The following is a 57,671-nucleotide window of genomic DNA, read 5'->3' as shown; positions in this document are numbered from 1 at the left end:
CACAGTTTCCCGGATGCAGCTCCCTATAAGCAAGGCTTCAGAAATACGGCTGAGCAGCCCATCAGCAAGGCTTTTTCCGGGAAACTGGATGACCTTAAACGCGCATGTACGGTCCTGGGCGGCCAGCCCGGAGAGGCGCCATATAGCTGTGACCTGGCCATCAGGTTTCCGGTACTTCCCAAAGTGAGCCTGTTAATGGTGTTCAACGACCAGGATGAAGAGTTTCCGGCTGAATGTTCGATTCTGTTCGAGGAGCATGCGGATGCCTATCTGGATATGGAATGCCTGGCCATGCTGGGTATGGTGCTGGCCACCTGGTTAAAAAACGGACCGGATTACAGGGATGGAAACATTTGATGGCGTAGATCTCGTAATTATCCTTTCATACTTTTTTGGGGGAAAAGCAGTTCTTTATCTTTTTAAAACATTTTCCCATCCTCAGGCCGTTCTCCGTTTATAATCATTTTTCCCAGGTCCCGGGGAGAAGTGTTTTTCAAGTCACATTCCCCAAGCTTCATTCCCCCCTTGAGTATGATCGCCCGATCTGCAACCATAGTAATGTCTTCCATGTTGTGACTGATCAACAGGACGGTCACCCCTTGTGCCTTGAGCTGGCGGATGAGTTCAAGAACCCCCTGGGTTTCTTTCACGCCCAGGGCGGCGGTGGGCTCGTCCATAATCACGATCTGGGCATTCCACCTCAATGCTCTTGATATGGCAACCGCCTGGCGTTGCCCGCCAGACAAGGTATTGACAAGGGCGTCAGCGTCTTTCACACTTGCATTGAGCTTTTCAAGGTAAGCCACAGCCTGTTTTTTCATCTGCTTTTTATCCAGGACCCGAATGCCAGGAATCAGGCTTTTACTCATAAGCTCTGCACCCATGAAAATATTCTCATAGACCTTCATATCGGGGGCCAGGGCAAGGTCTTGGTAGGTGGTCGCAATTCCTTTTTCAAGGGCGTCTGCCGGAGATGAGAAATCCACTTTTTTTTGATCAAGATAGATCTCACCTTTTGTGGGGGTGTCTGCCCCTGAGATGATTTTGATCAGGGTGGATTTGCCAGCGCCATTGTCGCCGCACAAGGCCACCACCTCACCTTTTTTGACCGTAAATCTGACATTCTGGAGCGCTTTGACCGCCCCAAAATGTCTGCTTATGGATTGGATTTTTAAAATTTCTGACATGGTGTCCTATTGCCCTTTTTACCAGGGCCACTTCCCCTCTTCAGGTACATTGTGTTTGTCTACCAGCACGGCGTCAAGCAGAAGATAAGGTCCTTTTACGATATCCGCCTTGGAAGCCCTGCCGTTCAGGATGCTGTCAATGGAGTCCACTGCCTTTTCCCCCATTGCCTCAAAGGGAATGGCGACGGTTGCTGTAATCAGACTTTCCTTGTCCCTGATTCGCCGGAAAACTTCCTGGCCGCCATCTACGGACACCATGACGATATCGCCTTTTTTCATGCCCTGTTCGGTAAGGATATCATCAATAATAAATGCCTGGGCATCAAAAGAGGCCCAGACGCCTTTGAATTTGCCCTGGTTTTTGAGAATCAGGGCGCCCATGCCATTATGAACGTCTTCCCGCCAGGATTTCGTCTTGGCCATGGTATGTGAGCCCACAACGTTGACAGCTGAATTCTCCGAAAGGACCACATCAAGGAGTTTGCCTCGGATTCTGCAGCTGGTGTTGCTTTCAAACCGCTGTGTCAGGATTTTTCCCTCATAGTTCATGCTGCCCAGAAGATAAAGCGCTGCCTGGGCACCCACCTGGTACTCGTTTACGGTGATATCAAAAAGGGTATTGGGGTTTGATCCGCTCATGATGGTGATCACCGGTATGCCAGCCTCCTGCGCCTGTACAAATTGGGCGTCGAACTGAACAGGTTTGCTCATACAGAGGATAATGCCGTCCACCCTGGAAAGAATAAGATTTTCTATCTGGGCTGCATGTTCAGCCAGACTTCCCCGGGAATTGAGCAGTGTAACCTTGTATCCCAGGGCCTTTGCCTTTTCAGCAGCCCTGTTTGCCGTTCTGGCATGGGTCTCGGATGACATCTGGAAGGCAATGATACCAATGGTTTTCTCTTTGGCAAATGCTGGGAATACCCAGATAAGGGTGGCGGTCATTATCAAAAAAAAGATAAAAAATGATACTTTTTTCATTTCCAATTCCTTTGTTTTTTATAGGTCATATTCATCTATATGCTAAAGGCCGCCTTGGCGACGCTACTTGCAGAAAACCCTACAGAACCAATGATTATTACACCCAGAATAATATCCTGGGCATAATAGGGTGCACCCATGAGAACCAATCCGTTGCTCAGAATACCGATGATTAGAGCGCCGATAAAAGATCCAGCGATATTTGGACGCCCCGGTTCGATCATGGTCATACCCAGCAGCACCGCCGCCATGGTGGTCAGCATAAAATCTGCCCCGCCGGTCGGTGATGCCGAACTCAAGGATGAGGTGAGCAGCACTGCTGCCAGGCCAGCACAAAAACCAGACAGGGTCAGGCCGATAACCTTTATTCTTTTTACTGGAATACCACTGAGTCTGGAAGCCTCATCAGCCTCCCCTGTAAAAATCATATGAATGCCAAGTCGTGTCTTTTTCATTACAAAAAGGGAGATCAACGCCAGGGCAAGCATCCACAGGGCAAGCATCGGAATCCCCAGTACTTTGCCCCGGCCCAAAAAAAGAAAAGGCTTGGGCCAGCGTCCAACATAGGCAACGCCTTCTGTAACCCAGAATGCCGCCCCGTTGGCCATGGAGGAAACACCCAGGGTGGCAATGAGCGATGGCACCTTGAATCGGGTAACGATAATTCCGTTGAGCAGTCCTGCCAGGGTTCCAGTTGCAATTCCGCAAAATACGGCGAGCAGGACTGGATAATTATTATAGATAAGCCCGCCGGTAACGACCATGGAAAGGGAACATACATTGGCAAAGGAAAGATCAAGTTCCGAGGTGGTCAGGGCAAAGGAAAACCCGATGGCAAGAATGGTTAAAACACTGATCTGCTTGAGTACCGTAAGAATGTTCATCACGGATAGAAAATTTTCCGCAGCAATACAGAAAAAAATAAAGATCAGGCTTCCGACCATTGCCGTGCCGTAGCGGGCAGTAGATGCTTTCATTGTTATAATCTGTCATCCTTGTTCTTTTATAAACTCAACCTTCGGACTTCAACTTTGATGACTCCAGGTAAAGAGTCAATCCCGAAAGTTGAGTTCTAAATATTCACACCTACGCTGTTTTTTTGTTTCTAATGATAGAAACAAAATGCGCCGAGTTTGACAGATTTAAAGAATTAATCAAGTTTTTTTTTAATCGTTCAAAGTTCCTGCCAGGTGTTTATCGCCCTGTCCAGGTCCTTATGAAGCTTGAGCATATGCAAAGAGGTCTTTTTCCACATGGGATAAATTCTGTTGTACAGATTTGCCATTTTTTTGTCCGGTTCAAAAATTTGCCGAATTCCAATGAATTGGTCCTGTCCCTGTCTGATGGACTCGATTCTGTCAATTCCTTTCATGGCCAGGATAAATGCCCCCTTGAGGCCGGTTTCAGGTTCATCCGTTCTTACCACGGGGATGTCGAGAACATCGGCTTTGATCTGGCACCAGGCATCGCTCTTTGATGCGCCGCCTGAAATGATCATTCCAGATGTTTCAAATTTTTTGCCGAAAATAATCTCAAGCAGGTAGCGATTTGCCATGGCCACCCCTTCCATGATGGAAAAGATAAGATCCTCGGCCTTGTGTTCCCGGTGCAGATTCCAGAACACGCCCTTTGCTGTATCTTCCCATAGGGGCGCCCGCTCACCCCTGAGGTAGGGAATAAAAAGGGGGGCATTTTTTTTCCTCAGTGCCGTTTCTACTCTTTTGGAAAGTTCTTCGACCAAACCGCTTTGCCCGGGGTTTAATATCTGGGAAAACCATTGCAGTGCATCTCCGCCCACCTGGCTGGGGCCACCGATCTGGTACAGATTTTTTCCCCAGGGCAGGGTGACAAGGCCCTGTCTCCAGATCCTTTCCCTGGTGATCAGACCGGTAACCTCGGAGGTTCCAGATACATTATAAATATAACCTTCAGATGCGCTGGTGCCCGTAACCGAGCACCAGGTGTCCATACCTCCGGCTACAACAGGCACATTTTCAAGAATATCCAGGGGGGCAGGTAATTTTTTACACCGGCCGATGACCTGCCATGGCCACCCCATTTCAGGAAACAGCCCGGGGTTGATTCCTGCCTTTTCCATCAATTCCCGGTCCGGCTTCATATCAGAGACCCTGAGTATTCTGGAAAGGGAAATTTTGTCTGAGAAAAATGCTTCTGTGAGCTTGAAATTGATATAGTCTTTAGGTTCCAGAATGACGGCGGTTTTATCGTATAATAACCTGAAATTATGTTTCAGCCACAGGACCCTGGACAGCGTGTGAAATTCATTCAGGGGGCTCCATGTTTTCTTGTCTCCGGCAATTTTGTTGAGAAAGGCCCCTTCTTTTAATGCCCGGCTGTCCGGCCACAAAATTGCCGGACAGACAGGCCTTGCGTCCTTGTCCAGAAATATCTGGCTCCGGGTCATTGCTGCCCCGCAGACGGCCCGAACATTGATTGTGGCCTTTGTCGTTTTTATGATTCTGGAAAATAGCTCAACAAAGCAAGTCCACCATGCTTCTGGATCTTGTTCATATCCGCCGTCTGCGGTCATTTCCATGGACATGGATTGTCGTTCCAGTTCCAGCAGCTTTCCATCCAGATCAAAAAGGGCTGCTTTCAGGCTACTGCCGCCGATATCAAATGTGAGTATGGTATCCAATGGGTTCCTTGTCCTGCGAAGACCTTATACAATCCATAAAAGCTGTTATTATATCCTGGCCAATATCCAAAACTTGTTCCCTGGCATGGAATAGTTGTTTTTTAAAGTTTTTCCTTTTGTTGATATCAAGGAAGATATCAAATTCCCCGGTACCCGATTTCAGGGGACAATAATGTTTTGCTTCTGACAAAGATGCCGTTGGCCCGTGCAATCTCTTTATCCTCGTCATTGTACATGACTGATTCGGCAATGAACTGGGTGCGATTGTGATTTACAACTTTGCCGATGGCGGTGACAATGCCTTCGGAAACAGGGCGGGTGATATAGGTGGTGAAACTGGTGGTCAGCACGAAAACATCCTCAACCAGTGAGTTGGCAGCGAAAAATGCAGCATTGTCCAACGCCAGGAAATACATGGCACCGTGCATTGCGCCGGCAGCATGGTGAAAGTCTTTGCGGACAGGTAAGGTGATCCGGGCCTCTCCCCTTGTAATGGAAACTCTGGCACCGTTCCACTGCATGAACGGTGCAGAATGCATCATGTTTTCTAATTTTGTAAAATGGTCAGCGGTTGACATGCCTTTTTTCCTTTGCTCTGCCCGTTTCGTTCATTGTCTATCTCCTCTAATGCTTGCATACTGCTTGTCAGCACGCTATAAAATAGGAAAAATTGTGTCAATAGATTTTAAGTTTTGAGAATTGAGGAGGTAAAATGCGTGCTCACTATTTGCAGCATGTCCCTTTTGAAGGTTTAGGAAGCATTGAAGCATGGCTTGAAAATGCGGGGTATGAAATAACTTGCACCCCATTTTATGCATCTGAAACTTTGCCCGGGGTAGAAGAAATAGATCTGCTTGTGGTCATGGGTGGGCCCATGAGTGTTAATGATGAAATAGATTATCCCTGGCTTGTTAATGAAAAAAAATTCATCAGAAGTGTTGTTGAGGCAGGTAAACCCACCCTGGGAATTTGTTTGGGTGCACAGCTTATAACCGCTGCAATGGGCGGCAGGGTATTTTTGAATCCGGTAAAGGAAATAGGGTGGTTTCCGGTCCAGGCCGTGGCGTCTTCAGACAATGCGGTTTTTAATTTTCCGGAACAAGCCATGGTGTTCCACTGGCATGGTGAAACATTCAGCCTGCCTCCAAAGGCCATTCAGATTGCAAAAAGTGCGGGATGCGAGAACCAGGCATTTCAGATTGGCAGACACGTGATCGGGCTTCAGTTCCACCTTGAAACCACCCCGGATTCTGCCCAGGCCATTGTTGCCCATTGCAGGGAGGAATTGGTTGCAGGGGAGTATATCCAGACAGAACAGGACCTTTTGTCTGCGCCACAAGAGCGGTATCAGGCAATAAACACCTTGATGGGCCAAATTCTTGAATATTTGCACAAGGGTGGATGACGCCAATTCAACGGATGGAAAGAATCACCTGGCCGGCAGTTTGAGAAAATAGGCCACCCCTGTTCCACAAAGGATCAGCCCGCCTGTCAGCTCCATGCCCAGGGGAAATTTTCCCATATCACCTAAAAACCCGATTAACGCAGGGAAAATACCGCCGCCGATGAAAAAGGCAAGGGGGATTGTCATGGAAACGGCAACGTTTCGGGTTTCAGGCGGTCCAATGGCAGACAGGGCCGCAAAACCGGGCGGAAAAAAACACACCGCCACCATGGGCTGCAGAAAGACAAACATGATCACCCAGTCCCCCGTTGCCATTCCCAGTGCCAGGGTCGTCACCCCGGTTAAAAAAAACACCCATATCATGGTCATCCTGGTGCCGAATCGATCCGATACAAACCCGCTTAAAAAGGCCATGCCCAAACTGGAGATTCGGGAAAGCCCGACGAGGGTGTTTGCCCAGCCCTGGTCAATGCCCCTTTCGACAACCAGATAAAGGGGCAGCATGGTATAAATGCCCATGGTGCTGCCGATGGCCAGACTGAATAAAAGCATCATGATCCAGAAACCCGGCTCCGCCCCAAGCCGTCTCATGGAATGCAGATCCGGGGACTGGCCCGCAAATCGCCCGCCGCGGCCCCAGTGTGCATAGGCAATACCCAGGCAGAGGGAACTTACTCCCAGAACCGCCAGGACACCGCGCCAGGAAAACCATATGGATATAATCTCGGCCAGTATGGGGGCCAGCATAAAACCGGAATTGGGTGCCAGTTCATGAATTGCAAGGGCCTTTCCCCAATGCTTTGAATCGATGATATGGGTAATTGAGGCAATACCCGACGGCAGGTAAAGGCCGGCGGCAAGCCCCAGAAGCGTCAAGGCCGGACGAATCGTCCACAGATTCTGGCTGACACTGATACAAAGCAGGGCCAGGCCCACGGCTTCGCAAGATAGAATAATGGTTTTCCGGTGGGTCAAACGGGAACTGACAAACCCGGAACCGGCCAGGGAAATAAAGTATCCAGCTGAAATAAAGAGGAAAAAAGAACCAGCAACACTGTGGCTGATCTGCATATCCTTTTCAATGGAAGGCAGTAATGGTGCCGGAATCACCCTGGCAATAAAATTCAAGAAAAAAATAGCCGCCAAAAAGACGATGGCGCCCAAATGGCGCCGGAACGGCTTTTGCTGGTCATCGGTGGGATAGATGTCGTTTTTCATTTCAGACTCAATTTATGTTTCTTCCTGTTGTGCCCATAGCACTTGTGACATTGTGATGAATCTTCGTTTCTACGGACTTTTACCGCTCCGGCCGGTGCTTTACCTATATTCGATGCTTTTTCCAGAATTGCTGGGTCGTTTTTTAACGATGATAATTCAGGTCACGACAAAGGTTAAGAATTAGGATAATTAAGTTTGAGTCGGAATTGCTGGTTTGTTCATGTTTTTATATTATAAAAAATATTCCGATAGAATGTCCAGAAATGATGCCTGCGGTTCATATGTTTGAATGGACAATTTTAGTTAAAGACTAAAAGATTAATTCAAGCTGCACGCATCATGTCCTTTTTTCCTGCGCAGAAATTTATTGCCGAAATAATTTGCAAATATCATCATCCTGAGAAGCTTATCAATATATCTTCGTAATTCTGACGAGACAACTGTTTCATATTCAGAGACAATATCTCCAGATGGATTTTTCCCCTTAACTAAAGTCCACTCCCTTGCATATTTCAAAATAAGCCATTCAGTATAATCAAAATCTTTTTGGTTAAGGGTATAGATGTTTGCAATCTCCCCTTTGCTTATTCCTTTTTTCCTGCCCACGGCAGTATGTGCGTCAATTCATCCGGAACAGTTGTTTGTTATTGAAACTGTAAGCAAAATTTTTTCCCGTAAAACAGAATCAATTGCCCTGAATGTTGAATGAACTGTCGGCAGTTTCAATGCTGATCCAAGTCGTATAAAAAAATCAGCAGGAGAGATAAAACTCACATTTTTTTGTTCTAATATCATATTTATTTCTTCCCCAAAAAATAACTTTATTGCACAAATATTTGCAAGTTTAAAACAATTTTTTTAAAACACTACATTTTTATATGTGTCCGGACCCTGGTCAACGTTTACAAGCCGGTTCTTATTTGTTTTTATCTTCTTAACAGATATTATCACGGGTCATATTACAATGAGATTCTTTATAGATGTCAACCAATTCAAAAAACAAAATTTTGGGAAATAGGGGACTTGGAAAAGATAAGGGACGCCGAGATGGGCAGAAATGAATTTTGTCCCTATCATACCTTCTCCTAAAATACTTGAAACTATATTGGGTATCCTTAACGATAATGAGATTCAACAACTTTAAAAATAGGATAATTAGTATTGAGTACATTTAATATGGCACCACTTCCTTAACGCTTAAGAAAATGATGTCACAATTATGAGGCGAAGAACGACCGGACCAGATTTATTACGTCCGAATTTTTTGTTGTAGAATTATTCCCTTCAGGCTATTCATAACTCCATTTATTATAAAATTGAAAGCATGTCTACCGAATACTTTAGCTCGTTGAATATATCCTCATTTCATTTGGCCCGGGGGAACAGTTATTTGGTTACCAGTGACTTCACGCTTGCTCTACAAGACTATGAAGTTGCTTTACGTCATTATAAAAGCTCTGAAAACCGGCAGGGGGAAGGGAGATGTTTAGGCAGTCTGGGGAATGCGTACTCTTCCCTCGGGCAGTATGGTAAGGCCATGAATTATTACATTCAGGCCATGAAAATTCTTGAGGAAATAAAATCACCTTATGCTGTTTGGACGCGGAAAAAAATTGCCGAATAGGAGGCTAAAAAAGACTGAAACCGTATACAATAAGTTGAATGTGGCATGGTGACAGGCCTGAAAGTTTCCATAACATCCGGTATCTGTGGTGAATATGGATTTTATTTTTCACTTTTTGAGATGAGATTTTTTTTAGTTTTTAATTGATTGGAGGTTTTTCCTTACTGAGATTGTATCAGGGTGATCCTTTGCCAAGCTCTTTTCAAAAACGGTTAATGATTTTTCGAAATACTTGATCGCCTTCTCATCTTTGCCAAGGGAGCTCCATGCCACGCCCAGATTGTTCCAGCGTATGGCCACCTTCGGATGCTCCGGCCCGTATGTTTTCAGGCTTGATGATAGGGCCTTCTCGAAATACTCGATCGCCTTCTCATACTTGCCCAGGGATTGCCATGCCAAGCCCAGATTGTTCCAGACGGTGGCCACATCCGGATGCTCCGGCCCGTATGTCTTCAAATCCGATGCCAGGGCCTTCTCAAAATATTCGATTGCCTTCTCATTCTTGCCCAGGGATTGCCATGCCGCGCCCAGATTGCTCCAGCGTACGGCCACATCTGGATGCTCCGGCCCGTATGTTTTCAGGCCCGATGCCAGGGCCTTCTCAAAATACTCGATCGCCTTCTCATACTTGCCCAGGGATTTCCATGCCGAGCCCAGATTGTTCCAGTAAACGGCCACATTTGGATGCTCCGGCCCGTATGTTTTCAGGTCTGATGCCAGGGCCTTTTCATAATACTCGATCGCCTTTTCATACTTGCCCAGGGATTTCCATGCCGAGCCCAGATTATTCCAGCTTATTGCCACTTGGGGATGATCAGGACCATAGGTTTCCAGATTCGATGCCAGGGACTTTTCATAATACGCTATGGCCTGGTCATACTGCCCCTTGGATTTCCATGCCAAGGCCAGATTGTTCCAGCGTATGGCCACCTTCGGATGCTCCGGCCCGTAGGTTTCCAGGTCCGATGATAGGGCTTTTTCGTAATACTCGATCGCCTTCTCATGTTGAGCCAATGTGTATAAAATGGATCCCAAACCGTTTAAGTATAGACTATTCTTCGGGTCAAATTTAACCGCTTGTTTAAAATAATGCTGTGCTTCCTTGTATTCCAATTTGAGTTCCTTGACAGAACCTAGTTTATAAGCACTTTCAGCAACTTTCTTTCTGTCCTCCTCAATTTTTTTAAGGTTGTTTTTAAAGGATTGTTCCAGGAGTTTTTCCGCACCGTCCAGATTTCCTGCCTTTAACTTCCCTTTCGCTTGTGCGATAAGTCGGTCGTCACTGGAACGAGTTTCTAATCTTTCCTCCAATTCCCGGTACTGTCTTTTCCAGTCGTCAATAATTTTATCCCGGTTTTCAAGGGCAACGTCTTTTTCGTCGAGTGTTTTCAGAAGACGGTCCAAGGCTTTTTGAGGTATCCCTTGATGGATAACATTACCATCCCCGGTAACTGTCGTATGACCGGATCCCGAGACAGTTACTGTGGTCTGATTAGGTGGTAAAGGGATATTATTATTTCTCCCCAACATAAATATACCGCCAATTACAGCTGCAAGAACAGCGGCTGTAATTGCACCTATAGCCCCGATTTTAGCAACTTTTACTGAATTGTCTTTTTTCTTCTTTACCATACAAACCTCACCGAGATGGGTTTAAGGATAGGGCTTATACAAAGATACATTAAAATGAATACATATTTAGCCATTTAAGCACAAGAAAAACAGGGAGTGTAAAGGGTATTGATAATTGTACCGGCGGTGAAGATGGTTGTTTTAACGTTTAAATATTAAAACAGTTTTTTAGTGGGAAGCTCTTAGAAAGTGGCATTTTGTGAGGGCGGATCCCTTGGTGGAAAGGATTTGACATAGATCCTTGGGAAAGAAAATCTCCGGCAATTCCTAAAAAAAACGCAATTACATTTAAGCATCTGTTAAAAAGGTATACCTTATTGACAGTCCATAAAACCCCGTTAAAAAGGTTGCTTTTTTAATTATTGACACTGTTTCTAAAAAGGTTTAAAAGTTTGTTGACAGTTAAACAGGAATTTTTACCGGGAAGGATGTCATGACGATTTTTACTTATTCCAGAGTCAGCACTTTAGACCAGAATACAAAGATGCAGGTGGAAGCTTTAAAGGTTGCTTACCCTGATGCAGTCCATCGCCAGGAAAAGAAGTCAGGTACAACGACCAGGGGCCGTGAAGTCCTGAACCTACTTTCGGATATGATCAACCAGGGCGATAAACTTGTGGTTTGGAAGCTGGACCGCTTGGCAAGGAACACCGGGGATCTATGCAAAATAGTTGATCACCTGGAAAGCAGGGGGGCTTCCCTTGAAATCCTGGATCAGAAGATCGACACCAGCACAGCCACCGGCAAGGCTTTTCTTCAAATGCTCGGAGTATTCGCAGAATTTGAAACCAATCTCAGAAAGGAACGCCAGCTTGCAGGCATTGCAGTAGCCAAGGCCAATGGCAAGCACCTGGGGAGAAGATCATCCCTCACAGGCGATCAAAAGCAAGAAATTCAGGTAAAGAATAAAGCCGGGATGAACCCCACCACATTATCCAAGGAATACGGAGTTAGTCGTGGGACCATCTACAACGTTTTAAAGGAGACTGCATATGGGAGTCGTTGCTTAATTTGAACGATCCCTTTATAGTGGACCCCGAAAAATGGACAATATGTTAAGATAAAATATAACAGCCCAGAAACCAGAAAGGGATTTATTTTGGAACGGAAAAACTACAGTAAACAATTAAAAAGCAGGGTCGCATATACAGCTATAAAAGGGAATCAAACAGTCAATAAAATAGCCCCTGAGTTCGGTATTCATACAGGTCTGGTAAATAGGGGTGTAATTGCACATTTAGGAAAAAAAAGTCATAGAAATTTTTGAAAATTTAATTTTTTCAAAGCCTTAAGAAAGAATTAAGGTTCCCGTTTTTGAGGCTATTTTAGCCCGAATTTTTGGGAATATAAAATTACTTCTAAATCATTTTATTTCAATGGGTTATCCGTTTTGCTATGACGGATTTTCTTATATGTGCAATTACACCCAAAGTCGATAAAAAACCGTGCATAATCCGTTGCCGTAATGCAAAATGCATAAAGCCAATCACATTGACAGGTTCAGGCAGTATGAATAATAATAAAATTGGGATACCAGAGTCAATATAATCGTGCAAAAACTCGATTTTCAGATTGATGCTCTTGAAAAAACAAGCTGCCACAGAACGGGCTGCTGCAAAAGCCAAAGGCAGAACAGGAGGAAGACCAAGAATAGATCCTGAAAAATTGAGCATGGATGTATACTTTATCAAAATTCAGAAAAAAGTGCAGCTAAAAACCTTGCATTTTGGGTTTGCCCCCGGTTTGGTATGGTCTCGAAGGAAATCCCTTCCGGCTTTTCTATTGCTAAAAAAGTTTTTTGTAGCCAATCTTGGGATTTTTAAGAGATTAATGCTTAGGAAACTACAACGTTGAGTTTGGAAGATTCCCGGAGTTTGATTCTGTAACCGTTTTTATTTTATACTGTTGCAATAGGCGGTAGAGTTGACTTCTTGAAAGGCCGGAACGCCTGCAGGATTTTTTTATATCGCCTTTAGCAGCGGACAATAATTCCTGCAGATAATCATATTTCATTTGTTCAATATACGCTTTGAATTTTAAATTTTTACCGGTTCTTTTAGTGTCTAAAAATAAATTTTTTTTTGTTGTATTTTCAGAATCTGGGGTGTTGAATTTGTTTTTAATATTAAACGCCCGGATATGATCGGGGAGATGATAGGGGAAAAGTGTGCTGTCGGAACCGGCATCACTGCAGGCCAAATTAATTGTAGTGATCAACTCCCTGACATTTCCCGGCCAATCGTACAGGCGAATTTCTTCTAAAAATTCCTGGGACATTGTGCATGAATTCTCAGACCCCGCTGTTTTTTGAGTCATCAGGCATTGAGCAATTTTCGCTGCATCATCTTCGCGATCCTTCAAACGAGGCAATTGAATATTCATCGAAAATATCCTAAAATAAAGATCTTCTCTAAATTTATTTTCTTTCACCATGTTTGACAAATCACGATGGGTTGCACAGATCAACCTGAAATCACTTTTAACTTCATTTTTTCCACCCACGGGTCTGAATTCTTTTCCCTGAAGTGCCCTGAGAAATTTTTTCTGAACAGTTAAGGGAAGTTCTCCGATTTCATCCAAGAAGAGTGTTCCTTTGTCCGCCATTTTCATTAATCCCGGCTTGTCAGAATCAGCTCCTGTGAATGCACCTTTTGTATGTCCAAAAAGTGTGCTTTCCACAAGATGTTCTGGTAATGCTGCACAATCTACAACGACAAACCCTGCACGGGATCTGTTGCTGTTGGTATGGATTGCCCTTGAGAAAAGCTCTTTACCGGTTCCTGTTTTCCCGGTTATCAATACGGGGATATCACTGTTTGCGGCCTTTGAAACGTCATCAAGGCACTTTGAAATCAGCCGGCTGTCGCCAATAATCCTGGCCCTTTTAATCTTCTTTTTCAGCTGGTTGAATTGTTTTTGTTTCCGATATTCCAATGCCCTGTCCAATGCGAATTTAAAATTTTTATTGGACTCTGTTTTGGGAATATAATCCCATGCTTTGGACCGCATGGCAAGCTCAGCGCCGTCAACATTTCCATCCGCAGTGATTATAATTATTTCCGGTGCAGCAGGGTGTTGTTTTATAATATCTATGGCTTCCAGGCCATTGCCATCCGGAAGATTTACATCTAAAAAGACAATATCTATATCGTCAGAAAATATATTTTCCAATCCTTCTTTCAAGGTTAGTTGATAAAAAGTTTGGTATTCTGTTTTGCTAAAAAGTTTGATCAGAAATTTACAGACCTGCTCGTTATCATCTATTATTAGCACTTTCGGCATTTTCTTTTTATCCATATGAAACTATTCTATTTTTGATCGATTCCTAAGTCTAATAAAACCTTAAATGGATCCCATGTCAAGATCGATTTCCCTTCTTTAGCTGCCTTTAAAATCAAAAATCCCTTTAAATGAGGGGATTATAGAGAAATTTCTTGGCATGTTCAATTCCAATGGAGTTATGGCTTTCCTGCAAAACCGGCATAAATAAACTGCTCAAGGTCAATTATCCTGCCAATGCCCATGACATCATGCATATATTTTTGAATGATATCAAAGTCCTCAACAACCGGGTAAAGATCGTCCATCTTTATAGCCATTGGCTGAGAAAAAACCCTCTGGAGAACTTCTGGTTTCAAACCAATCGTTCCATCGGGATCAAGAAAACGAACGCCAATGTTTGAAGCCCGTATTTTATCATATTCAATATATTTTCCGGTCTCCATCAGAAGGGATACAAATTCCTGAGCAGCATCAGGGAACTTATCAATAAAATCATTCTGCATGGCAACAATGCAGCAGGGATGATCTTTCCATCTTGAAGAGGAAATAAATTCAAGATTTCCTATCTTGGAAACCATGGCTTTGGTGGCGATGGGTTCTGCCACCATAAATCCTGCGACATCTTCATTCGCCTCCATGATTCCCGGCATTTTTATGGGGGGGACAACTTCAAATCTTACATTGATCGCCTCTTTTCCTGGAACCCCGGGTTTTAAACCGAGTTCCTTTAAAAACTGGTGGGCCAGCATATGATGCACAGACATTTTATGGGGAATATCGACAACCTTATACTTATAAAAACTCTGCAAAGAATCAAACCTCGGATCATAGTGTCTGCTTCGCACAAAGGTACTCCCGTTTTTATGGGCGAGGAGAACCATTTTTATGGGTGTGTCATAGGCAAACAGATCCATGGCAATGGGAGCCAGTACAAATGCGCAGTCGATCTGACCGTTCTCCAGCCCCTCCTGGATGGGATTCCATCCCGCCTTCTTATCCGTCTTAAGGTCAAAATATCTTGGCGTTACTTCCCCATTTTCAATTCTGTGTTTAAGCGCACCTAAAACCAGATGGTCTGTGATCTGTATGTGAGAGACTGTTAACTCAACCTTGTTATTAATCACCTTTCTATTTCTTGTTTTGGCAATTTTTTTTGTTTCAGGGGAAAACGCTTTTAATATTTCTGTCTTTATCTGTTCCGCATCAAAGGGTTTTGGCACATGACCATTTCCGCCTGCTTCCATAATGATTATCTGCTGACCTTTATCTGCCTGGGCTGTTGCCATGATAAAAGGAATTTTTTTGTAAGTTTCCTGGCTTCTTAACCATTGCAAAAATTCAAGGCCATCTTTTTTAGGCATATTCCAATCGCTTATCACAAGGTCAGGATTCTCTTCTTTTACTTTTTTGATGCCATCATCACCATTGACAGCCATTATAATATTTTCAAACCCCGCCTGTTTTAAAATCTGCTTGAACATAACGCGCATTGTTCCAGAGTCGTCTACAACAAGAATTTTAATATTTGGATCTACCACCATTACAACACCCCTGTATTTATTATGAAATATCGTGATTGTTAAATTAGTACCGCTCCCAATAACACCTCATTGGTAGGGGTACCAGTCCATGTCCCGGAGTCTGTCAACTTTTAAAATTGCGACCTCATTGGTTTTTGTATTGAAAATCACTTTTCTGCCTTTTTCCCCCCCAACATCCTGGGAAGTGATCGGTATCTGGTTTCTCATAAGAATTTTTCTGGCAATTTCAATATTTTCCCTGCCGATCTCGATATTGTTTTTTTCAGGGTGATATGCACCACCATATATTTGTGCTTCCAGAAATTTGGGTGATGATTCCTGGGTCAGCATCATTTTCAGCAAGACAATGGTCGCAATATTGCCGTACAAAGGAGTGGTTTTCCCCTTTGTGGCAATATAAGGAAAAATAAAATGGTTCATTCCACCGATCCTTTTCTTCCTGTCAAAAATACAAATTGAAACGCCCGAACCTATGACCGTGGATATGCTGACAGAATGGTCCGGCACGAAAATATATCCGGGTTCCAAAAAATAATGGGAGGTCAAAGCCTTTTTACCGGAATGATTATTTTGACCCATACACTCCTCGTTGGTCCGTTGATGAACGGAGATTTATCCGTTGGCGGCTCATTTTTTCTGATAACCGCTCGGTAAAATGGTTGTCAGGGAATGATCCAGTCCGTTGAGGCTTTCAGCTAACCCTACAAAAAAATAGCCGCCCGGTTTTAATGCCTGACAAAGATTGTCCACAACCCTTTGACGTGTCGGGGTATCAAAATAAATCATGACGTTTCTGCAAAAAATGATATCAAATGTATCAGCAGGGGTATCGGATAGCAGGTTGAACTTTGCAAATGTAACCAATTGCTGAACCGCCGGTTTTACCTTGACGTAACCTTTTTTTTTGTCTTTGCCCTTTTGAAAATAGGCATGCAGCATGGAGAGGGGAACATCTTTTACCCGCGCCTTTGGGTAAACAGCCCGCCGGCCAAGATTCAACATGGAATCAGAAACATCAGACGCAAAGATGCTGAATGAGAATGAATTGGCCAACAGTTGAATTGCTATGGAAAAAGCCTCTTCTCCGCTGGATGATGCTGCACTCCAGATTTTTAAAGTGTTTTTTTTATCCAGTATTTTGATTAAATATTCACAGTGTTTATTTTCCCTGAAAAAAAAAGTGTGATTGGTGGTGGTTGCATCGATAAATTCACTGAATTCACCCGGATCACTGGATATCAAATTAATATAATCATTAACAGATGTTATTTTAGTTATCCGCATTCTTTTGGCTATCCTTGCAACCAGAAGACTGTATTTTTTTTCATTAAGGACCACGCCTGATTCTTCATAAACAATTCTGGAAAGTTTTTTATGTTGTCCAGGACTAAGTTCGGTTTCGGTTACCATAAAAAATTTCCGTTCAATTATAATTTACATTGTCTCCAAAAGGGAAATGGCTTTATTGGCAATACAGTTGATATCCTGAATATAGTCAACAGCGCCCATGTTTATCGCTTCCTTGGGCATACCAAAAACCACACTGGAGCGTTCATCCTGGGCAATATTAATGGCACCTGCTTTTTTCATTTCCAGCATTCCGGCAGCACCATCTTTGCCCATGCCGGTCAAAATGATGCCCAGGGCATTGGCCCCGGCAAATCTGGCAACGGACTTGAACAGGACATCCACGGCAGGTCGTTGGTAATGGACAAGGGGACCGGTTTTGATCTCTACATAATATCTGGCGCCACTTCGTTTAAAAATCATGTGGTAATTACCCGGTGCGATCAGCACCTGGCCATTGATAACCATATCCCCATTTTGTGCTTCCTTGACTCTCATCTGGCAGAGTTCATCCAGTCTCTGGGCAAAGGAGGTGGTAAACTGGGCAGGCATGTGCTGGACCACCACAATCCCTGGGGTATTGTGTGGCAATCGGGTCAATACCTTTTTTATCGCTTCCGTTCCACCGGTGGAGGCACCAATGGCGATGACTTTATTGGTTGTGGCTGCAAGGGCCATTGACCCGATGGATATTAACGGTTTTTTTTCAGTGTTCTGGGTGGGTGAAGCCATCCTTTTTGCTCCATAAACCGCTCTGATTTTTTCTGCCAGCTGCAGGCTCATATCCCCCACAGAATAGGCTGCGCTCGGTTTAGAAATGACTTCAAGGGCACCTAAAGAAAGTGCATCAAGGGCTATTTTGCTGCCTTTGGTTGAAAGAGAACTGACAATGATGACCGGAAGGGGGTAGTGTTTCATCAGTTTCTTTAAAAAAGTGATGCCGTCCATGCGGGGCATTTCAATATCAAGGGTAATCACATCGGGTTTCAGCTTGACTATTTTATCCCTGGCAACATAAGGATCAGGCGCAGTACCGATAACGATAATACCTTTTTGTTTAGACAATTGTTCAGAAAAAATCTTTCTGACAACAGCAGAATCATCTACAACCAGAACTTTGATATCATGGGGCATACAAAAACTTTCCGATTTCTAACTTAGTCTATTATTACGGCAATTGCCATTTTTGATTCGGTGGTTTCAATAATGGTAAATACTTGGTTCTCGGAAATTTCCGATGTATCCATCATCCTAGGGATACCCAGTTCAAACGGAACTTTAGAATCTGTTTTACTTAAGGCATTGCCGCAGACCATGTTCAGCATCTCTGTTAATGTTCCTGAAATATGATCTTCTGAAAGGTTTTCACTGGGTTCTCCCATGAAATTCCCAGCCATTTCTGCCATCAGAATTTCAGGTGCCATAAGAATTAAACTCCCGGAAGCATCCCCTGTAAATGCCAGCCGGCAGGCCAGATTATTTTTTTTATCCATTTTACACTGTGTGAGGGTTACTTCCCGGCCAAATTCCACCGGCATAAAAAACATGGTTTCCATGATTTCAGAAATCGAAGTTTTCATCGCTGTCATCAAACGCTTCTTCATAACTTACTTCTCCAAGAATATCGACAATTAAATCTCTTATCACTTCAGCAGTAAACGGTTTGGTGATATACCCAGCAGCACCGCAATCCATAAATTCTTTGATTTTAGATGCATTGCCCTCTGTTGAAATTACAACGACCGGAATATCTTTTGATAATTCATTTGATTTTATGGTTTTAATAAATTCAAGTCCATCCATGACGGGCATATTGTAATCTGTCATCACAATATCGACCCAGCTATTTTTCATCAGTTCAAGTGCTTCCTGCCCGTTGGCCGCTTCAAGCAATTCCGACGTACCATAACCTGCGGCCCTCAGCGTTCGTTTTATAACTGATCGCATGGGTAAAGAATCATCCACGATCAATATTGAATATGACATTATTTTTCCCCTTTCCTGTTAGGTCATATGTAAGAGCAGTTCAACTTCCTGCATGTTGATGCCAAATTCTGCAATAATGATTAAAACATCCGTTGCAGACAGATTAAGAACTTTCATCACCTGATGTTTGAACCGGTATGCAAGGCCATCAGATCCCACACCGTTTCCCATCATCATGCAGATGCAGTCAGCGAGATAAACCGCTGCAATTTCCTTGTCGTAAATTTTGCCTTCGTCGGCCAGGTGATGGTGACGAATGATGTTGACTATCCGGGGGCTTAGCTTCCATGTTTTTGCAATCATCGCACCCAGCTCGGCATGATCGATGCCCAGAATCTCTTTCTCTGCTTCCAGGAAGCTGACGTTTTGAGTTTCAACCAAATGCGTAATTTCCTGGGACGCATTTGATACATGTTTTTCCAAAATAATTTTCCCAATATCTTTGATCAGAGCGGCGGTAAACAGGGTGTTTTTATTTTTTAAAGATAATTTCACGGCAACCTGTTTGGCGGCCACCGCTGAAGACACGGAATACTTCCACATCTCTCCTTGGGTTAAACCATAGCCCTCCTGACTGCCTGAAAGTGCTTTGACACCTGATTTTATGACTGCAAGTTCAATCACCTGATCTGTACCCAGCAGATTGACGGCATCTTTAATGGATTCAACCGGATTTTTAAGACCAAAATAGGCAGAATTGCACGTTTTTAAAATGCTTGCAGTGATTACAAGATCATATTGGATCACATTGGCAATATCCTCGATGGAGCTGTCCGGGTTATCCACCACAGCCAACAGTTGATTTGCCACAGCTGGAATAGGTTTCAGATCTTTGATTTGTTTCATAATCGTTTGAAGAGATATCATATTCTCACCTCTTTGGCTCCGGACGTTTTTACATAAATGTCTCCTGTCCCTATTTCAAGCCTGACGGTTCGATTGGTATTTCCGCCGACATCCTGCTTGTTGATCATCACATTGTTCTTAAAAAACATTTTTTTAAGGGCCATGTAATTTCTTTTGCCGATGTTGAAAAAACCTGCTTGATCCAGAATCTCTGCGCCGCCTGCAACATAAACCCTCATTCGTTGTTTCGCTGCCCCCAAACTATAAGCGGTTTTAAACAACCGGGGTATCCCTGAATCAGCGAACATATAGGGTCTTGCAGTTGCCTTTGTCTTGTCAATGGAAGACTCGGGGAGCATGTAGTGCAGGATTCCGCCAACCCTAACAGCAGGATCGTAAATGACAAGCCCGATACAGGAACCAAGGGAATACGTGATAATCGATTCATCCGGGTTATTGCTCACCTTCATGTCTGCAACGCCAACGATCTGTTTCATGTTGTATCCCTTTCTATTCTCTCAATCTCAAAGGTTTGCTTTTTCCCTATGACGATTGGCAAAAATAAAATATTTATTGTCTTCATTGAGAATATGATTGATCAGCCAGAGGTATAGGAATTTTTTAAATTCATCAAAAGATTCGATTGAAAAATTTTCAGAGAGAGTGTTTAAATCTGTAATGAATTGATCATGCAGTTTTCTATGGTTTTTCACATCCGGATATTGAATCTGCTTCATATGAGTTTCTTCGGTTTTAAAATGATCGGTGGCATATTTATATAATTTCATCACATAGGTTTTTGCCTGATTTTTATCGGCGGTTTGTATTTCATTACCCAGATCAAATAAATACCGATGCTGTTTATCAAGCGTCGGCTCTCCCACCGCATATTTTTCTTTCCATACAAATACAAGGGTCATTTTCTCTCCTGTCAAATTATTCTTGTGTGTTCACAATTTCGAGGGTGTTATTTTCGGGTGCTTATCCTTTTGAAACAATAGAAAAAATGCCATGGATATCCAGAATCAACCCCACTCTTCCATCCGCAAGGATCGCACCGCCAGATATCCCATTTACTTCTTCAAGATTGCTGCCCAGGCTTTTAATGACATATTCATCCTTACCTAGCAGTTCATCGATGAACAGTGCTCTTTTTTCATCTTTTGATTCCACAACAACCACAAGGCCGTCTTGAACCGATTTCTTGTGCTTACTGCTATCATAAATTTCATTTAAACGAATCATGGGAATCAGACTGCCACGGTCTTTGACCATCTCGCCTTTACCCTTAATCGTAAAATAATCCTCTTTTCCAGGCTTAAACGCTTTTTGAATGGCGATTGTTGGAATCACATATTTCTCTTCATCAACCCGGACCAGCATCCCGTCAATAATCGCAAGGGTCAAAGGCAGGCTAATTGTAAATTTTGTGCCCCTGCCTTTTTCCGAGGCAATGTTCAATTGCCCTCTGAATTTTTCTATGCCGGACTTGACCACATCCATGCCGACACCCCTGCCTGACACATCCGTAATCGTTTTTGCCGTGGAAAACCCAGGTTGAAGAATTAAATCATACACCTGCGCATCAGTCAGTTGTTCATTGCCGGTGATAAGACCGGTCTCCTTTGCCTTTTCAAGGATTGTTTTTTTATCAAGCCCCTTGCCGTCATCTTCAATTTCTATAAGGATATGCCCCCCCCTATGATAGGCGCGAAGAATAATTTCACCCTGGGACGGCTTTCCTTTTTCAAGGCGGTCTGATGCAGATTCAATCCCATGATCACAGGAATTTCTGATCATATGCACCATGGGTTCATAAAGGGCATCGACCACATTTCTGTCTATCTCAGTATCTTCTCCCGCCATGTTCAAATTGACTTCTTTGCCGGATTTTTTTGCTAAATCCCTGACAAGTCGTATCATTTTCATAAAAGTGGCTTTTATGGGGATCATTCGCATGGACATGGCAATATTCTGCATATTGGTGACGATTTGTCCCAATTGAGACACATTTTGGCTGAGTGATGGATCATTTATGGTCTTTTGTTTCAACATGGACTGGGCAATAACAAGCTCTCCTGCATAATCCACCAGGTCATCCAGCTTTTGAGTGCTCACCTTGACCTGTGCATCAACTTTCTTTCTAGGCTGGTTTTGTTCGATCAAAGCTGAGGCGACCTGATTGGCTTGAACCTTTTTTCCTTCAACCAGTATTTCTCCAATTTTTTTCCCGGGTTGATTTTTCTGGGTATCAAGGGCCTGGTCAAGGGCATTCTGATCAACCATTCTTTTCTTGACTAGGATTGATCCCAAAGGTTCCTTGTTTCCTTTTGTTAAAGAAACCTGAAGGGTTTGAAGTTTATCCCTTAAGTCATTCACATCAATATCATCATCCGGCTGCATGAATCCTTTGTCTGTTCCCTGGTTGATCCTGGCAATGAGGGTTTTTAACGTGTCAACTGATTCAAGGATGACATCCGTGGCCCTGGCATTAATTAAAAATTCTCCGCTGCGGGCACTGTCTAAAAGATTTTCTGTGGCATGGGCAAGTTTGTTTATTTTGGTCAGGGATAAAAATCCAGACACCCCTTTAATTGTATGAAAGGGGCGAAAGATATCGTTGATAATCTCCATATTGGAAGGGTCCTGCTCCAGATCAATTAAATTTACCTCAATGGTATCCAGATTTTCCAGGGCTTCAGATACAAAATCCATCAGGATTTCCATATCATCATCTGATATCTTTTCTGGACCTGGCTGAATTTTAATTGCAGGTGCCTCTTCAAGTTCTATCCCTTTGGTTTTTTGTTCTCCTGTAGAATTATCTTCTAATAAGTCTAAAATATCAGAATAATCAAAGGTAAAGGGTTCTCCCCTTTTTAAATGATTTAATATTGATTTAAGGAGTACCAGACCCTCTTCAATCGGGCCGGTGTTATCTAAATTTTCCAAGGTCATTTTTTCTACATAGCCTTTACAGGCGATACTAATTTGATGAAATGTGTGGGGTTCAATTTCCTTTGAAAGGTCAATGATTTCGTCCAGACTATTGAGCATGATGCCAAGATCAGAAATCTCTCCCGGACAAAAACGACCGATCATTTGGCTGAACTCACCCAGTTTTTTTTCTAATTGTTCAAAAGAATCAAGTATGGCGGCAGTTGGATTTTCAGGTGTGATCTTCTCCGGCATCCCAGGTTGTTCCTCTTCATATGGATTTTGAAACGATCTTGAAATATCAGAGATAAAAGCGCCCAAAGCAGTTATCTGGTTACTACTGTTTTTGACTTTAGTCTGTATGCTGCGGTTAATCATATTCCTGGCTTTTATGACTTCTCCGGCTTCCAATGTTAATGAAAGTCCCGTACAATGTGTGTGAATATTTTTTAATATTGGCAACAAAACAGACAAACTCTTTGGGTCTTCTGGATCAGCCAGAACAAGTTCGCAGGAAAACATTTCAACCAAATTTTTAATACGCGCATGGGACATCATAAACACCCTATTTCTATTTTTTTAAAGATAATCCTCTTCCCACAAGATCATTGTTTTATAAAACAAATAGCCAGTAGAGGATCTCAAACCTTAAATTTCATGTTACCCGTTGCCATCTATATGTTGCCATTTGAAACTCAGGAATTTAGAAGTTAGGATTCAATAGTCTTTTTCTAAATCCCTGAATTTTCTAAGCTTCAGATCTTGGCACTATTAAAAATTTTCAAAATCATTATCATCATCAAAAGGAATAACCTGATCAGGTCGAACTTCTTTTGAATTATGCGCCAGCATTTTATTCTTTCCTGCCCTGGCTGTTTTTGGTTTAGAAGAAATGGTTTTTATCTGATTCTGGCTGCCCTGGTTCCTTTTCCCTGTAACCAGCATGACAAGCTCACTCACATAGTCCTTGAGTTGTTCTGCCTGGGCATTCATCTCTTCCGATGCAGATGCAGATTCTTCTGCATTGGCAGCATTCTGCTGAACCACTTTATCCATCTCTGTTATGGCAATATTCACCTGTTCAATACCATTGGACTGCTCTTTGGAGGCTTCCGTTATTTCAGAAACAATGTCACCGACTTTGATAGAACTATCGGCAACTTTACCAAATGCATCGTTTGTCCTGGAAACCAGTTCAGACCCGTCACTTACTTTTTTAACGGTGCCTTCAATCATTGCCGCTGTATTCTTTGCCGCATCTGCTGCTCGCATGGCAAGATTTCTCACTTCATCGGCAACCACAGCGAATCCGGCACCGGCTTCCCCGGCTCTTGCCGCTTCCACTGCAGCGTTAAGGGCCAGCAGATTTGTTTGAAAGGCAATTTCATCAATGGTTTTAATGATTTTAGAGGTTTCTTCACTGGCTTTGGAAATATCTTCCATTGATTTTGTGAGTTGTCCCATGGATTCGTTGGCCGTCCTTACAACCTTATTGGTCTCTTTCATCAAGCCATCTGCATGGTTTGCATTTTCAGCATTTTTTTTGGTCATCGAAGACATCTCTTCCATGGAAGAGGAGGTTTCTTCTATGGAGGCTGCCTGTTGAGAAGCGCCTTCTGCCATGGATTGACTGGAGGAAGATACCTGGCTTGAGGCGGATGCCACCTGATCTGATCCCTCATTCAAGCCGGCAATGATGCGATTAATCGGTCCGGTGATACTTTTGGTGATAAAAAATGCAACCAGGGCACTGACAATCAAGGCGATTATCAACCCGATAATCATGAACATAGACGCAGTGGAAAGGGAATTCACAGCATCCTTGGCGATCCTGTCCGTGGCTGTCATACCGGCATCAGCGGTTGTATTACAGGCATTTTTAACGATATTCCCGGCCGCTTCTCTTTTTGTTCCAATTTCCTGTAAAATCTGCCAGTTTTTAATAAAATCCGCCATGGCCGTTTTATAGGTATTCCCGGCGGCACTCACTTCGTCTATCCGTTTAAGGCCCTCAACTGAACGGGTTATTGCTTTGAGTGCTTCAAGATCTCTGTCAAGCTTTGAAAAATTGCTCAGTGCCTCTTCCATCACTTTGAGGCTGCGCAGGGCCTGGGATTTGGAGGCACCGATCCTGGCTGAATTTCCTATATTAATAATATCATTAACCAGGTTTATTTTATCCTGTCTTTCCAGCATATCCTTTGTCAGCATATCCTGCTGCTGGTTTAAAAACGCATCGCAGTTTTTTACATAGATGTCGGCATTTTCATCCATAATCCGGCGGAAATCATCCAGGATAGCACGATTTGCCATATTTCCTTTTTTGTACTCTGCCAAAAACTGGCCCATGGCAGACTGGTAACTTCGAGCGGCGGATTCTGTGAGATCAATGCGTTGAATGTCCTCCGCAGACCGGGTTATTTTTCTTAAATCAGTGATAAGGCCTGTGATACCGCCGATGGTGTTTATGGCCTTGTCCATCAGTTTCGGATCACCCAGGGCCTGGGATTTGAAGTTCAGCACCCTTGTGGTAGATCCTGCTTCAGTAAGCAAAGAAACAATCGCTATTTTTTTCTGGCGCTCACCCAGGTCAATTTTGAGCTTTTCATTCTGTTCGGCCAGAAATTCGTTGCTGCTGGTCATGTATTCTTCGGCCGCTGAATTCAGGATATTCCTGCCTTCAGCTAATTTTGCATTGGTCTCCACAGTCTGCTGAACAAACATTTTGTAGTCTTCAACCGCCTGGGTTGCCATTTCGATCTGGCCCTTGAATGCCTTAAGATTCGGTGATTTTGCCTCAAGGGTGCGCGCTTTTTCCAATGCTTTTTCCAATGCCTTTAATTCTTTCTGAGCTTCTACGTAGAACCGTTCGTCCTCGGTAAATTCATACCCTCTCATTTCAAACATGACCCGGTTTGCAGCACCCCGGAGTTCAACTGCAACATCCACTTCAGGAACATATTCATTCGCCAGCATGGTGCTCTGTGTTTTCACTTTGTTCATATTCCAGATGGCCATTATCCCTAATGCACCGGCGATCAGGATCAAAAGGGCAAATCCTGATGTGATCTTTAATCCTAAACTTAGGTTTTTCATACCAATACTCCTTGTTCTATTTTAATTGTTAACGTCTTTATTATGTATATAATGAAATTACGATACCTTACCGATGCCATCGATTTCCTGGGTTGACAGCACCTTGTCAATGTTCAGAAGAATTTTAACCCCCCCGTTTATTTTTGCCAGCCCCAGGATATATGCAGTATCCAGGGCCGTGCCAAAGGCCGGAGTCTCTTCGATTTCGTTTTCCTGGATATTCAACACTTCTGAGACTGCGTCGACCACAATGCCGATTAATACGGTACTGGTTTCCAACTCTATTTCCACAACAATGATACAGGTCCGGTCGGTATAGGGAATCTCTCCCATATTAAATTTCAAACGCAGATCCATCACCGGGATAACCTTTCCACGCAAGTTGATAACCCCTTTTACAAATTTGGGGGTTCGTGGAACAGCGGTGATGGGCATCATGCCGATAATTTCCTTTACCTTGAGAATACAGATTCCATACTCTTCTTCATCAAGTGAAAATGTCAGGTATTTTCCGGTTTTTATGGTTGTCGTCTTGATTGCCTGGTCCATTGTTTTAGCCAATTGGTCCATTTTTAGTTTCCTCCATTATTATCTGAAATGATGTTTTTTCTTTTCTTGTTGGGTCATCTTGATTAATACCGCACAAAGATCATTATAGGTGTCGTTCACATAGGTGAAATATCTTGGATAAAAATGGTGGGCTGCTGATGTTGTGGCATCTGAATCGTCAGGAAGAATCAGGATAATGCGTTTGCCGTCCAGCAAGTCAATCAGGGAGGATAATTCTTTTAAACGATTTTGAGAATCTGCAAGCAGAATAAAAATTTCTTTATCATAAATAGAAATCTGTTTCAATCTTGTTTTGAACGTATTAATCGTCTGTAAAATTTCAATTCTAAGCCCTTTGAAATTTTGTTCCATACGTTTTTTAAAGTTTGCACCTATTGGGGAAGATTCCTGATGGACGAAAAGTATAAGGTTCATAATTTTTTCACATCTCATTTATTTAAGTTTTTTTAAAAATATATTATTTCAGGGCACTACAAGTTGTGTGCCAACAATAAAAACTTAAAAACATTTTAATTTCAGATAGTTATGAAAATACGGTTTTTTTGTTTTGGCGCAGAAATGAGATGCATTTTTTTTAAGAAACTTTAACTATCTGATATTGTTTCGTAACATGACTCTTTTTGAATTTGTCGCAAAAATAGGACAGTCCGATATGTGGGACAAGCGTTAAATGGTTTGGCCTGATCATAGTTTCGGCCAATGAAAAATGTATAGGCGAGGTTGCTGGAAATTTTGAATCCCCCTTATGTTCCTTTGTTAAGATGCGAATACTCTAACGCCTACCCCCAAAATCGTTCGCAAAATACTATAACGCTATGATTAGGGCAGCCCGCCGCGAATACCCCGCCAAATAGAAAATAAATCATACCCCGCTTACCCCGCCGCTTTTACGACAAAATCAATTTTTAGGGCTATATTTTCATCCAGATTTAAATTTGGAGAAAATATAATGGCAAAAAGTTCAAGTGGAAAACGCCCCTGCTGTATTTGCCGCAAATGGTTTAAGCCGGATGTCCGCCAAAAAGGACGACAGACAACATGTGGAAGGTCTGCCTGCAAAACTGAACAGCACCGAAGAAACTGTCAAAAATGGAACAAAAAAAACGGTGAATATTTTAAAAATAACTATCTGGGTAAAAAATTAGAAAAGATTGAGGAAGAATCTTCTAAGGAATTTAAATCCAGCATACCTCCCCATGAACACCCCCCGCCCAACTGCCTGGCAAAGCCCGTATTGCCATATGAAATTTTAGAAAACGAGTATGGAACAAGAAATATGATCGTCATCCAATATGTAGCTTGGCAGATTCTGAATCAGTCATACGATTCAAAAACTGCGTTCAGATAGGGGGGGGGTGTTTATGGATAAAAACCTCGACTAATCGAATCGGAGTTTCAAGACGCATCATAGACTTAACCAACTGTAATTCATTGATATCCCAACAAAGTAATCGACTTAGGGTTTTAAGACGCATCATTAACCTAAACCTCTGTAAATAAAGGAGATACGAACAGACTAATACATAAGGGTGTTTAAGACACAACAGACAAGGATGGGGCTATTATAGTAGTTTAAAAATAGGATTTTTACACCTTGCCTTGAGCTTAAGGCAAAGTGCCTTGATAACCCCGACAAATGTGAGGACTCATGCCAAAAAAATTTTCATCCCAAGAGTTGTTTGAATTAAGAAATTTTATCCCTGTGGAGATGTTGATAAGGGAGCAACTGGAAATGCCATCAAAAATCAGTGAAGGCTTTTTCCGTTTTCTGTGCCCGATCTGTAATGAATTCCAGACAGCCATAAACCCAGCCACCAACCTGGCCCGGTGCTTTCGATGTGAAAAAAACTTCAACACCATCGATCTTGTGATGACTGTTCAGAGAATCGGGTTTAAAGAGAGCGTTCTGTTCTTAAAACGCCTGATGGTCAAAGTTCCGAATCAGAACAAAGATGCCAGACAGGGGTTGCAAAATTTTATCGGAGGCATCGGCCAGACCATGCCGGGAGGATTAGGATAATGGAACAGGATCGGTTGACCCGTCTGGAGAATCTTATTGCCCGTAATCAGAGTCATTTCCATGAAATAGGCAAAGCTCTGAAAGAGATAAAAGATACCCGGCTGTATAAACTCAATCTTTTCAGTAGTTTTGAAACTTATGCCAGAGTGCGCTGGGATATGGGCAGAGCCCAAGCTTATCGCCTGATAGAATCCTATAAGGTTATCAACAATCTGTCTCCAATTGGAGACATTCTTCCCAACAATGAATCCCAGGTGCGCCCCCTGGCCCCATTGGATCCCATCGAACAGCGTAAAATATGGAAGGCATTTTTAAAAACCGCCATGGAGATAACCGCACCAAACATCAAACAGTTCATTGATTCCGCAAAAGAAAACGACACCGGCAGTAAAGACGAACCTGTGGATTTAACCGATCAGGTCAGCAAAGCCTATATGGATGCTGTCCAGGCAATGCTTGACCAGGTTCGACTGGCCCAACAGGATCACTGGCAAAAGACATCTCGCCAGGCTGGGCTATTGTGGAACCGGGTCATTCGGGAAAAAATATTGACAAGGGAGAACGGCAATGGACACGGATAACCTGAAGGTCATACCTACTCTGACGCTTGATGACCGTTTCAATCTTTTGCTCCATAAAAAGATCATGAACAAAAAAGGCTCGGCCAAACGAGCAAGTAAAAAATATTACAAAGATCAATATCAAAAAACCGGCATTATTCCGGGGCCACTCCTACTTGTGGAAAAGAAGGTCATGGAGGGCCGCAAGTGCAGTGGACGTCCCCGTTCTTTCTCCGAACAGGTCCGCAGACGTTTTATAGAAATGGTAAAAGAGTCGTGTGATCCGTCAAGCCAACGGTTCATCTTTATTACCCATAAGGCAAGAACCATTAAAAATTATCACCACTGGCTTGAGAAAGAGTTCAAAAAGAGGATCTCCATCCATGCCCTCAGGCACTGTGTTTACCGTGAAAACCTCAAATCATATTTGAATAAACCAGATTTCGAGGACGATATTCCGGTCAAAAATAGTTTTAAACCAGAACCGGTGTTTGATCTGATCCAGATGGATGGCTGTATTTTTAGATATTTTAAGATCAGAAACGACAAGGGTCATTGGCAAAAGCCCCAGGTCATAGAATTTTATGATACGGGCTCTCGTTATATGTTTGTCCTGGATGCGTATTTTTCCGAAAGCAGTTGGAACTCCGTGAACCTGTTCACCAAATTTTTACTGGATAGGCCATTTCCCCAAAAAAAGATTCGTATCCGGCCGGATAATGCCAAGGGCTTTTTAAATCTTAAGCGCCCCATCAACGACTTGAATTTGAAACATTCCACCCCGAACGGGTTTTATATGGAACCTGATTTCTCAAGGATCCATGCTCCCAAGGATAAGGCTCACCTGGAATCATCCCACCGCAGCCTTCATAATTTTGAAATCCGAATCATCAAGGCGTTTGAAAAAAGGATCGTAAAGACAGAGCCCGGGTACATCTTCAAAAAAGGAAAACAAGAAAAAATCACCGTTACCCTCCTTGATATAAATTTGGATGAGTTAAAAACAAGCTCACTTATGGAGAAATATCGCCATGAACACAACTGTACACGCCACTATTTCTCTGAAAAAGGAAAAGTCAGTGCCTGGGTGCCGGATAAAAAGCTCACAGACTTTTTTAAAACATTTACCAGCACACTGACCTTTTGTACTGATCAGGTCAAGGAGCACATGAAATATGGATTTAGAAAAACAAAAGCCACGGTATCAAAGCAGAAGACCATCAGATTTGAAAATCAGGATTACTATGTGACCATGGGTGTAGACAAGTTCAGCTCCCATAAAAGTACACCCGTTCAGATATCCAGATACAATGACAAGCTTTTCCTTTTTGAGCCCAGGGAGGATGGTATTTTTTGGGGAGAAGCCCTTGCCCGAAAGCCCTTTGAAAAGCCGTTAAAAGTATTGACCATATTGCCGGACAAAAATGAGCTGGATCAGATCATCGCCTTTTTGGAGCACAACAGCATGGTCGTCGATCGGCCCCTCCTGATTAAAAATTATAAAAAAGGTCTTTCCATGCCCATGGCAAAGCAAATCCTTCAGCATAACCAGAAAAGATACACCACCTATATAAAAAAGATGCAGCAACCCACGAATATAAAAGGGGCAGTGCTGTTCAATGCTTTTATTCTCGATTGTGAAAGCCATTATCGAAGAATCCATGTGGCACCGTATGCGTTTTCTGGAGAAATATGACATGAAACGAAAAGAAGATTTTATAAATGACAAACGCCGCATTTCTTATCTGGGGGCCACATATAACCGAATCTATCGTAGGCAGAGCGTCTTGATCGAGGGTGATTATGGCGTGGGTAAAACCCGTTTCTTGAAATTGCTGCAACCGAAAAAACTTCATGCCGTCTGGGTGGAGTCACTGTTCAACATACATGAAACCCTGGCATCGATTTTAAAGAAGCTAAATTACGACACAATCGCCACCTACCGGCGAACCCCTCAATATTTGGAAATGATATGCAGTCTGTCCAACTGCTTTATTTTAATCGACGAGGCAAACGATCTTGATCCCCGGGTCTGGCCCTACCTCAAAAGGGTTATCGATGCCGGTGTTCCCATTGTATTTGCAGGATTACCAAAGGTGAGGACCTTTTTAACCCGCGAGCATCCAGACATCCTCAGCCGCTTGAAAACGCTTATTCTATACCCGATTGTGGTAGAAGATTTCATTGTCGAGTACAAGGATATTGAACAGGAGGCCATTGAACAGATTTATATGACGACCAAAGGCGATATGAGAAAATTCAGAGAAATTTGTACAGACTGCAGGGACAGAGCAAAGGAGTTGAAATACACCTTTGTTGACATCAATCTTGCCTTGGAATTTCTCTCTGATCTTCCTCCTCAATAACGAACATAAGGCACATGGAAAAATTTCACCAAGAAATAATGTGAGGCCAGAAAGGACTGATTTTGCTGTTCTAAAACTTTAGATCGTCCAGATTAGATACCTCGGACAAGATAATTAAATCAGGATAGACCATTACGCTTTTTTAGCGAATGGTCTATTTTTGTTTACAACTTCTCAAACTTCATTGACTGATTTTTGAAATACACATTCCGTGCAACACTGCTATAAAATAGCATTAACCTACTGTAAAAAATGATGTTTATTTGAAGCGTTAGAGTATTTTGCGAAAACACGATTAGGGCCAATGCTATGCAAGTAGCTGATTATAAATGTTATTGAGGCCTTTTTTATAAAAACAGGGCAGATAAAAAGCGTTAGAGTATTTGCATCTTATCAATGGCTCTTAACCACAGCAACTCAGGGTGGTTTGAAGCCGCCTCCTGAAAGGCGGCTCCGAGGGGCCCTCCCTCGTCTATGGGGTAGATTGCCCGGCACGCTTGGACAAAAGCAACCCCGGAGAATGGACGGTTATTTGAATTATAAATCAGATATGATCTTACTTAGAGGTTTTTCGGATATCCTACTGAGTATGCCCCCATTCAAGAGAACGTCTTCAGAGAGCGGGGGGTGTTGTGAAAAAAGAGAAGCCATGTGGTAGATTTTATTGTTTTCATAGCCATAATCTATTAAAATTTAAACCGTTTCTCGCTTTTTGCTCTGGCAATAGCTAACAACTTCATTTCAGATACTAAATAAAATAGACAGAGCAAAGCGACAACAACGCAGGTTTGACACACCCATGTTTTTTAGGAATCAATCGTTTTTGGTAAGCAATGATTTAATCAGTTTTACCCCCATGGCAGCATTAGGGGCATAGCCGTCTGCACCGAGTCTGGCGGCAAAGGCTTCTGATACTGCGTCTCCTCCGACAATCAACTTGATTTCACCATTAAGACCGTTGCTTTTAAGCTGATTCATGACCTGGGATATTCCCGGAAGTGTGGTGCTGAGACTTGAAGAAATGCAAATCATATCTGCTTTTTCTCTGATCGCAGTTTGTACAAAAAGCGGTATGGGTACATCTCGGCCCATATCAATTATCCGAAAGCCAAGAGGTGTCAGCATCAATTTTAATATATTTTTTCCTATATCATGGATGTCTCCTTCCACCACACCCATGACGATTACCTGCTGGCGGACATCCGGGGCAGGTATGCCGCCGGAATTGAGAATACTCATGGTAGTATCCAGCAATTTCGATAAATCAACCAATTGAGGTAAGATATATTCCCCTGTTTCATATTTTTCACTTACAATTTCAAGCCCTTTACAAAGACCGTCATGGACAAGCAGATGGAGATTTATCTTCTTTTCAGATGCCTTGACCGCCCATGATATAGTGGCTGTTTCGTCCATGGCGGCCACTGCAGTGCATAATTGCTTTATGATATATTTTTCGTTTATTCTTGCAGGCATTCTTTGATCTCCTGAATTTTTTATGGGCAGTACAACTCTGTTTAAACCCATAATTGGATTTTTTTATAGGGCGAAGGAAAATTAAATAAGTTTAATCTCAGCACCGGTCACCATGGGCAAGGGTCAGAAAATTTCACGGACCCTTATGGGAAATTTTTTAAAGCGCCCTTTCCATTTCCCTATCAGAAAACTTTTCAGCTTCGATTTGGCATCCTTAGCCTGTTGCCGTTCCTGATAGCATGAAGGCAATTCCTCCTGGGTATAAATTTCCTGGATATCCAGCCAGGTGTTTGGTGCTATTTTTGCTTCGAGTAAATAGAACGGCTGTTGTTTAAAAATGGAACTACAGATTACTTCACCCGTATGTTTCCCATAAAATTGGGCTGAACAAGCCTCCACCTGTTCAAGCCCAACTCTCTCAACAGAGCATTTAATTGTTGCCGCTTCCTGCATTACAATTCTACTGCAACCAGTGACAAGCCCAATTTATTTTCCAAGGATTGGATTTTTTCAAGCGTATTTTTATCCACCAAAGACGGTTTGGATTTATGGCAAGAAAAGGCAAGAACAATGTGCCCAGTTTCCTGCTCAAGTGTTTTTATCTCTTCGATATCCTGTTTTTTCAGATTGGAAAGAGTACAAAGCATGTCAACCTCCTTGATGAGTTATGGTAAAGTTAACCTTATTATCATCCAGAAGGGTGTTGATTACAAGAATGGAAAAGTAACAGTTTGATGACGGGTAAAAACCGTTATTCTGTATCAGGCGGAGATAGGGTCATGGAAATTTTAAAATACACCAGACCAACGCTGAAAGCAGGTAAAAAGACAAGTAGGATGGTGTATTTTATTTTTTCCATGGCCCTTAGTTTAAATGCAGTAAAAATGTATTTAAATTGGTTGCAGTATTTTTCAAACCCAGTTTGTCACGCAGATTGCGTCGATGGAAATTAACAGTGGTTATGGAAAGGTTTAATAAATCAGCAATTTCCTTGGAAGATTGGCCCTGTTTAATCAATGAGGCAATCTTTAATTCCTGCGGGGTAAGCACAGCCTCAAAATTTGAAATATGGCGCAAAAATGGAGAGGCAATATTATTCAACTCCGATTCAATGAGACTGATTATTTTTTTTTCTTTGCCCGAGGGATTTAATTTTTTTAACTGGTCAAAGGACGGAAGAATCGTCTGCTTAAGGTTCTGAAAAAAAGTCTGTTCCATTTCCTTGAGGTCTTCATCCCGATGACGCAGCAGGGCTCTTAACGCCGCATTGGCTTCTTCAAGCCCAAGGGTTTTCTGCTTGAGCTCAGCTTCCCTTTGCAGAAGCTTATGCTCTGCTATTTTGAGTGGTGTGATGTTTTCATGGCTGACAACAATCTGTAAAGGCTGTGACCCTGCAACCCGGACGGCTCGCATGTAAAACCAGCGTTTATTCCCTGGAGAGTGGCAGGGATAATCCATGACAAATTCATCAATATTTCCTTTGATGACCTGCCGGATACCCATTGCAACCTGGGCAGCACTTCCCGCTGTTTCACCATTGGCAGCATCACATATTTTAAGATAATTTATATTGAGCATATCCGGTCTCATACCTGGGTTGTTGGATATAGCGAACTCCCGCAAAGCTTTATTGGTATCGATAATAACACCGTTTGAGTCAATGATGGCAACGTGGGCGGATAATGAATTAAGGATGGTTTCAGCATATTGTTGTGTCATAGGTATTCTTTTTAAAACCTTTCGGATGGCAGCATCTAAATCCCGCCGGAGAATAGGCTTGTGGATACAGGCATCAGACTCCAGAGCCGGTTGGTGACATTGACTGGAACCAATTTCTTTATTTTTTCCATCTTAACTTTATGAAATAACCAGGCTAAGTTATAAAATTATCTTTATCTCTTTCACTGATCATAAAATTAGCGAGATCAATTTTTTCAAATACACCGATGGTTTCCCGAATTTTAAAAAAGTCATTACGATTCTCCATAAACAAATCCGTGATCTGGGGATCGAAATGTTTGCCTTTTTCATTCTGGATGATATCCAGTGCTATCTCGGGAGGATATGGTTCCTTATATGGCCGTTTTGATGTCAGTGCATCAAATGTGTCGACAATCGCCACAATTCTTCCTGCAATTGGAATTTTTTCTTCTGAAAGACCGTTGGGATACCCTTTACCGTTATACTTTTCATGATGGGATAATGCAATATCTCTGGCCATTTTTAGTATCTCGGATTTAGATTTTGATAATAATTCTGCTCCAATTGTGGTATGAGTTTTCATGGTTTCAAACTCTTCATGCGTTAACTTTCCGGGTTTAAGCATAATCCTGTCCGGTATACCTATTTTCCCCACATCGTGCATTGGGGAAGCATACCGGATAATCTCTATATCTTTTTCTGGCCAGCCAAGCTTTTCTGCCATTAAACAACTGTATTTTCCGATTCTGACAATATGATCGCCGGTGTCTTCGTCTTTAAATTCAGATGCCATAACCAGGCGATGTATGGAATCAATGTAGGCTTGTTTGAGTTCTTCATGGGATTGCTTGGCAACTTGCTTCAATTGTCGTTCCCTGAGAACCCGCTTGACTCTCAAAATAAGTTCTGATGGGCTAAAAGGTTTTGTAACAAAATCGTTGACCCCGATATTAATAATCTCGTCATAATGATAACTTCTCACTTGTCCTGTCATGACGATGATATCAGAATAATCAGCTGCAAGAATTTTTTTTGATAAATCAATCCCGTTCATAACCGGCATATCAATATCTGATATCACCAATTCAAATTTTTCTTTGGATATTATTTCAAGGGCCTGCTCGCCATTCTCAGCGACCTGACATTGATACCCTTCTTTTTTAAGTACCTTTTTAAATAAACCCCGGATACCTTCTTCATCATCTACAACAAGTATGTTGACCGGCCCCATTTCACCGATTATTTCATCAAGCATTTTTTCTCCCCAAAAGGCAATGAAATCAAAAAAAATCAATCCCTGTTCTTTAATCTCCTGTGGTCATTGATTGAGCCGTATTTTGAAATTATTTCAGCCGTGAAAGGTTTAACCACATAATTAGAGGCTCCTGCATTTATAGCCTCAACCATTTGTTTTTTTTGTAGTTTTTCCTGTATCTAATCCCCAATTCATGATAACTCAACTTTAAAAAAGAAGAAGGCTCTTTGCCATTTCATGTGGGTAGCGTCCCTTAATCCTGAAGGAAAACTCGTTCTTACCCAGCTCCCAAGCCGGAGTGATGCGTCGCGCTCCCGTCGCCGTCGCTGAATACCGAATAGCATGTAAGCCAGGACTGTCAAGGCTGCGAGCTTGCGAGCACCCGAAGGGTTTAGCCTTTATAGTCCTGAGCGCGGCATGCTATTTTGGATGAAAAGGCAAAGCCCTTAATCAATTGTAAATTGATACTACCCACACGGAATGGCAAAGAGCCACTTTTTTACTACCTCAATTTCCTTTATAAATATTGGCTTCATCCAGCACTTTCCTGACAGTTTCAGTCAAGTCGATTTTTGATACAGGCTTTTTTAATATGACCTTAATATTGTTTACAGTTGCATCCTGTGCAGATATTTGTTTGCTGTAACCGGTACAAAGTATGATTGGAAGTTCGGGATGGATATCCATCATTGCCTTAGCCAATTTTAAACCGGTTAATTTCGGCATAGTCATGTCTGTAATAATAAGGTCATAATCATTATGTTCGTTTATCAGATATTTTGAATTGCGAAGGATACTTGCATATAATCATAATTGTTCAAACATTTAACAATTTTAAATGTATCTGTAAAAATCCCTAAGAAGAAGTTTACATTAAAAAATCGAATGTTGCAAAATAATAAAATGAGTTGAGCCATTTCCCTCGCGACTATAGATGGTCTAAGTCCGGGGTTAGACCCTGGCACCTAAAAGCAAGCACTTGTATTCATAGTCTCCACTTTTTGAGAATCCTTACCACCACAATATATTGTGGCGGTAAGGATTTAATATCCTCTGCATGCAATTCAACTTATTACATTATAAAAACTCCTCTTCATCCCCTGGGCCTGCCACACCAACCCGCTCTTTCCCCTTGGAAACACTCCCTTGAAACATAGTGTCATGGTGTATAGAACCGTAAAAAAAGGGATGGAGCATCCATCAATACCTGACCGCAAAGCTTGCGCTTTCCCTGTATTTGGCCGTGCGCTTATCATACATCTGCGTGGTCTTGATCTGCGCATGGCCGACCGTTTTCTGTACCGCCTCGATGGGACAATTGTTCTCCAGGGCCTGGGTGATAAAGGTGGCCCTGGCGGAATGAGGCGTGATGCCGGCAATGCCGATTGTATTTGCGTATTTGTTAAACAGATGGTCGATGGTTCTACGACTGAGTTTCCTTTTAGGATCCAATGCTTTGTAACCCGACTTGACCGGCAAAAAAAGAAAGCTTGCCTGGTCGGGCCCGTGTCCGGTCTCTGTCAGATATTGGTCCAAGGTGATCTGCAGTTCCTGGTTGATGGCCATGCGGTTGCGCTTCCCGCCTTTCACCCAGAAATCCAGCACAAAAAAGCCCTGTTCCTCGTAAAAGTCTCTGACCTTGAGGGAACACACCTCGGACACCCGACACCCTGTAAAAAAGAGCGTGCTCAAAATGGCCTTGTCCCTCAACCCCTGTAGCTTGGAAACATCCGGTGAGTTGAGGAGATTCCGGACCTCGACAGGCGCTAATACTTTTGCCTCAACCCGGGAAGCGTTCACCGGCATACGCTTAACTCCCTGGGCGACATTTATTTTAACCACCTGCTGATCGATCAGGTGATTGAATAGGGAGGAGATGGCGGAGAGGCGGTTATTGATGGTGCGGGCGCTCCTGCCCTGGTCTTGCAGGAATTTTTTAAAGGCAATAACATGGCCGTGGGTGATCGTCCGCAACTCTTCCGGAGAAGAGATCCCCAGGAAATCTAAAAAAGTCCGGATGGCCCTGTCATAGGTGTCCACGGAATTGTCCGAATTGAAATTTGCTTTCCACAAAAGCTCCTCCGGCGCCTCCCGGAGAGCCTCCATGACGGAAACCTCTCCTCCCGGATCCGCCGTGGCAACCTGGTTCAGTTTTTCAGAATCAGAGAATATCAGTGTTTTGATTTTTCTTCCCTCCTCGCGTCCTTTTTTCCGGTAAAAATACGGCCCCCAGTTTTATTGCACATAATGCCTTTTATGTGCAATAAAAATTCAGGTTAAACACTGCATGAAGCAAACTGGAAAAACAGGGTCGGTCCTGGGGAGGTTTGCCGGTCTCTCCAGGTCAGGCCCCTGGTCAAATTGTTGTGTGAGGCCCTTTGGCAAGGGCATTGCCCATAAATTTTAAAAGATTTGCCCCCACAGCCCGTTTTGATCGGTGATATTGTCATTCCAGGTCGGTCCTGGGATATTTTGCTTGTAATTACTTTAAATAGAATTCGTATCAACCGAAAGATGCGGTACTTGGTTACAGTTTGCCCCCCCCAGACTTTTAATAATAGTCTTCCCTATGACAGAAAAAATCATGGGTGCGGACTATGAATACAAATCAACGCTTTTAGGTGCTGGGGTCTGCCCCGGACGTCTACCATTAGTCAACACCTTGACATGGCTCCGTTTCTCCAAAGATACCCTAAAAAAACGAATGATTTTGATTTTAATATCCAGACGGAGCTTGCCGCATCTTTGGATTTATTGACTGGCGCGCCGAAATCCCTAATCATTAAGTAAAAGGCCATACTAAAAAGCAGCGCCCGGAATAGAAATGTTATATATGCGGTGTTTTTTTTGGGGGGGTTAAATTTTAAACTGGTTTGCCAGGTGATGCAATTCTTCTGCGAAACCGGATAATTCTGTCGCCCGTCTTTTGATCTGTTCACTTCTGTCGGCCATGTCCACAGAGGATTGATTTACATCGTTGATATCTTTCGTAATCTCTGCTGCAACAGTGGAACTTTGATTTATGTTTTCATTGACTTCCTGTATTCCGACGGTTACCTGGGACATATTCTGGGTAATTTCCGAGGTTGTTACGGACTGCTCCTCTACAGCAGTCGCTATTGCGGATACGATATCGTTAATTTGGGAAACAATTCCTGAAATGGCTGAAATTTGTTCCACCGTCCCCCGTGTTGAAGACTGGATTCCATCAATCTGACCCTTAATCTCGCTGGACGCCAAAGCGGTCTGGCTGGCAAGATTCTTTATCTCATTGGCCACCACGGCAAATCCTTTGCCTGCCTCCCCAGCCCTTGCCGCCTCAATGGTTGCATTGAGGGCCAGAAGATTCACCTGTTCGGATATATCGGTTATGGTCTCGACAACTTTTGAAATCTGGTTTGCAGCCTGGCCCAACTCGTCAACCTGATCAGTCGTTGTTTGAGTTTTCTCAACGGCATCATGTGTCATGCTGCGTGCATTTTCAGTATTTTGGGCAATCTCACGGATTGTAGAACTCATTTCTTCAACAGCGGTTCCAACCATGTTCGTATTCGTCGAAGACTGTTCCATAGCAGCAGATACGGCATTCATATTGGTTGACATCTCTTCTGATGCCGTAGCAACCGAATTTGATTTCTCAGAGGTCAGTTGGGAACTTTTCGACATGTCCTCTGAGATCAGGGACAACTCCTTTGTGGAGTCAGTGAGTTTATCAGCCCCCACCTGGATGCTTTTTACCATTTTTTGTAAAGCGGTCTGCATCTTGGTAATCGAACCTAACAAAGAATTCTCCTGAAAGTTGCCCTCTATCTTTTCGTTCAGCCGCCCCTCTGCGATGAGATTCGTTACTTCTGCCGCATAGTTGGGCTCGCCGCCGATTTTTACCAATATACTTTTGGCGATAAAAACGGCTAAGGTTACGACACAGACCAGGAGCAGGACAGATATGATGATAAATTTGCTCGCAGCGTTCCAATAGGCAGCGCTTAGATCATCCGTAAACTCACCGCAGCCAATCACCCAGTTCCACTTTGGAAGTTTGACAAAACAATTAATTTTTGAAACCTTCTTGTTAGTGCCTGGTTTTTTGATGTTCAGCTGCATATATCCAAACTCAGCGTTTTCTAATATTTTTAAGAATTTTTTCTGGGTCTCCTGGAACTGGCCGACTCTTTTTTTGCTGGGGTGTACCCGCATCAATGACTTATCGCCACTGGCCCACACATAGGATGCGCCTGAATGCATGTTAGAGAGGGTATTGATGACCTGTCGTTCAGCCTCCTCTTTGGTGATGATACCCTTTTCCGCCTGATCGACATAGAACTGTGATTGTTGACGAGCAAAGGACAGGATCAGCTTAAGCCCCTGTTTTTTACCCTCTATTTGGTTGCTTTTTAAGGTTTGCAATGAAAAAAACCCGACAAGGCCAAGGGTGAGACAGAAGGATAAAATAAGAAGGCTCAATTTTTTTGATAAAGACATTACGGATTCCCCAATCCACCACCTAAAAAAAAGAAAAACCCCGTTGCGCTTGATGGTTCAAGCAGATAGAGTCTTTGTGCGAACAAAAAACTATCATCAACGGGGTGAAACAAGTTATGACACAAGGCGTGCTTCCATTCAAGTATGAAGAAGAAAAAACTCAGACCGGCATGACCGCATTGGCTGGCCTGCCCGTCTATCTCGACTTGGCCAAAGTAATCGGGTTGTCCAAATCCATCCAAAAACATCTGAAGGTAAGAAAGAACTCGCAAGGCTGGACTGATTCCCAGATGGTTTTATCTTTGGTGCTGCTCAATCTTGCCGGAGGAGACTGTGTTGATGATTTAAAGATACTGGAGGCGGATGAAGGGTTCTGCCAAATATTGCGGAAATCAGAAACGCATGGTTTGAGTCGTAAGGTTCGCCGAACTATAGAGAGTAGGTGGCGGAAGGAAAAAAAACGTTCTGTGCCGTCCCCGTCAGCTGTCTTCAGGTATTTGTCCAAATTTCATGATGCTGAACAGGAGGATGCCCGAAAGAAGTCAGATGTTAAAGCATTTATCCCCGCCGCTAATGACTTCCTGAAGGGGTTTGGAAAGATTAATAAAGATATGATCGCTGGCTTGAATACAGTAAGCGTCGAGACAACGGCCACCTTGGACATGGATGCCACCCTGGCTCAAACCATGAAAGAGACAGCTTCTTATTGTTATAAAGGGTTCAAGGCTTACCAACCTTTCAACACATGGTGGTTTGAGCAAGGAATTATTCTTCACACAGAATTCCGGGACGGTAACGTGCCCGCTGGTTATGAACAGTTAAGGGTTTTTAAGGAAGCCTTGGACTGTCTTCCGAGCAATGTGGAAAAGGTGAAGCTCCGTTCAGATACTGCTGCTTACCAGCACGATCTTTTACGGTACTGTGAAAAAGGTGAAAATAAACGATTTGGTAGAATCGAATTTGCCATCGGCTGTAATGTGACTAAGGCATTCAAAATAGCGGTAGCTCAAGTGCCAGATGCCCAATGGCAGCCGATCTATAAAAGGGAGAAAGGTTTACAGTTAAAAACCGGTAGCGAGTGGGCCGAAGTGTGCTTTGTTCCCAACGAACTGTGCTATAGCAAAGATGCTCCGGTATACAGGTATCTTGCCAAACGGCAGCGCCTGGTTGAACAACAACCTTTGCCCGGTATGAATGATGATAAACAGCTTAAGCTTCCCTTCCCGACAATGGAAATGGATGAAAGCCGATACAAGGTATTTGGTGTCGTTACCAATATCAAATATACACAGATGAACGGGGAGAATGTGATCCACTGGCTTCATGAACGATGCGGTAAGAGTGAAGAGGTTCATGCGGTGATGAAAGACGATCTGGCCGGTGGAAAAATGCCATCATCTGACTTTGGTACAAATGCTGCGTGGTGGTGGATCATGATAATTGCCTTAAACCTGAATGTGATGATGAAAAATCTGGCGTTGGCTCCTTCGATGAAGACGAAACGGATGAAGGCCATCAGGTTTTCACTTGTCAATATCCCGGGGAGAGTAGTTAAACGATCCCGTACTCTGTTTTTGCGTTTATCTAAAGGGCACCCATCTTACGATCTCTTGGTTGAGGCGCGCAGAAAAATTGCAATGCTTTTCGGTTCATGGGCACCATCTGGATAACTATATGACAAAGGTACACACTAAAAATCTAATTTTTCCGGTCCGCCAAGGGATATCTATACCCAAAATTTGCCCAGATCAGAGGGACGGCCACAAAAAGACCAAGCCCCCACCGGAATAAGCTCCAGCCGCGAAAAAAAATTCCCCGAATCGTTTTTGGAGGGGTATAAAAAAAATAGGCGGTGGATTTAGGGATTCTCCTCAAATTTTAAATTTTTTTATAGTATGGTATAATATGGGTCTTATCAAGTATTTCTAACTTAAGCACAATTTAGTCGGTACTTAAATCTTTGCCATGTTTTGTCCCAACGCTCCGGTATCAAAATGATTTTTTGATTTTTGTCATTCATGGAATTTTTTTTAAAAAAACAGATTATCAAGCGTTTCAACTGAATAGCCCCCAATATATATAAGTCCTTTATTTCCAATAGGCGAGCACTATAACATGAAATCCGGGGTTCCTGTGATCGAAAAGCTACCCCCGACTATCCCTGTCGGTCCACACCTCCTCTTAAATCACTAAAAATGAATGATTCTTGCGTCAAGATTAATCCAATGTCCAGCAATATCAGGTTTTATATTGCCCTGGTATCATGTGGTTTTTCAACATCCCAATACCTATGCAAAGGGTCATTAATCTTTGGGCGTCGGTTTTTAATCTTTAAGCTTCTTTGAGTTTTATGTTTATTGCACACATGAGATAAATGTGCCTTTATCAAGGAAAGATCCGTTTTACATTAACACCCCTTTTGATACAAATGCTTGTGTCGCCTACCAAAAGGCACCCCGAGTCTCCGCATTTTTTGCCTCAGGGTGGCCGGATGGACATCCAGAAGAACAGCAGCTCCATGGGGGCCTTCCACGCGTCCCCGGCATTTTTGCAAAGCTTTCCTTATATGACTCGCTGCTGCTGCATTCAATGTAGATAAACCATCAGTAGCCTCTACATCAGTGTCCTTTGGAGCAATCATCCCTTTTTTCGGCCCGATTGCTGTTGCAAGATCGTCAAATGAAAGTGGCATACCGCGACAGGTGATCAAAGCCCGCTCCACTGCATTCTCAAGCTCACGGATGTTTCCGGGCCAGTCATATGCCATGAGTATCGGCAGAGAATTCAGGGCCAATGCCGGGATGCCCGGGAATGCAATCTCTTTTGCTTTTTTGTGCATAAAATAGTGCACCAGGGCCGGGATATCCGTTTTCCTGTCCCTTAACGGTGGAATTTCTATGGGAAACACCTTCAGCCTGAAATAGAGGTCTTCACGGAACTGTCTGTTTTTTATCATTGCATCAAGGTCACGATTGGTGGCAGCAAGTACTCTGCTGTCTATACTTACAGTTTCATCCCCGCCGACCCGTTCTATTTCCATATCTTCCAGGACCCTCAGAAGTCGCGTTTGCGCATCCAATGGCAGTTCACCGATTTCATCCAGAAATATGGTGCCCAGATGGGCCCGTTCAAATCTTCCCAACTTGCGGGACAATGCACCTGTGAAAGCTCCTTTCTCATGACCGAACAGTTCGCTGTCAATCAGGGATTCAGGGATAGCGCCACAGTTTACTTTTATAAAAGGACCGCTGCGGCGCCCAGAGGCCATATGGATTGCTTTTGCGATCACTTCTTTACCCACCCCTGTTTCACCAAGCAATAAAACCGGACTGTTTAAAGCGGCAACCTGGGCAACAGATTCCATAACACCTTTAAGGCCTCCATCAGACCCTACGATTTCCTGGATATTGACATGAAAAAGCTCTTTTTCCAGATATCGCTTATCATCTAACAACCGGTTCTTGAGTTCCTTAACCTTTCTGTACCGAAGGCAGTTTGTCAGGGCAATTCCAAACGGCTCATTTAACAGGGAAATCAGGCGGATGTGTTTTTTTTCATATCGGATTTGTTTTTTACTGATCATGGGCAGCGCCCCCATGCGCTTTCCCGTGAGTACCATTTCAATCATAATGGCTGATAAACCGTCCATCCAACCCGCCTGGCGGATGAACTTCAGCGTATAATCTTCTGGGTCACCGGGATGTGCCACAGTGATGCGCGGTGCTGAAAAATCGGTTTTCATACGGTTCTGATAAAACGTGTCCGCAGGGAATTTAACGGATCTGGTGTCTGCTCCGGCAAGATCTGCCCTGGCGATGGTTTCAAACATCTTCTGTTCGGGCAGATAAATCACAAACCCCATGGCGTCTGCGGGAATAAACGCTCTGATATAGTCCAGGCACTCCTTAAGGGCTTTGTCAATTTCCAGATCCCCGCAGATCAGACGGGTGACATTTTTAAAAAACACATTCTCATCAACCATAATTCTTCCCCTCCGCAGACAAAACTGTAATATAGGATGGTTTATAAAAAACTGTAATATAATTACAGTTATTCTGTCAAATAATGATAATAAATAAGCCACCCCCAGACATGACAGCACCTCAATCTTTTACCCGTTTGTAACTGTTTGATTTAAATGTAAAATAAAATCACCTTGTCCATGGTATAGTTTATGCTGTTCATGGAAACAGTATTTTAAAGAGAAACGCTCAAACCAGGCGATTTAGTTCAGGACCTTAAACCCATATTAGAAGGAGTCATCATGAAACGAGTACTGGGACTGATTGGTTCCCCGCGCAAATCCGGCAACTGTGAAATCATGACCAAGGAGATCAGCCGGAACATTGCTGAACCCCATGAGTTATTCCTGCTTCACCTCTCGGACTTCAACATTAAATCCTGCACCGGCTGTTACCAATGCCTGTTCAACGACTCTTGCCATTTAAAGGATGACCTTGAAATCATAATTGAACAGATGAAGCAGGCCGATGCCTTTATTATTGCTGCACCGGCCTATGTATTGGGAGCAAATGCCGCTCTGAAGCAGCTGCTGGATCGCTCCCTCGCCTTTCACCGTCATAGTGCTGAAATTCGGCGCAAACCAGCCATAGCTGTCGGGCTGGCCGGGCTGAAGGGAAAAGCGGGGAGAACCCTGCTCGATATCGAGGGATTCCTCATGGGTATGGGGCTGACCCAAAAAATGTCTGCCATGGTTTACGCTGCCCTGCCGGGAGAAGTTGTTTTAGATGATCACAACCGGCAGCTGGCCAAGGCGTTTGCACAATCTCTTTTTGCGGATGCCCCCCTCAAAAATACGATTGCCTGCCCCCTCTGCGGTAGCCGTACCTTTCGGTTCTCAGAGGGGAATGAAGTCCAGTGCATGCTGTGCAGCAATTATGGTTCCATAGATATGGATGCGGGTGTACCAAGGTTTACAATGGCATTGGAAGACGATATTGCCCTGAGTAATGAAGCGGTCATCAATCACGGGCAATGGTTGATGGATATGAAAAAAAGATTTAAAGGTGTAAAAGAAGAGTTGAAAAAAATTCGGGAAGATTATCGGGGGGAGGGCAAGCGGGTCCGCCCCCTTCCCCAATAGATATTTTGCCTGTTCCCCCATTTGCTCACCTTCCTTTTAAGATCACTATCCATCTTCACAATTTCTTCATGATTGGGATGCTATTTTAATCCCCAAATTTAGGGATATCTTTTTTTAAGAAACTTTACCATTGGCGGAGTTTCAATATTCGTTGTGGCCGGATGCCATTTCTTGCTCCGGCCGTGCCGGTTATAAAAAAGAATTTTAAATAGTAATCCAGGTAGATATCATGCGTACTTCCCCGGATGGACATATGGAAAAAATAAATATCAGCATTATTGTTCCATTTTATAACGAAGAAGAAGGAATTAAAGTGGTGTGTGAAGAGATCCTTTCCGTGGCTTCAAAACATTTTGACACCCCCTGGGAATTACTCCTGGTCAATGATGGCTCTTCGGACAGAACCCCCTCTATTATTGATTCTTTCGCTCAAAACAACGTTAACTGCCGGGCCATTCATTTGACTCCCAACAGTGGCCAGTCAGCAGCCCTGGAAGCCGGTTTTTCAAAAGCCCGGGGAGAGATCATCGCCACCCTGGACGGAGATGGTCAAAATGATCCGGCGGATCTTCCCGGACTAATTGATAAAATGACACAACTGAATGTAGATATGCTTTGTGGCATAAGGGCAGAAAGGGCAGACACCCTGATCCGGAAAATTTCAAGCCGGGTGGCCAACGCTTTGAGATCCCATCTCCTGAAAGACAACATTTCTGATGTGGGGTGTGCCCTGAGAGTGTTTCGAAGTGCCTGTCTTCCCCGAATTCGATTTTTCCGGAACGCCCACCGATTTTTTCCGGCATTAATGATCATGGCCGGATATCGTGTTGCGGAAACCCCTGTTTCCCACAGGCCAAGGCTCAAAGGCGTCAGCAAATACGGTCTTGGCATAAACACCCGCCTATGGGTGGGAATTGCCGATCTTGCAGGGGTGTGGTGGCTTCAGAAAAGAGCCTTAAGGTATAATTTAAAAGAAACAGAAAAGACAAGAGGCGCATTCCATGAATAGATGTCCTCCAGAATCAGATCTCTGTGCCCCCCAGCATGACCACGGAAGTCGTCGCCTGATACAACCGCTGTGTATTGGGTTGATTCTTTTATTGCTGCCCCTGCTTGTTCAATCCCTGGATGGCCACGCCTTTTTTTTGAAAATCAGCGACGTTATCGGGTCAATTCAGAACAGGGCATACGGAACACCCCTTGCCATGCTGGTTTACCTTCTGGTGGGAGGCCTGTTTATCAGCCTGGGGGTTCCCCGCTTATGGATCAGTGCCGGGGCAGGGGCTATCTTCAACCCCTGGCTTGGGACAGTAATAGCCATGGGGGCATCCCTTGTGGGTGCGGCAACGTTGTTCCAGGTGGGACGACGCTTTCTCTCCCCCGGACGCTGGGAGTTTCTGGAAAATCGATTGGGCAAATACCGATCTGCCTTTCAACAAAGGGCTTTTTTGTGGGTTCTGTATGCCCGGCTGTTTCCCTTGAGCAATTCCACCCTTGTAAGCCTTTTCAGCGGATACTGTAAAATTGGATTTGTGCCCTATCTTACAGGATCACTCATAGGCTTTACCCCCCTCACCATTATCATGTGTCTGTTTGGCAGTGGCTCAACCCATGACAATGGTAAACTTTTTTATTTTATACTGGGGTTTATCCTCATTGCCCTGCTGCATCTGCTGACCCTTATTTTAAAAAGATTCCTTCCCATGACAGCCCCCAAGATTCCACAGTGATGGCAAACGGGTCACCCCTTTCCCGAATAGGCCTTGTTATCCCCAACTAATCATCGGTTCCAGACAGGTCCTGGCTGAGATGGTGATGACGTCATTGCTTACCGGGCAAAACAGTCTGCAAAGATGACAGTTCTGACAGTCTTCAGGGTATGTGATCTTTGCTCGTTTAATGATTTTGTCCAATCTGATAACATCGGCAGGGCAGGTGGCAACGCATGTCCCGCAGCCGATACATTTGTCATTGTCAATATTTTCTATCGTCATTTGTCTACCCCTATCTATGAATGATACACGCCTCTGTTTGCAATGTTTTGGTGAGTGTTTCATATAAAAAAGTTATATAGTTGTGCAAGCCGGCGGAAAGTGCTGTGCATACTATGCCTAACCCCACAGGCTCTGGTTTTTCATGTTCCATCTGCCGTAAGCCCTTGGTCTAACTTTTTACCCCATGGGTTTTCAAGTATTCCGCCTCTCCGGGATAACGATCAATATATCTTTCTTCATAGGACATCTTTGACAAAGAGGCCGGTATCCACTTTTTTGGAATATCCCATTTTTTCACCCCCATTTTTTCACCGTCCTTTTGAAGAATAACAAAGGAAAGCCAGTTTTTATCATCCCTGAATGGGAAGTCTTCCCTGAAGTGGCTGTGTCTGCTCTCTTTTCTGAACATGGATGCCTTAAGCTTCATCTGGGCATTAAAAATCATGTTTTCTGTTTCCAGGGCAAGTCGCAGTTCATGGGGATCTTTAGCAATCAACCTGGGTACAAAATGTTCTTTGAGATAGTTGACGTTGGTGAGTGCCGCCTCAAGCCGGTCCTGCCTTTTCACATACAGTACATAGTAGGGCATCATAATGTTTCGAAGCGCCCGGGTGACCCATTTGGGTGAATACCCTTTTTCCCGGGTGCGTGCTTCAAAAATCCGTTTCTGGATGCTGTTTGTCGCTGTTCTGCTCAGATGAACCTTCTTGTTTTGCCGGGAATATTCTGCCGCATGGACTCCTGCCCTTGCCCCCTGGACCGCACATCCGGGGCTGGCGGACCCTAATGTTCCGACACCGCCGGTGCACATGGCATCCCCCGCGGCATAAAGACCGTCAATTCCTGACCAGCAGCGGTCATCCTTTGGGAATATGCCGTCCATCCTGTGTTCAGCAGCGCCAAGAGTGGCACCCAGTACCTGCATCCTTCCGCCAGGTCCACCAGGGCCACCAGGGCCACCAGGGCCGCCGCCATCAGGACCTGGACCTTTTCCCAGCCTGCCTGGGCCACCAGGGCCGTTACCAGGCCCCTGGCCGTCTCCATGCCCGCCAGGTCCTCGGCCAGGACGCCCCGGACTGTCGCCACGCTCTCTTTTGGGGGCAGAGCTGTCAATATCCAAACTGGCTGCAGAAACACCGTCATAGGCTGACCAGAACATATGTCTGAGACTATGGGCGGTTGGATCCGTTGCTCCGAAAAGGGGCCCGGTCAAAGGTCCACCATGGTTACCGAAACAGTCCCCGGGAGTTGTCGGATTGGTTCCGTGAAAATCATTCCACTCTTTTCCAGCGATTTGCGCGCCTATCTTGTAGGCCATGATGTGTCCGTCAAAAGTATTGGGGGATGCAGGCCATCCCGGTGCCTTGAATGTGCCTGCACCGGTACATAGCACCACAGCACCCGCCCTGAATATAATGGTTTTATCTTCTTCCCTGGGGAGTCCTACGGCGCCGATGACCCTGCCGTCCTTTTCAAGGAGTTCGGTAATCATGACGCCCTCAATGATCTGGGTGCCGCTTTTTTCTATCTGCTTTCTCAGGAAAGGGCCTTTGCCTGCCTTGTTCGGTTGCAGGCCGACCCATGAACTGATTTCATCCCACCGGGCCTTTGAATCTTCGAGGAACATATCAATATAATCTTTTCTTGATATCGATTCCGTTGCCCACATGAATCCATGGTGCCAGGCTTCCGGAGTCGTACTGTCTGGATCGTTGGGGTCATAATACGCAAAACCATTAAAATAGGGCGTCAGACCGGATCGGCCCACATATCCCTTGTCAACGAGGGTTACTTTGACGCCCTTTGCCGCTGCCTTGACCGCGGCAAAGGTTGCTGAAACACCGCCACCGACGATCAGGACATCCGTATCAACCTCATCCGTGTTTACAGCCGCCATGGAGGTTGCGCCTGCGTTGGAAGAGAGTAGCATCCCTCCAAAGGACATTGCAGCAACTCCCAGTCCGGCATATTTTATGAAATCTCTACGGTCACAATTCAATGGGTTGTTCATATTTCATTTCCTTGATTGAACTCATGTAAAAGCAATTTGTCAATTGGCTTTAATAATAAAATCCTGGTGAAAATGTTAACAGGAAATGATTGGGAAAATTAGAGAGAATTGTGAAATAAAATAGAGTTTTTAGTCTGACATAAATTTTTGAGTTTAATTTCCAAATGACTACTTGAATTTTTCCCTGCAGGTCGTGGGAGAAAGTAAGGTATAGGGAACGTTTTCTCTGCCCAGTCTATTCTGGAATCATTTTTCCATGGGGATCTTTTTTGGGGCTTCCAAGTTTTTTGTCAAGATAGTCAATGGTCTCCTTGCCATGGAGATGTTCTAGGTGGTGAGCTGTTGGATGTACTTCATTTTCAGGGGTGCCGATCTTTTCAAGATACGTTTCCCAAAGCCTGTGAGCCCGCAGCACTTTTTTTGCCTCAATCAAACCTTTTTCGGTAAGCGTATAATATGAATTTTTTTCTAATAATAAGTTGTCTTGTATCATTTGCCTTAACGCTCTATTGAGACCTTTCCCCGTTTCGACGTATTTTGCGATAATATTTTTTGGAGTAGATTTGTCATATCGAAGTATTGTTGTGAGTATATCTTCAATATTTTGCTGGGGGATGAGGTTTCGCAGTCGGATCCACCGTGATAAAAGACCATATTTAGGCGCCACAGTCAGTACAACAAGAAATTGGAGTGTACAGAAAAGCATGATCGCTCCGCCGCCGGAAGAATCAAGCCAGACGCAGAGATATAGGCCGCCGACCACGCTGGTAAAGCCGAACAGGGATGCAAGCATCATCATTTTATCCAGCCGGTCGCTGAGCAGATAGGCAGTTGCCGCCGGTGTGATTAAGAGGCCAACCACAAGGATGACCCCAACCATACTTACTGCACTCACAACAACCAGCGATACACATGTTGTTAAAAGATAATCCAGAAAGACAACCGGTAGCCCGATGGATGCCGCCATGATCGGATCAAAAGTAGCTAATTGGAAATGCCTGAAAAAAAGAATTAGAATGGTAAGAACAGTGGCAGCCACAAAGGCACTGACCCAGAGGTCCGTATCCGCAACTCCAAGAATGTCTCCCATGATAAAATGCATCAGATCTATATGTATATAATGTCTGAAAATGGATACAAAAACGACCCCCAGGGCAAAAATGCCTGTGTACATGATTCCAATGGCGGTATCTTCTTTTACTCGAGATATCCTTGAGACAAAACTGATGAGTGCAACCGTTGAAATCGCAGCAATCAATGATCCTAAAAGCATGCCGGGCGCATGGGCTTCCAGCCCGAAAAAGAATTTCATCACAAGATATCCACCGGCAACCCCTGCAATCATGGCATGGGACAGTGCATCTCCCAGGAAAGCCATCCGTCTGAGGACCACAAGGCAACCCACAACAGCGGCAACGATGGCGACAATTGATCCGCCAATCAGCGCTTTCTGGAAATAAGTTTCCGTCAGGGGGGAGATAAACAAATCAAACATCAGGTATTCTCCTTTTTTACGATATCCTTGAATATTCTCAGCCGGCCTTCGTAAACCTGACTGAGAAGGTCCTCCTGAAGAACAGCAGTGGGTTCCCCATAGGCATATAACCGTTGCTTGATAAGCAGAAGTTTGTCAAAGTATTCAGCAGCAGTTGACAGATCGTGGTGGACCACCACCAGCGTTTTTCCAGATTTTTTTGCCCGGTCAAGCACTTCCAGAATGGCCCGTTCCGTCGCCGCGTCCACACCGGCAAAGGGTTCATCCAATAATAAAATATTGCTGCCCTGGGCCAGGGCCCTTGCCATGAAAACCCTTTGCTGTTGCCCGCCTGAAAGTTCTCCGATCTGCCGATCTGAAAATTCTTCCATTCTGACCATTTTCAGGGCTTCCATTGCAGTTTCCCAGTCTTTTTTTCCAGGGGATGAATACCAGGGGATTTTTTGATAACGGCCCATGAGAGCGACCTCTTTTACAGTTATCGGAAAGTCCCAGTCAACGGCACCCCGCTGGGGAACATAAGCAACCAGCCCCTTTGCATTCTGGGCATTGCTTCCTGCGATGCGAACTGTTCCCAGATCTGGCTTTACAAATCCAAGAACCGCCTTGATAAACGTAGATTTTCCGGCACCGTTGGGACCAATGACACCGACCAGTTGATCGGCCTCAATGTTCACACTCACATCCAACAGGGCCGGTCGTGCATTGTAACTGACGGTCAGGTGTGCAACCTCAATGGCAAATTTGGATTTAGTGTTCATGATGGTCATCCTTATCCGCTGCAAGCGAAAAGTTTATGGTACCGGACACTCTTGCGCCAGGGTTTGCCCAAATCGTGTCATCAAAAAAAACGTGGCTGCCGTTCAAAAGTCTAATCCGCATCCCGTGGGCCAGCATGCTTTCAGAAATGGGAGGGCCGGCACTGACATAAAACTCATTAAAACCGATCTGCAGTTTTTGCAGCTCATGGATTTGTATCACTTGCCCGCGTCTCATGTCCGCAGCCGGGACATCAAGGGCCGTTCCATTTAACCTCAGTTCAAGCAGGCTGGTATTGTCCGTGTCAGTCTGCAGGGCAAAAGGGTCTTTTTCAACTGAAAATGTAGGGGTTATCTCCAGTACATGACTGCCCTGAACATGTTTTGTCTCCGCTGCAACAGGCGGACCCTGGGGAAGACCTGCATCACGCTGCCATGTGTAGACAAATAATCCCCCGATAATCACCAACCAGATTAGCAGACTTAAAAAAAATCGCATATTTATCCTATTTTAATGCGTTAACAATTAAGAGTGTGTTCTCCCTCATCATTCCGATATAGGTTTCTCCAGCTGATCCTTCCGGTCCCATGGAGTCAGAATAGAGCTCACCACCGATCGCGACTCCGGTTTCTTTGGCGATTTCCCTTATTTGTTTTGGATTGATCGTGGTTTCAACAAAGATGGCGGGTGCTCCGGATTCTTTAATTGACTGAATAACTTTACGTCTGCGTTCAGGGGTGATTCCTGCACCGACTTCTGCACCTGTGGACCATCCCACAGGCGCGATGGATAAAAAATCATTTTTTTCATTCAGCTTAAATTCTCTGCAAAAATAATTAAACGCATCATGGGTTGTTACAAGAATTCGTCTCTGGGGCGGGATCAAATTGATCTGCTCTCTTATCCAGGCATCAAGAATCCGCAATTGCTGTAAAAACAGCTTGCCGCGTGCTTGATAAAGTGCTGTGTTTTTTGAATCCAGAGTCGCCAACCCTTTTATGATATTGTTTACATAGACCGCTGCATTGCGGGGTGAAAACCAGGAGTGGGGATCTGGAATGGATTCACCGCCCTGATTAATTGTGAGTGGCTGGATGCCATCGGTTGCGGTTATTAAGGTTTTATTCGCATCTTTTGCAAGTGTCTTCATCCAGTTTTTGCCTTCCAGATGCAGGCCGTTTTCAATACAGAGGTCGCCTTCCAGAACAATTTGGACATCCCTGGGAGTGACATTGTAAGTGTGGGGGTCAGCACCGGGAGCAAGTATACTTTTTACAACAACCTGATCTCCTCCGATTTGCCTTGCAAAATCAGCAATTTGTGTTGTGGACGCCACTATAACCGATTTACTGATAACATCTGCCGGGGATGGCGGTGTCGGCAGTAAGGATATCAGTCCCAAGATTAAAAGACTTTTCACCAACGGAAAATTCATAGGGTTGCTCCTTGATTTTGTAGTTAATATTACGAATTAATATTCATTTTACTTGAAAAGATAAAAATAACAAGGCAACATTTGAAGCACGATATGAAGATCGACTTGTATTTATTGCACATATGAGAAACAATGTGTCTGTTTTTTTAAGGCCCATGATGGAATAAACTCTTCCAAAACGTGGTGTCGGCTTTTAAGTCGTATTCAAGGCGCGTGAATGGGAGTATATTGAAATATGTGCCCATTAAGGCAACGAAGCAAACGGCTTAAAAGGCACCTCATGGGAGATGTTTTATTTTGAACATGGGCTTTTTTTTTTATAAGAAAATGTAGCCTCAAATTGTCGACAGCAGAGCCCCTGGCGGGCGATGGGACCGGCCCATTGGGACCCAAAGGCGATGAGCCCTTTTGCCCTGCCGGGCGTTAAGAAGCGCAGGCTGTTTGAGGACAAACTTGCCCGCAGTTCCTGCGCTTTAGACCGGCAGGGTAAAAGGGTCGCCGACGGTCCCGGGCCGGTTCCATCGCCCGTCGGGGGCGGCATAATGCCATTTTCATTATTCGTTGTGTTGGCAGGCCGACATGGCCGTTTCTATGAAACACCCGCCAAAGGATTGTCAATGGCGGCGTTTCAAAATTCGTTGAGGCCGGAGCCATCCCTCGCTCCGGCCGTGCCGGTTTTATAAGAAACTCACTTCGACCGGCCGGCGGAAACGGGTGTTGCCCTTCACTCATTCTCGCAGGCCGTCCATGGCCTGCTCCGAGGGAAATGGCAACTCCTTGGACCTCGTGTCCACCGTTGCCATTTAACCTGTTCAGGGCAACACCCGTTCCCACCGGCCTAATAGTGTCGAGTTTCATGCTTCGTTGTGGCCGGATGCCATTTCTCGCTTCGGCCGTGCCGGTTATAAGAAAGACGTCAACTCCTTAGATGATAAAACATGACAATAAATCATATTGAGGATTTCTAATTCTTTTTCGTGTAGTTCATCTGAACCTGCAGCACAGCAGTCTTCTACCACGATTACATTAAAACTTTCATCTGCGAGACTCCGGACTGATGAGGAGATGCATTGATCAGTAAAGATACCGACGACGATAACATTTTTGATGTTCATGTTATGTAAAATTAAACGTAAATTTGTACCGGTCAGTGCACTGTCCGTTGTTTTGCAGACCACAATTTCATCTTCTTGGGGTAATAATTCGGGTACAATTTGTGATTCCTCAGAATCCTTTGGCAGCAATAAATAATTCCACCCGGGTTTTTTCTGACTAAGGGAACGGTCCTTCCCATTTTCCTTTAAACAGGCAATTCGAGCAAACAGCACATCCATTCCATTATCACGAAAATGTGTCATTAACTTTGCCGTGTTCGGGATCACCGTCGAATTCATACGTTTCAGGAAGGGGGCCCACCTTTTTTGTTCAGCAGGATCTTCAGGTGGCTGAAGATACGTATTCTGGATGTCAATCACTAAAAGCGCTGTTTCTTCTTTTTTGAAAACGAAATCATCCGGTTCCGGTGCATTCTCATAATAAAAGGATCTATAATTGGTTTTCCAGCCCATGACTTTTTCTCCCTTAGGGTTTACTCAAAAATAAATTACCAATTTTGGTGGTCAAGTCGCCTGCCCTGCAAGGCGTGAAAATGCAGGCATATCAGGAATACGTCGAATTTTCACAACGCGGCAGGGCTGGATGAATTGGCCTCCAAAATGTAAAGTTATTTTTGAGTGGGCCCAGGAATACGTCGAATTTTCACAACGCGGCAGGGCTGGATGAATTGGCCTCCAAAATGTAAAGTTATTTTTGAGTGGGCCCTTAATATCAAATGATTGTTCCAAATTAATCTTTTTTTAATTAATCAAACGCCGGCAGTCTGAATTGCATATCCGGGCCATTTAAAAAAATGCAGCAGCGGTACATCTTTCCGGCTGACGTAATGCGTCCCCCAATGCCGCCTTGTGGTGTGGGCTGCCGCTGAACAGGAAACTGCAGGACGGTATTAAAACCGGGTTGAATATAGGAAAAAAGGTTCTATCTGTCAATGTTCTCCTGTTCCGGAAACACATTTCGTGTTGGCAATAACCAGAATTATGCGTTACCCGCATCCCTGGAACTGCCGGGCAAGCGGCTGATCCGAAGCAAACTTAATATCTCCTCCCCGTTTGATACTTTGCTGATCCAGCTGAGGCGCATGCAGGCACTGTTTGGGTTTGACTGCCTGTCTGCATGCCGTGTGCCGGTACCCCGGGCGATCCGGGCCATTGTCAAACGGGCCATAGAGATAACCTTTAATCCTGATAAACCCTGGTTGCATATCCGGGTGCTCTACCAGGTGATCCACACCCGGGACAGGATGATGAATCAGGTTTCCGACGAGGTCCTGGTGCCGGACCTTGACTGCCTTGGGCGGTTCTTCAGGCAGATTAAGCCGGATCTTGACGATGGTGCTGTTTTCCTCCACACCATGCTCATCAATGCGCCCATCATCTTCCATGCCCATAATATTGACAGTGTGCTCAGTTTCCTAAAGAAAAAAAAGTACAGCAAACGCTATTTAAAGCAGATGGAGGATATGATCGTATGCCAGACCCGGATGTTGCTGGGCTTGCCCACGGACACCCTTGATTCCTGCTCATCTTTTCCACGGACAGATCATTAACAAGGAAAATAACAAATGAAACCCAGACGATTGATTGTGGTAACCGTTACGGCTCTTATGGTTTTGAGCCTGTTCACTGGGTCACACTGCCTTGCCCAGAACGCTGAAACAGTCCCGGACGTGCCTGGTAATGCAGATGCCCGGGGTGTTGTGTTAGAAACGGTCGGCATTACTAATATCACCGGGGAAAAAAAATACCCGGGAACAGTCAAGGCTTCCAGAACCGCAAAACTTGCCTTCAGGGTGGCAGGTCCCCTGAGCCGGGTGGACATTAAACTCGGTGATGCCGTTAAACGAGGCCAGGTCCTCATGCAGATTGATCCCCAGGATTATGAGGAAATTATCTTATTGTAGATCAAGGACATTCCATCCATCAGCCCGGTACAGATCTTATCTCGCCTACATTTTTCGCAACAGATACAGCCCTGGTAGTGGTAAGTTTCCCTGGAGATCCTCGACGATCTCCTTGATGACGGCTCTGGCTTTAGGGCTTGATACTCTTGAAGTCTCCATGGTTGTTTCCTCTTGAATGTTCCGTCCGGTACTCAGGTTTTCCCTGATTGACATCTGTCCATCAACTTAGTAAACCATTTTCTATCAGGTCAGACATTCAACCCGTTCACAAGACAGGGGATAAGATTTCATGGATTCCATACCGGTACAAATTATCAGCGACGCCCCCCAAAAAAGAGAGGCTGATTTCGGCTTTGCCGCCTACGTCGATACCATTGCAGACCTCATTGCCTTTGAGGAGAATCAGACCCCCCTGGTCATCGGTGTATATGGCAAATGGGGCAGCGGCAAGACCACCCTGATGAAAAGCATTGCCCACAAGCTGGATACGGATGAAAAATACCAGGGCGGCACCCCCTATCGGAACAGCAAAACCGTTTGGTTCCAGGCCTGGAAATACAAGGACGAGGATGAAATCCTGGCCGCCCTTATCGAGCAGATATTCAAGGCCATGGCAAAAGACGGCTTTTTCACAGGTTGCCGGGCTCAAATTGAAAAACTGACAGAGGGGATCAATACACCTAAACTTTTCACAAGCCTTATCAAAAAAATAACCACCCTTGATATCAGTGAATTTTTCCAGGATCCGGCCTATAAAAAATTTACAGGCTTTTACGATGTGTTTGAAGACTTTTTCACACGGTTGATCTGGACCTACCTGTCCTGGCGGCCCCAAAAAAATCAGTGTGAAACCCATGGGGAGAAAAAAGGGGTATTGGCCGTTTTTATCGACGACCTGGACCGCTGTCCCCGGGAAAAGATTGTCAGTGTCCTTGAGACCCTGAAATTGTTCATGGACCAGAAAGGGTGCGTTTTTATCATCGGTGCGGACAATGACATCATCATCAAGGCCCTTGAAAAAACCTACCATGGGGATGCCGAGCGCTTCATGGACAAGATCGTCCAGGTGACGTTCAACCTGCCCAAGATCCCGACGGAAGACTTTGCCCCCTTTTTAAAAAAGATCGGCAATGAGTTTGGAAAGGGAATTGAAACCTATCTTCCCCTGGTAATCCCGGCCATGGAGAACAACCCCCGGAATATCAAGCGCTTCATCAACGACCTCAACCTTTTGAAAGGCCTGGTCGCCAACAAGGGGATCGATATCCTCCCGGAAGACCTTCTGCTCTGGAACGTCATTGAAAAAGGGTTCAGACCCTTTTCCCTTGCCCTTAAAGAGCAGGGCGGATTTAACACCCTGTCTGCCATGCATGAAAAGATTGACACGGCCAGGGAGAAAAACATTGAACTGCCGGCAATGGCAGAAGATGACAGTCTTGCCATCCCCGATTCCCTGGTCTCTTATTTCAGGGAGATGACCCTGGTCCGCATCGTTGACAGTTTCAGGCCGGAGAAAAAAGGGTTGAAACAGCTGGTCACCCTGGCCCGGATTGTCGAAACCCCGAAAAAAGAGGAAAACCGAAAAGGACAACGGCCTGGGGAGGACAAGAGGGTTCTGATTCCTGCCGGCACCTTTATCTACCAGGAAAATCAGACTCAACGCCTGAATTATGACTATGAAAT

General features: G+C 44.1%; 55 protein-coding genes (2 of these 55 cut by a window edge). 16 read left to right on the top strand and 39 right to left on the bottom strand.

Going from position 1 to position 57,671, the window contains the following annotated elements:
• On the top strand, positions 1–357 hold the 3' portion of the coding sequence (locus HRM2_RS17105; RefSeq protein ID WP_015905292.1) for a DUF3786 domain-containing protein. 276 nt of this gene lie to the left of the window's left edge; only the last 357 of its 633 coding nucleotides appear in the window; the start codon falls outside the window, past its left edge; it ends in the stop codon at positions 355–357.
• A gap of 62 nt (positions 358–419) precedes the next feature.
• Here the strand turns inward: HRM2_RS17105 and HRM2_RS17100 are convergent, their stop codons facing one another.
• From HRM2_RS17100 to HRM2_RS17080, 5 genes are all read right to left on the bottom strand, one after another.
• Positions 420–1,187, bottom strand: coding sequence for an ATP-binding cassette domain-containing protein (locus HRM2_RS17100; protein ID WP_015905291.1), 768 nt, complete (start codon positions 1,185–1,187; stop codon positions 420–422).
• 18 nt (positions 1,188–1,205) lie between these two features.
• On the bottom strand, positions 1,206–2,168 hold the full coding sequence (locus HRM2_RS17095) for a sugar ABC transporter substrate-binding protein (protein WP_015905290.1): 963 nt from the start codon (positions 2,166–2,168) through the stop codon (positions 1,206–1,208).
• Between the two features lie 35 nt (positions 2,169–2,203).
• A complete protein-coding gene (locus HRM2_RS17090) occupies positions 2,204–3,145 on the bottom strand; it encodes an ABC transporter permease (RefSeq protein ID WP_015905289.1) in 942 nt (313 codons plus the stop codon).
• Between the two features lie 197 nt (positions 3,146–3,342).
• Positions 3,343–4,827, bottom strand: a complete 1,485-nt coding sequence (locus HRM2_RS17085; RefSeq protein ID WP_015905288.1) for a xylulokinase — start codon at positions 4,825–4,827, stop codon at positions 3,343–3,345.
• A gap of 137 nt (positions 4,828–4,964) precedes the next feature.
• Positions 4,965–5,405: a PaaI family thioesterase gene (locus HRM2_RS17080; protein ID WP_015905287.1), complete on the bottom strand. Its 441-nt coding sequence runs from the start codon at positions 5,403–5,405 to the stop codon at positions 4,965–4,967.
• Positions 5,406–5,539: 134 nt separating this feature from the next.
• Between HRM2_RS17080 and HRM2_RS17075 the strand changes: the two genes are divergently transcribed.
• The gene (locus HRM2_RS17075) at positions 5,540–6,232 is read left to right on the top strand and encodes a type 1 glutamine amidotransferase (protein ID WP_015905286.1); all 693 of its coding nucleotides are present in this window, start codon (positions 5,540–5,542) and stop codon (positions 6,230–6,232) included.
• A 24-nt stretch (positions 6,233–6,256) separates the two neighbouring features.
• Here HRM2_RS17075 and HRM2_RS17070 read toward each other — a convergent pair whose 3' ends face one another.
• Positions 6,257–7,450, bottom strand: coding sequence for an MFS transporter (locus tag HRM2_RS17070; protein WP_015905285.1), 1,194 nt, complete (start codon positions 7,448–7,450; stop codon positions 6,257–6,259).
• Between the two features lie 318 nt (positions 7,451–7,768).
• Positions 7,769–8,056, bottom strand: a complete 288-nt coding sequence (locus HRM2_RS26680) for a hypothetical protein (RefSeq protein WP_015905284.1) — start codon at positions 8,054–8,056, stop codon at positions 7,769–7,771.
• 718 nt (positions 8,057–8,774) lie between these two features.
• Between HRM2_RS26680 and HRM2_RS17065 the strand changes: the two genes are divergently transcribed.
• Complete coding sequence (locus tag HRM2_RS17065; protein ID WP_015905283.1) at positions 8,775–9,074, top strand: tetratricopeptide repeat protein; 300 nt, start codon at positions 8,775–8,777, stop codon at positions 9,072–9,074.
• A 132-nt stretch (positions 9,075–9,206) separates the two neighbouring features.
• Here the strand turns inward: HRM2_RS17065 and HRM2_RS17060 are convergent, their stop codons facing one another.
• On the bottom strand, positions 9,207–10,706 hold the full coding sequence (locus HRM2_RS17060) for a tetratricopeptide repeat protein (RefSeq protein ID WP_015905282.1): 1,500 nt from the start codon (positions 10,704–10,706) through the stop codon (positions 9,207–9,209).
• A gap of 433 nt (positions 10,707–11,139) precedes the next feature.
• Here HRM2_RS17060 and HRM2_RS17055 point away from each other — a divergent pair, with 433 nt between their 5' ends.
• Complete coding sequence (locus tag HRM2_RS17055) at positions 11,140–11,721, top strand: recombinase family protein (RefSeq protein WP_015905281.1); 582 nt, start codon at positions 11,140–11,142, stop codon at positions 11,719–11,721.
• A gap of 358 nt (positions 11,722–12,079) precedes the next feature.
• Here HRM2_RS17055 and HRM2_RS27750 read toward each other — a convergent pair whose 3' ends face one another.
• The 15 genes from HRM2_RS27750 to HRM2_RS16975 all read right to left on the bottom strand — a co-directional run bounded on the left by HRM2_RS27750 (position 12,080) and on the right by HRM2_RS16975 (position 26,725).
• Positions 12,080–12,379, bottom strand: a complete 300-nt coding sequence (locus HRM2_RS27750) for a hypothetical protein (protein WP_015905279.1) — start codon at positions 12,377–12,379, stop codon at positions 12,080–12,082.
• Between the two features lie 169 nt (positions 12,380–12,548).
• Positions 12,549–14,003 carry a sigma-54-dependent transcriptional regulator gene (locus tag HRM2_RS17040; protein WP_015905278.1) on the bottom strand — a complete coding sequence of 485 codons (1,455 nt, stop codon included), beginning with the start codon at positions 14,001–14,003 and terminating at the stop codon, positions 12,549–12,551.
• Between the two features lie 161 nt (positions 14,004–14,164).
• On the bottom strand, positions 14,165–15,529 hold the full coding sequence (locus HRM2_RS17035) for an ABC transporter substrate-binding protein (protein WP_015905277.1): 1,365 nt from the start codon (positions 15,527–15,529) through the stop codon (positions 14,165–14,167).
• Between the two features lie 66 nt (positions 15,530–15,595).
• A complete protein-coding gene (locus HRM2_RS17030; protein WP_232364063.1) occupies positions 15,596–15,949 on the bottom strand; it encodes a chemotaxis protein CheD in 354 nt (117 codons plus the stop codon).
• Positions 15,950–16,156: 207 nt separating this feature from the next.
• Positions 16,157–16,939 (bottom strand): CheR family methyltransferase, encoded by a 783-nt coding sequence (locus HRM2_RS17025; protein WP_015905275.1) that lies wholly within the window; start codon positions 16,937–16,939, stop codon positions 16,157–16,159.
• Between the two features lie 24 nt (positions 16,940–16,963).
• Positions 16,964–18,010 carry a protein-glutamate methylesterase/protein-glutamine glutaminase gene (locus HRM2_RS17020; RefSeq protein WP_015905274.1) on the bottom strand — a complete coding sequence of 349 codons (1,047 nt, stop codon included), beginning with the start codon at positions 18,008–18,010 and terminating at the stop codon, positions 16,964–16,966.
• 23 nt (positions 18,011–18,033) lie between these two features.
• Positions 18,034–18,480, bottom strand: coding sequence for a chemotaxis protein CheX (locus HRM2_RS17015; RefSeq protein WP_015905273.1), 447 nt, complete (start codon positions 18,478–18,480; stop codon positions 18,034–18,036).
• The gene (locus tag HRM2_RS17010; RefSeq protein ID WP_015905272.1) at positions 18,437–18,862 is read right to left on the bottom strand and encodes a response regulator; all 426 of its coding nucleotides are present in this window, start codon (positions 18,860–18,862) and stop codon (positions 18,437–18,439) included. Before HRM2_RS17010 ends, HRM2_RS17015 begins: the two co-directional genes overlap by 44 nt.
• An 18-nt stretch (positions 18,863–18,880) precedes the next feature.
• The gene (locus HRM2_RS17005) at positions 18,881–19,708 is read right to left on the bottom strand and encodes an HDOD domain-containing protein (protein ID WP_232364062.1); all 828 of its coding nucleotides are present in this window, start codon (positions 19,706–19,708) and stop codon (positions 18,881–18,883) included.
• 17 nt (positions 19,709–19,725) lie between these two features.
• Entirely contained in the window at positions 19,726–20,205 is a 480-nt protein-coding gene (locus HRM2_RS17000) for a chemotaxis protein CheD (protein ID WP_015905270.1), read from the bottom strand.
• Positions 20,206–20,232: 27 nt separating this feature from the next.
• Positions 20,233–20,628 carry a bacteriohemerythrin gene (locus HRM2_RS16995; RefSeq protein ID WP_015905269.1) on the bottom strand — a complete coding sequence of 132 codons (396 nt, stop codon included), beginning with the start codon at positions 20,626–20,628 and terminating at the stop codon, positions 20,233–20,235.
• 61 nt (positions 20,629–20,689) lie between these two features.
• Positions 20,690–22,900, bottom strand: coding sequence for a chemotaxis protein CheA (locus HRM2_RS16990; protein WP_015905268.1), 2,211 nt, complete (start codon positions 22,898–22,900; stop codon positions 20,690–20,692).
• 516 nt (positions 22,901–23,416) lie between these two features.
• Complete coding sequence (locus HRM2_RS16985) at positions 23,417–25,741, bottom strand: methyl-accepting chemotaxis protein (protein ID WP_015905267.1); 2,325 nt, start codon at positions 25,739–25,741, stop codon at positions 23,417–23,419.
• A 57-nt stretch (positions 25,742–25,798) separates the two neighbouring features.
• Positions 25,799–26,311: a chemotaxis protein CheW gene (locus tag HRM2_RS16980; RefSeq protein ID WP_015905266.1), complete on the bottom strand. Its 513-nt coding sequence runs from the start codon at positions 26,309–26,311 to the stop codon at positions 25,799–25,801.
• Between the two features lie 18 nt (positions 26,312–26,329).
• Complete coding sequence (locus tag HRM2_RS16975) at positions 26,330–26,725, bottom strand: hypothetical protein (RefSeq protein ID WP_148214657.1); 396 nt, start codon at positions 26,723–26,725, stop codon at positions 26,330–26,332.
• A 535-nt stretch (positions 26,726–27,260) separates the two neighbouring features.
• On the opposite strand from HRM2_RS16975, the gene HRM2_RS16970 reads away from it, so the two are divergent.
• The 5 genes from HRM2_RS16970 (at position 27,261) to HRM2_RS16950 (ending at position 31,257) form a co-directional block, all read left to right on the top strand.
• Positions 27,261–27,659 (top strand): hypothetical protein, encoded by a 399-nt coding sequence (locus HRM2_RS16970; protein ID WP_012663014.1) that lies wholly within the window; start codon positions 27,261–27,263, stop codon positions 27,657–27,659.
• A gap of 300 nt (positions 27,660–27,959) precedes the next feature.
• Complete coding sequence (locus HRM2_RS16965) at positions 27,960–28,331, top strand: CHC2 zinc finger domain-containing protein (RefSeq protein WP_012663013.1); 372 nt, start codon at positions 27,960–27,962, stop codon at positions 28,329–28,331.
• Positions 28,331–28,912, top strand: coding sequence for a hypothetical protein (locus tag HRM2_RS16960; RefSeq protein ID WP_012663155.1), 582 nt, complete (start codon positions 28,331–28,333; stop codon positions 28,910–28,912). Before HRM2_RS16965 ends, HRM2_RS16960 begins: the two co-directional genes overlap by 1 nt.
• Positions 28,899–30,587, top strand: a complete 1,689-nt coding sequence (locus HRM2_RS16955) for an integrase (protein ID WP_012663098.1) — start codon at positions 28,899–28,901, stop codon at positions 30,585–30,587. The genes HRM2_RS16960 and HRM2_RS16955 overlap by 14 nt, the downstream gene beginning before the upstream one ends.
• A gap of 1 nt (position 30,588) precedes the next feature.
• Complete coding sequence (locus HRM2_RS16950) at positions 30,589–31,257, top strand: ATP-binding protein (protein ID WP_041273016.1); 669 nt, start codon at positions 30,589–30,591, stop codon at positions 31,255–31,257.
• Positions 31,258–32,070: 813 nt separating this feature from the next.
• Here the strand turns inward: HRM2_RS16950 and HRM2_RS16945 are convergent.
• The 8 genes from HRM2_RS16945 to HRM2_RS16910 all read right to left on the bottom strand — a co-directional run bounded on the left by HRM2_RS16945 (position 32,071) and on the right by HRM2_RS16910 (position 40,171).
• Positions 32,071–32,733 carry a cobalamin B12-binding domain-containing protein gene (locus HRM2_RS16945; RefSeq protein WP_015905264.1) on the bottom strand — a complete coding sequence of 221 codons (663 nt, stop codon included), beginning with the start codon at positions 32,731–32,733 and terminating at the stop codon, positions 32,071–32,073.
• A gap of 123 nt (positions 32,734–32,856) precedes the next feature.
• A complete protein-coding gene (locus HRM2_RS16940; RefSeq protein ID WP_012663096.1) occupies positions 32,857–33,186 on the bottom strand; it encodes a hypothetical protein in 330 nt (109 codons plus the stop codon).
• Positions 33,186–33,380: a hypothetical protein gene (locus tag HRM2_RS16935; RefSeq protein WP_012663095.1), complete on the bottom strand. Its 195-nt coding sequence runs from the start codon at positions 33,378–33,380 to the stop codon at positions 33,186–33,188. The genes HRM2_RS16940 and HRM2_RS16935 overlap by 1 nt, the downstream gene beginning before the upstream one ends.
• Before the next feature lie 217 nt (positions 33,381–33,597).
• Positions 33,598–34,452 carry a PAS and helix-turn-helix domain-containing protein gene (locus tag HRM2_RS16930; protein ID WP_015905263.1) on the bottom strand — a complete coding sequence of 285 codons (855 nt, stop codon included), beginning with the start codon at positions 34,450–34,452 and terminating at the stop codon, positions 33,598–33,600.
• 154 nt (positions 34,453–34,606) lie between these two features.
• Entirely contained in the window at positions 34,607–35,689 is a 1,083-nt protein-coding gene (locus HRM2_RS16925) for an HD domain-containing phosphohydrolase (protein WP_015905262.1), read from the bottom strand.
• A 507-nt stretch (positions 35,690–36,196) separates the two neighbouring features.
• Positions 36,197–36,460 carry a response regulator gene (locus tag HRM2_RS16920; protein WP_269719625.1) on the bottom strand — a complete coding sequence of 88 codons (264 nt, stop codon included), beginning with the start codon at positions 36,458–36,460 and terminating at the stop codon, positions 36,197–36,199.
• A gap of 429 nt (positions 36,461–36,889) precedes the next feature.
• On the bottom strand, positions 36,890–37,795 hold the full coding sequence (locus tag HRM2_RS16915; protein WP_015905260.1) for a tyrosine-type recombinase/integrase: 906 nt from the start codon (positions 37,793–37,795) through the stop codon (positions 36,890–36,892).
• Between the two features lie 750 nt (positions 37,796–38,545).
• On the bottom strand, positions 38,546–40,171 hold the full coding sequence (locus HRM2_RS16910) for a methyl-accepting chemotaxis protein (RefSeq protein WP_015905259.1): 1,626 nt from the start codon (positions 40,169–40,171) through the stop codon (positions 38,546–38,548).
• Between the two features lie 116 nt (positions 40,172–40,287).
• On the opposite strand from HRM2_RS16910, the gene HRM2_RS16905 reads away from it, so the two are divergent.
• Positions 40,288–41,841, top strand: a complete 1,554-nt coding sequence (locus HRM2_RS16905) for an IS1380-like element ISDau2 family transposase (RefSeq protein WP_015904912.1) — start codon at positions 40,288–40,290, stop codon at positions 41,839–41,841.
• Positions 41,842–42,578: 737 nt separating this feature from the next.
• Here the strand turns inward: HRM2_RS16905 and HRM2_RS16900 are convergent.
• On the bottom strand, positions 42,579–44,153 hold the full coding sequence (locus tag HRM2_RS16900; protein ID WP_015905258.1) for a sigma-54 interaction domain-containing protein: 1,575 nt from the start codon (positions 44,151–44,153) through the stop codon (positions 42,579–42,581).
• Positions 44,154–44,435: 282 nt separating this feature from the next.
• Here HRM2_RS16900 and HRM2_RS25460 point away from each other — a divergent pair, with 282 nt between their 5' ends.
• The 3 genes from HRM2_RS25460 (at position 44,436) to HRM2_RS16885 (ending at position 47,005) form a co-directional block, all read left to right on the top strand.
• On the top strand, positions 44,436–45,275 hold the full coding sequence (locus HRM2_RS25460; protein ID WP_015905257.1) for a flavodoxin family protein: 840 nt from the start codon (positions 44,436–44,438) through the stop codon (positions 45,273–45,275).
• Positions 45,276–45,528: 253 nt separating this feature from the next.
• Positions 45,529–46,284, top strand: coding sequence for a glycosyltransferase family 2 protein (locus HRM2_RS16890; RefSeq protein ID WP_041273335.1), 756 nt, complete (start codon positions 45,529–45,531; stop codon positions 46,282–46,284).
• Complete coding sequence (locus HRM2_RS16885) at positions 46,277–47,005, top strand: TVP38/TMEM64 family protein (RefSeq protein WP_015905255.1); 729 nt, start codon at positions 46,277–46,279, stop codon at positions 47,003–47,005. The genes HRM2_RS16890 and HRM2_RS16885 overlap by 8 nt, the downstream gene beginning before the upstream one ends.
• Before the next feature lie 36 nt (positions 47,006–47,041).
• On the opposite strand, the gene HRM2_RS16880 is transcribed toward HRM2_RS16885, so the two are convergent.
• The 7 genes from HRM2_RS16880 to HRM2_RS16845 form a co-directional block, all read right to left on the bottom strand.
• The gene (locus HRM2_RS16880) at positions 47,042–47,269 is read right to left on the bottom strand and encodes a 4Fe-4S dicluster domain-containing protein (RefSeq protein ID WP_041273334.1); all 228 of its coding nucleotides are present in this window, start codon (positions 47,267–47,269) and stop codon (positions 47,042–47,044) included.
• 169 nt (positions 47,270–47,438) lie between these two features.
• Complete coding sequence (locus tag HRM2_RS16875) at positions 47,439–49,280, bottom strand: FAD-dependent oxidoreductase (RefSeq protein ID WP_015905253.1); 1,842 nt, start codon at positions 49,278–49,280, stop codon at positions 47,439–47,441.
• Between the two features lie 235 nt (positions 49,281–49,515).
• A complete protein-coding gene (locus tag HRM2_RS16870; RefSeq protein ID WP_015905252.1) occupies positions 49,516–50,775 on the bottom strand; it encodes a metal ABC transporter permease in 1,260 nt (419 codons plus the stop codon).
• Positions 50,775–51,536 (bottom strand): metal ABC transporter ATP-binding protein, encoded by a 762-nt coding sequence (locus HRM2_RS16865; RefSeq protein ID WP_015905251.1) that lies wholly within the window; start codon positions 51,534–51,536, stop codon positions 50,775–50,777. The genes HRM2_RS16870 and HRM2_RS16865 overlap by 1 nt, the downstream gene beginning before the upstream one ends.
• Positions 51,526–52,032 (bottom strand): hypothetical protein, encoded by a 507-nt coding sequence (locus HRM2_RS16860; protein ID WP_015905250.1) that lies wholly within the window; start codon positions 52,030–52,032, stop codon positions 51,526–51,528. The genes HRM2_RS16865 and HRM2_RS16860 overlap by 11 nt, the downstream gene beginning before the upstream one ends.
• Before the next feature lie 7 nt (positions 52,033–52,039).
• Positions 52,040–52,969 (bottom strand): metal ABC transporter solute-binding protein, Zn/Mn family, encoded by a 930-nt coding sequence (locus HRM2_RS16855; RefSeq protein WP_015905249.1) that lies wholly within the window; start codon positions 52,967–52,969, stop codon positions 52,040–52,042.
• A 902-nt stretch (positions 52,970–53,871) separates the two neighbouring features.
• Positions 53,872–54,537, bottom strand: coding sequence for a cysteine hydrolase family protein (locus HRM2_RS16845; protein ID WP_015905248.1), 666 nt, complete (start codon positions 54,535–54,537; stop codon positions 53,872–53,874).
• Positions 54,538–55,016: 479 nt separating this feature from the next.
• Between HRM2_RS16845 and HRM2_RS16840 the strand changes: the two genes are divergently transcribed.
• From HRM2_RS16840 to HRM2_RS25455, 3 genes are all read left to right on the top strand, one after another.
• Positions 55,017–55,634, top strand: a complete 618-nt coding sequence (locus tag HRM2_RS16840) for a hypothetical protein (protein ID WP_015905247.1) — start codon at positions 55,017–55,019, stop codon at positions 55,632–55,634.
• Between the two features lie 15 nt (positions 55,635–55,649).
• On the top strand, positions 55,650–55,988 hold the full coding sequence (locus HRM2_RS16835) for a biotin/lipoyl-binding protein (RefSeq protein WP_015905246.1): 339 nt from the start codon (positions 55,650–55,652) through the stop codon (positions 55,986–55,988).
• A gap of 289 nt (positions 55,989–56,277) precedes the next feature.
• Positions 56,278–57,671, top strand: partial view of an SUMF1/EgtB/PvdO family nonheme iron enzyme gene (locus HRM2_RS25455; protein ID WP_015905245.1) — the 5' portion only. 604 nt of this gene lie beyond the right edge of the window; the window shows 1,394 of its 1,998 coding nt (coding positions 1–1,394); it begins with the start codon at positions 56,278–56,280; its stop codon lies beyond the right edge, outside the window.

It is taken from the genome of Desulforapulum autotrophicum HRM2, from assembly GCF_000020365.1.
GTDB lineage: Bacteria > Desulfobacterota > Desulfobacteria > Desulfobacterales > Desulfobacteraceae > Desulforapulum > Desulforapulum autotrophicum.
The sequence above is the reverse complement of the archived record's forward strand: the minus strand, read 5'-3'. Positions and strand labels throughout refer to the sequence as shown.

Excerpts from the sequence above, each read along its gene's own strand:
- HRM2_RS17100 (WP_015905291.1), bottom strand. The coding sequence starts at position 1,187 with ATGTCAGAAATTTTAAAAATCCAATCCATAAGCAGACATTTTGGGGCG.
- HRM2_RS17095 (WP_015905290.1), bottom strand. The coding sequence starts at position 2,168 with ATGAAAAAAGTATCATTTTTTATCTTTTTTTTGATAATGACCGCCACC.
- HRM2_RS17090 (WP_015905289.1), bottom strand. The coding sequence starts at position 3,145 with ATGAAAGCATCTACTGCCCGCTACGGCACGGCAATGGTCGGAAGCCTG.
- HRM2_RS17080 (WP_015905287.1), bottom strand. The coding sequence starts at position 5,405 with ATGTCAACCGCTGACCATTTTACAAAATTAGAAAACATGATGCATTCT.
- HRM2_RS17075 (WP_015905286.1), top strand. The coding sequence starts at position 5,540 with ATGCGTGCTCACTATTTGCAGCATGTCCCTTTTGAAGGTTTAGGAAGC.
- HRM2_RS17070 (WP_015905285.1), bottom strand. The coding sequence starts at position 7,450 with ATGAAAAACGACATCTATCCCACCGATGACCAGCAAAAGCCGTTCCGG.
- HRM2_RS17065 (WP_015905283.1), top strand. The coding sequence starts at position 8,775 with ATGTCTACCGAATACTTTAGCTCGTTGAATATATCCTCATTTCATTTG.
- HRM2_RS17060 (WP_015905282.1), bottom strand. The coding sequence starts at position 10,706 with ATGGTAAAGAAGAAAAAAGACAATTCAGTAAAAGTTGCTAAAATCGGG.
- HRM2_RS17055 (WP_015905281.1), top strand. The coding sequence starts at position 11,140 with ATGACGATTTTTACTTATTCCAGAGTCAGCACTTTAGACCAGAATACA.
- HRM2_RS27750 (WP_015905279.1), bottom strand. The coding sequence starts at position 12,379 with ATGCTCAATTTTTCAGGATCTATTCTTGGTCTTCCTCCTGTTCTGCCT.
- HRM2_RS17040 (WP_015905278.1), bottom strand. The coding sequence starts at position 14,003 with ATGGATAAAAAGAAAATGCCGAAAGTGCTAATAATAGATGATAACGAG.
- HRM2_RS17035 (WP_015905277.1), bottom strand. The coding sequence starts at position 15,529 with ATGGTGGTAGATCCAAATATTAAAATTCTTGTTGTAGACGACTCTGGA.
- HRM2_RS17030 (WP_232364063.1), bottom strand. The coding sequence starts at position 15,949 with ATGAACCATTTTATTTTTCCTTATATTGCCACAAAGGGGAAAACCACT.
- HRM2_RS17025 (WP_015905275.1), bottom strand. The coding sequence starts at position 16,939 with ATGGTAACCGAAACCGAACTTAGTCCTGGACAACATAAAAAACTTTCC.
- HRM2_RS17020 (WP_015905274.1), bottom strand. The coding sequence starts at position 18,010 with ATGCCCCATGATATCAAAGTTCTGGTTGTAGATGATTCTGCTGTTGTC.
- HRM2_RS17015 (WP_015905273.1), bottom strand. The coding sequence starts at position 18,480 with ATGAAGAAGCGTTTGATGACAGCGATGAAAACTTCGATTTCTGAAATC.
- HRM2_RS17010 (WP_015905272.1), bottom strand. The coding sequence starts at position 18,862 with ATGTCATATTCAATATTGATCGTGGATGATTCTTTACCCATGCGATCA.
- HRM2_RS17005 (WP_232364062.1), bottom strand. The coding sequence starts at position 19,708 with ATGAAACAAATCAAAGATCTGAAACCTATTCCAGCTGTGGCAAATCAA.
- HRM2_RS17000 (WP_015905270.1), bottom strand. The coding sequence starts at position 20,205 with ATGAAACAGATCGTTGGCGTTGCAGACATGAAGGTGAGCAATAACCCG.
- HRM2_RS16995 (WP_015905269.1), bottom strand. The coding sequence starts at position 20,628 with ATGACCCTTGTATTTGTATGGAAAGAAAAATATGCGGTGGGAGAGCCG.
- HRM2_RS16990 (WP_015905268.1), bottom strand. The coding sequence starts at position 22,900 with ATGCCGGAGAAGATCACACCTGAAAATCCAACTGCCGCCATACTTGAT.
- HRM2_RS16985 (WP_015905267.1), bottom strand. The coding sequence starts at position 25,741 with ATGAAAAACCTAAGTTTAGGATTAAAGATCACATCAGGATTTGCCCTT.
- HRM2_RS16980 (WP_015905266.1), bottom strand. The coding sequence starts at position 26,311 with ATGGACCAATTGGCTAAAACAATGGACCAGGCAATCAAGACGACAACC.
- HRM2_RS16975 (WP_148214657.1), bottom strand. The coding sequence starts at position 26,725 with ATGAACCTTATACTTTTCGTCCATCAGGAATCTTCCCCAATAGGTGCA.
- HRM2_RS16970 (WP_012663014.1), top strand. The coding sequence starts at position 27,261 with ATGGCAAAAAGTTCAAGTGGAAAACGCCCCTGCTGTATTTGCCGCAAA.
- HRM2_RS16965 (WP_012663013.1), top strand. The coding sequence starts at position 27,960 with ATGCCAAAAAAATTTTCATCCCAAGAGTTGTTTGAATTAAGAAATTTT.
- HRM2_RS16960 (WP_012663155.1), top strand. The coding sequence starts at position 28,331 with ATGGAACAGGATCGGTTGACCCGTCTGGAGAATCTTATTGCCCGTAAT.
- HRM2_RS16955 (WP_012663098.1), top strand. The coding sequence starts at position 28,899 with ATGGACACGGATAACCTGAAGGTCATACCTACTCTGACGCTTGATGAC.
- HRM2_RS16950 (WP_041273016.1), top strand. The coding sequence starts at position 30,589 with ATGAAACGAAAAGAAGATTTTATAAATGACAAACGCCGCATTTCTTAT.
- HRM2_RS16945 (WP_015905264.1), bottom strand. The coding sequence starts at position 32,733 with ATGCCTGCAAGAATAAACGAAAAATATATCATAAAGCAATTATGCACT.
- HRM2_RS16940 (WP_012663096.1), bottom strand. The coding sequence starts at position 33,186 with ATGCAGGAAGCGGCAACAATTAAATGCTCTGTTGAGAGAGTTGGGCTT.
- HRM2_RS16935 (WP_012663095.1), bottom strand. The coding sequence starts at position 33,380 with ATGCTTTGTACTCTTTCCAATCTGAAAAAACAGGATATCGAAGAGATA.
- HRM2_RS16930 (WP_015905263.1), bottom strand. The coding sequence starts at position 34,452 with ATGACACAACAATATGCTGAAACCATCCTTAATTCATTATCCGCCCAC.
- HRM2_RS16925 (WP_015905262.1), bottom strand. The coding sequence starts at position 35,689 with ATGCTTGATGAAATAATCGGTGAAATGGGGCCGGTCAACATACTTGTT.
- HRM2_RS16915 (WP_015905260.1), bottom strand. The coding sequence starts at position 37,795 with ATGGAGGCTCTCCGGGAGGCGCCGGAGGAGCTTTTGTGGAAAGCAAAT.
- HRM2_RS16910 (WP_015905259.1), bottom strand. The coding sequence starts at position 40,171 with ATGTCTTTATCAAAAAAATTGAGCCTTCTTATTTTATCCTTCTGTCTC.
- HRM2_RS16905 (WP_015904912.1), top strand. The coding sequence starts at position 40,288 with ATGACACAAGGCGTGCTTCCATTCAAGTATGAAGAAGAAAAAACTCAG.
- HRM2_RS16900 (WP_015905258.1), bottom strand. The coding sequence starts at position 44,153 with ATGGTTGATGAGAATGTGTTTTTTAAAAATGTCACCCGTCTGATCTGC.
- HRM2_RS25460 (WP_015905257.1), top strand. The coding sequence starts at position 44,436 with ATGAAACGAGTACTGGGACTGATTGGTTCCCCGCGCAAATCCGGCAAC.
- HRM2_RS16890 (WP_041273335.1), top strand. The coding sequence starts at position 45,529 with ATGGAAAAAATAAATATCAGCATTATTGTTCCATTTTATAACGAAGAA.
- HRM2_RS16885 (WP_015905255.1), top strand. The coding sequence starts at position 46,277 with ATGAATAGATGTCCTCCAGAATCAGATCTCTGTGCCCCCCAGCATGAC.
- HRM2_RS16880 (WP_041273334.1), bottom strand. The coding sequence starts at position 47,269 with ATGACGATAGAAAATATTGACAATGACAAATGTATCGGCTGCGGGACA.
- HRM2_RS16875 (WP_015905253.1), bottom strand. The coding sequence starts at position 49,280 with ATGAACAACCCATTGAATTGTGACCGTAGAGATTTCATAAAATATGCC.
- HRM2_RS16870 (WP_015905252.1), bottom strand. The coding sequence starts at position 50,775 with ATGTTTGATTTGTTTATCTCCCCCCTGACGGAAACTTATTTCCAGAAA.
- HRM2_RS16865 (WP_015905251.1), bottom strand. The coding sequence starts at position 51,536 with ATGAACACTAAATCCAAATTTGCCATTGAGGTTGCACACCTGACCGTC.
- HRM2_RS16860 (WP_015905250.1), bottom strand. The coding sequence starts at position 52,032 with ATGCGATTTTTTTTAAGTCTGCTAATCTGGTTGGTGATTATCGGGGGA.
- HRM2_RS16855 (WP_015905249.1), bottom strand. The coding sequence starts at position 52,969 with ATGAATTTTCCGTTGGTGAAAAGTCTTTTAATCTTGGGACTGATATCC.
- HRM2_RS16845 (WP_015905248.1), bottom strand. The coding sequence starts at position 54,537 with ATGGGCTGGAAAACCAATTATAGATCCTTTTATTATGAGAATGCACCG.
- HRM2_RS16840 (WP_015905247.1), top strand. The coding sequence starts at position 55,017 with ATGTTCTCCTGTTCCGGAAACACATTTCGTGTTGGCAATAACCAGAAT.
- HRM2_RS16835 (WP_015905246.1), top strand. The coding sequence starts at position 55,650 with ATGAAACCCAGACGATTGATTGTGGTAACCGTTACGGCTCTTATGGTT.